At 32.9% G+C, this 57,671-nt stretch carries 50 protein-coding genes (1 of these 50 running past the window's edge); 33 read left to right on the top strand and 17 right to left on the bottom strand.

The window, feature by feature from the left end:
* Positions 1–52: 52 nt before the first annotated feature.
* A complete protein-coding gene (locus Q0787_RS03675) occupies positions 53–205 on the top strand; it encodes a single-stranded DNA-binding protein (RefSeq protein ID WP_366915876.1) in 153 nt (50 codons plus the stop codon).
* 143 nt (positions 206–348) lie between these two features.
* Here Q0787_RS03675 and Q0787_RS03670 read toward each other — a convergent pair whose 3' ends face one another.
* From Q0787_RS03670 to Q0787_RS03660, 3 genes are read right to left on the bottom strand one after another with little or no spacing between them, the layout of a single operon-like run.
* Entirely contained in the window at positions 349–999 is a 651-nt protein-coding gene (locus Q0787_RS03670) for a hypothetical protein (RefSeq protein ID WP_298900880.1), read from the bottom strand.
* Positions 978–7,601 carry an RHS repeat-associated core domain-containing protein gene (locus Q0787_RS03665; RefSeq protein ID WP_298900879.1) on the bottom strand — a complete coding sequence of 2,208 codons (6,624 nt, stop codon included), beginning with the start codon at positions 7,599–7,601 and terminating at the stop codon, positions 978–980. Before Q0787_RS03665 ends, Q0787_RS03670 begins: the two co-directional genes overlap by 22 nt.
* A gap of 12 nt (positions 7,602–7,613) precedes the next feature.
* Positions 7,614–9,464: a T9SS type A sorting domain-containing protein gene (locus Q0787_RS03660; RefSeq protein WP_298900878.1), complete on the bottom strand. Its 1,851-nt coding sequence runs from the start codon at positions 9,462–9,464 to the stop codon at positions 7,614–7,616.
* A gap of 411 nt (positions 9,465–9,875) precedes the next feature.
* Between Q0787_RS03660 and Q0787_RS03655 the strand changes: the two genes are divergently transcribed.
* The 17 genes from Q0787_RS03655 to Q0787_RS03580 all read left to right on the top strand — a co-directional run bounded on the left by Q0787_RS03655 (position 9,876) and on the right by Q0787_RS03580 (position 27,531).
* Positions 9,876–10,598 (top strand): LytTR family DNA-binding domain-containing protein, encoded by a 723-nt coding sequence (locus Q0787_RS03655; protein ID WP_298900877.1) that lies wholly within the window; start codon positions 9,876–9,878, stop codon positions 10,596–10,598.
* A gap of 205 nt (positions 10,599–10,803) precedes the next feature.
* Positions 10,804–10,965 carry a hypothetical protein gene (locus tag Q0787_RS03650; protein ID WP_298900876.1) on the top strand — a complete coding sequence of 54 codons (162 nt, stop codon included), beginning with the start codon at positions 10,804–10,806 and terminating at the stop codon, positions 10,963–10,965.
* A gap of 104 nt (positions 10,966–11,069) precedes the next feature.
* Complete coding sequence (locus Q0787_RS03645; RefSeq protein WP_298900875.1) at positions 11,070–13,145, top strand: sensor histidine kinase; 2,076 nt, start codon at positions 11,070–11,072, stop codon at positions 13,143–13,145.
* A gap of 12 nt (positions 13,146–13,157) precedes the next feature.
* On the top strand, positions 13,158–13,841 hold the full coding sequence (locus Q0787_RS03640; RefSeq protein WP_298900874.1) for a response regulator: 684 nt from the start codon (positions 13,158–13,160) through the stop codon (positions 13,839–13,841).
* 109 nt (positions 13,842–13,950) lie between these two features.
* Positions 13,951–16,353: a TonB-dependent receptor gene (locus tag Q0787_RS03635; protein WP_298900873.1), complete on the top strand. Its 2,403-nt coding sequence runs from the start codon at positions 13,951–13,953 to the stop codon at positions 16,351–16,353.
* 133 nt (positions 16,354–16,486) lie between these two features.
* Entirely contained in the window at positions 16,487–16,657 is a 171-nt protein-coding gene (locus Q0787_RS03630; protein WP_298900872.1) for a class I lanthipeptide, read from the top strand.
* 91 nt (positions 16,658–16,748) lie between these two features.
* Complete coding sequence (locus Q0787_RS03625; protein WP_298900871.1) at positions 16,749–16,913, top strand: class I lanthipeptide; 165 nt, start codon at positions 16,749–16,751, stop codon at positions 16,911–16,913.
* Positions 16,914–16,997: 84 nt separating this feature from the next.
* Positions 16,998–17,168, top strand: coding sequence for a class I lanthipeptide (locus Q0787_RS03620; RefSeq protein WP_298900870.1), 171 nt, complete (start codon positions 16,998–17,000; stop codon positions 17,166–17,168).
* A 35-nt stretch (positions 17,169–17,203) separates the two neighbouring features.
* Positions 17,204–17,392: a class I lanthipeptide gene (locus Q0787_RS03615; RefSeq protein WP_298900869.1), complete on the top strand. Its 189-nt coding sequence runs from the start codon at positions 17,204–17,206 to the stop codon at positions 17,390–17,392.
* A gap of 11 nt (positions 17,393–17,403) precedes the next feature.
* Positions 17,404–17,583 (top strand): class I lanthipeptide, encoded by a 180-nt coding sequence (locus Q0787_RS19345; protein WP_366915875.1) that lies wholly within the window; start codon positions 17,404–17,406, stop codon positions 17,581–17,583.
* Positions 17,564–18,736, top strand: coding sequence for a lanthionine synthetase LanC family protein (locus Q0787_RS03610; RefSeq protein ID WP_298900868.1), 1,173 nt, complete (start codon positions 17,564–17,566; stop codon positions 18,734–18,736). Before Q0787_RS19345 ends, Q0787_RS03610 begins: the two co-directional genes overlap by 20 nt.
* A 65-nt stretch (positions 18,737–18,801) precedes the next feature.
* A complete protein-coding gene (locus Q0787_RS03605) occupies positions 18,802–19,749 on the top strand; it encodes an LLM class flavin-dependent oxidoreductase (protein WP_298900867.1) in 948 nt (315 codons plus the stop codon).
* Positions 19,746–20,714 carry an LLM class flavin-dependent oxidoreductase gene (locus Q0787_RS03600; RefSeq protein WP_298900866.1) on the top strand — a complete coding sequence of 323 codons (969 nt, stop codon included), beginning with the start codon at positions 19,746–19,748 and terminating at the stop codon, positions 20,712–20,714. Before Q0787_RS03605 ends, Q0787_RS03600 begins: the two co-directional genes overlap by 4 nt.
* 70 nt (positions 20,715–20,784) lie before the next feature.
* On the top strand, positions 20,785–22,989 hold the full coding sequence (locus Q0787_RS03595) for a peptidase domain-containing ABC transporter (RefSeq protein ID WP_298900865.1): 2,205 nt from the start codon (positions 20,785–20,787) through the stop codon (positions 22,987–22,989).
* Positions 22,990–23,168: 179 nt separating this feature from the next.
* The gene (locus Q0787_RS03590) at positions 23,169–24,380 is read left to right on the top strand and encodes a lanthionine synthetase C family protein (RefSeq protein ID WP_298900864.1); all 1,212 of its coding nucleotides are present in this window, start codon (positions 23,169–23,171) and stop codon (positions 24,378–24,380) included.
* A gap of 9 nt (positions 24,381–24,389) precedes the next feature.
* Complete coding sequence (locus tag Q0787_RS03585) at positions 24,390–26,648, top strand: lantibiotic dehydratase family protein (RefSeq protein WP_298900862.1); 2,259 nt, start codon at positions 24,390–24,392, stop codon at positions 26,646–26,648.
* Positions 26,641–27,531 (top strand): thiopeptide-type bacteriocin biosynthesis protein, encoded by an 891-nt coding sequence (locus Q0787_RS03580; RefSeq protein ID WP_298900860.1) that lies wholly within the window; start codon positions 26,641–26,643, stop codon positions 27,529–27,531. The genes Q0787_RS03585 and Q0787_RS03580 overlap by 8 nt, the downstream gene beginning before the upstream one ends.
* A gap of 195 nt (positions 27,532–27,726) precedes the next feature.
* Here Q0787_RS03580 and Q0787_RS03575 read toward each other — a convergent pair whose 3' ends face one another.
* The 5 genes from Q0787_RS03575 to Q0787_RS03555 all read right to left on the bottom strand — a co-directional run bounded on the left by Q0787_RS03575 (position 27,727) and on the right by Q0787_RS03555 (position 33,853).
* Positions 27,727–29,061 (bottom strand): T9SS type A sorting domain-containing protein, encoded by a 1,335-nt coding sequence (locus Q0787_RS03575; protein ID WP_298900859.1) that lies wholly within the window; start codon positions 29,059–29,061, stop codon positions 27,727–27,729.
* A gap of 151 nt (positions 29,062–29,212) precedes the next feature.
* The gene (locus tag Q0787_RS03570) at positions 29,213–29,602 is read right to left on the bottom strand and encodes a hypothetical protein (RefSeq protein WP_298900858.1); all 390 of its coding nucleotides are present in this window, start codon (positions 29,600–29,602) and stop codon (positions 29,213–29,215) included.
* Positions 29,603–29,639: 37 nt separating this feature from the next.
* Positions 29,640–30,188: a carboxymuconolactone decarboxylase family protein gene (locus Q0787_RS03565; protein WP_298900857.1), complete on the bottom strand. Its 549-nt coding sequence runs from the start codon at positions 30,186–30,188 to the stop codon at positions 29,640–29,642.
* A 371-nt stretch (positions 30,189–30,559) separates the two neighbouring features.
* Positions 30,560–31,399, bottom strand: coding sequence for an AraC family transcriptional regulator (locus tag Q0787_RS03560; RefSeq protein WP_298900856.1), 840 nt, complete (start codon positions 31,397–31,399; stop codon positions 30,560–30,562).
* 45 nt (positions 31,400–31,444) lie between these two features.
* Positions 31,445–33,853 carry a hypothetical protein gene (locus Q0787_RS03555; RefSeq protein WP_298900855.1) on the bottom strand — a complete coding sequence of 803 codons (2,409 nt, stop codon included), beginning with the start codon at positions 33,851–33,853 and terminating at the stop codon, positions 31,445–31,447.
* Positions 33,854–34,141: 288 nt separating this feature from the next.
* Between Q0787_RS03555 and Q0787_RS03550 the strand changes: the two genes are divergently transcribed.
* The 4 genes from Q0787_RS03550 to Q0787_RS03535 all read left to right on the top strand — a co-directional run bounded on the left by Q0787_RS03550 (position 34,142) and on the right by Q0787_RS03535 (position 36,931).
* A complete protein-coding gene (locus tag Q0787_RS03550) occupies positions 34,142–34,609 on the top strand; it encodes a GNAT family N-acetyltransferase (RefSeq protein ID WP_298900854.1) in 468 nt (155 codons plus the stop codon).
* A gap of 53 nt (positions 34,610–34,662) precedes the next feature.
* The gene (locus Q0787_RS03545; RefSeq protein WP_298900853.1) at positions 34,663–35,244 is read left to right on the top strand and encodes a TetR/AcrR family transcriptional regulator; all 582 of its coding nucleotides are present in this window, start codon (positions 34,663–34,665) and stop codon (positions 35,242–35,244) included.
* Positions 35,245–35,294: 50 nt separating this feature from the next.
* Positions 35,295–36,188, top strand: coding sequence for a hypothetical protein (locus tag Q0787_RS03540; protein ID WP_298900852.1), 894 nt, complete (start codon positions 35,295–35,297; stop codon positions 36,186–36,188).
* 404 nt (positions 36,189–36,592) lie between these two features.
* Entirely contained in the window at positions 36,593–36,931 is a 339-nt protein-coding gene (locus Q0787_RS03535) for a T9SS type A sorting domain-containing protein (RefSeq protein WP_298900851.1), read from the top strand.
* A gap of 4 nt (positions 36,932–36,935) precedes the next feature.
* Here the strand turns inward: Q0787_RS03535 and metG are convergent, their stop codons facing one another.
* The gene (metG, locus tag Q0787_RS03530) at positions 36,936–38,981 is read right to left on the bottom strand and encodes a methionine--tRNA ligase (RefSeq protein ID WP_298900850.1); all 2,046 of its coding nucleotides are present in this window, start codon (positions 38,979–38,981) and stop codon (positions 36,936–36,938) included.
* A gap of 210 nt (positions 38,982–39,191) precedes the next feature.
* Here metG and Q0787_RS03525 point away from each other — a divergent pair, with 210 nt between their 5' ends.
* From Q0787_RS03525 to Q0787_RS03515, 3 genes are read left to right on the top strand one after another with little or no spacing between them, the layout of a single operon-like run.
* On the top strand, positions 39,192–40,205 hold the full coding sequence (locus tag Q0787_RS03525; RefSeq protein WP_298900849.1) for an LD-carboxypeptidase: 1,014 nt from the start codon (positions 39,192–39,194) through the stop codon (positions 40,203–40,205).
* A 1-nt stretch (position 40,206) separates the two neighbouring features.
* The gene (locus tag Q0787_RS03520; RefSeq protein WP_298900848.1) at positions 40,207–40,968 is read left to right on the top strand and encodes a HEAT repeat domain-containing protein; all 762 of its coding nucleotides are present in this window, start codon (positions 40,207–40,209) and stop codon (positions 40,966–40,968) included.
* A 4-nt stretch (positions 40,969–40,972) separates the two neighbouring features.
* Positions 40,973–41,332 (top strand): YraN family protein, encoded by a 360-nt coding sequence (locus tag Q0787_RS03515; RefSeq protein ID WP_298900847.1) that lies wholly within the window; start codon positions 40,973–40,975, stop codon positions 41,330–41,332.
* Here Q0787_RS03515 and Q0787_RS03510 read toward each other — a convergent pair.
* Positions 41,329–41,667, bottom strand: a complete 339-nt coding sequence (locus tag Q0787_RS03510; RefSeq protein WP_298900846.1) for a hypothetical protein — start codon at positions 41,665–41,667, stop codon at positions 41,329–41,331. The genes Q0787_RS03515 and Q0787_RS03510 overlap by 4 nt on opposite strands.
* A 276-nt stretch (positions 41,668–41,943) precedes the next feature.
* Here Q0787_RS03510 and Q0787_RS03505 point away from each other — a divergent pair, with 276 nt between their 5' ends.
* Positions 41,944–42,495 carry a hypothetical protein gene (locus tag Q0787_RS03505; RefSeq protein ID WP_298900845.1) on the top strand — a complete coding sequence of 184 codons (552 nt, stop codon included), beginning with the start codon at positions 41,944–41,946 and terminating at the stop codon, positions 42,493–42,495.
* 2 nt (positions 42,496–42,497) lie between these two features.
* On the opposite strand, the gene nadD is transcribed toward Q0787_RS03505, so the two are convergent.
* The 3 genes from nadD to Q0787_RS03490 are packed head-to-tail and all read right to left on the bottom strand — an operon-like array spanning position 42,498 to position 44,550.
* Positions 42,498–43,076 (bottom strand): nicotinate (nicotinamide) nucleotide adenylyltransferase, encoded by a 579-nt coding sequence (gene nadD, locus Q0787_RS03500; RefSeq protein ID WP_298900844.1) that lies wholly within the window; start codon positions 43,074–43,076, stop codon positions 42,498–42,500.
* Positions 43,073–43,651, bottom strand: a complete 579-nt coding sequence (gene gmk / locus Q0787_RS03495; RefSeq protein ID WP_298901519.1) for a guanylate kinase — start codon at positions 43,649–43,651, stop codon at positions 43,073–43,075. The genes nadD and gmk overlap by 4 nt, the downstream gene beginning before the upstream one ends.
* Before the next feature lie 38 nt (positions 43,652–43,689).
* Positions 43,690–44,550: a YicC/YloC family endoribonuclease gene (locus Q0787_RS03490; protein WP_298900843.1), complete on the bottom strand. Its 861-nt coding sequence runs from the start codon at positions 44,548–44,550 to the stop codon at positions 43,690–43,692.
* A gap of 96 nt (positions 44,551–44,646) precedes the next feature.
* Here Q0787_RS03490 and Q0787_RS03485 point away from each other — a divergent pair, with 96 nt between their 5' ends.
* Positions 44,647–45,123, top strand: coding sequence for a thioesterase family protein (locus Q0787_RS03485; RefSeq protein ID WP_298900841.1), 477 nt, complete (start codon positions 44,647–44,649; stop codon positions 45,121–45,123).
* Here the strand turns inward: Q0787_RS03485 and Q0787_RS03480 are convergent.
* Positions 45,115–46,008 (bottom strand): DMT family transporter, encoded by an 894-nt coding sequence (locus Q0787_RS03480; protein ID WP_298900840.1) that lies wholly within the window; start codon positions 46,006–46,008, stop codon positions 45,115–45,117. The genes Q0787_RS03485 and Q0787_RS03480 overlap by 9 nt on opposite strands.
* Entirely contained in the window at positions 46,001–46,360 is a 360-nt protein-coding gene (locus Q0787_RS03475; RefSeq protein ID WP_298900838.1) for an arsenate reductase family protein, read from the bottom strand. The genes Q0787_RS03480 and Q0787_RS03475 overlap by 8 nt, the downstream gene beginning before the upstream one ends.
* Positions 46,361–46,476: 116 nt before the next feature.
* On the opposite strand from Q0787_RS03475, the gene Q0787_RS03470 reads away from it, so the two are divergent.
* Positions 46,477–47,724, top strand: a complete 1,248-nt coding sequence (locus tag Q0787_RS03470) for a sodium:proton antiporter (protein WP_298900837.1) — start codon at positions 46,477–46,479, stop codon at positions 47,722–47,724.
* On the opposite strand, the gene Q0787_RS03465 is transcribed toward Q0787_RS03470, so the two are convergent.
* The gene (locus tag Q0787_RS03465; protein WP_298900836.1) at positions 47,721–48,440 is read right to left on the bottom strand and encodes a DUF3298 and DUF4163 domain-containing protein; all 720 of its coding nucleotides are present in this window, start codon (positions 48,438–48,440) and stop codon (positions 47,721–47,723) included. The genes Q0787_RS03470 and Q0787_RS03465 overlap by 4 nt on opposite strands.
* A gap of 144 nt (positions 48,441–48,584) precedes the next feature.
* Here Q0787_RS03465 and Q0787_RS03460 point away from each other — a divergent pair, with 144 nt between their 5' ends.
* Positions 48,585–49,730, top strand: coding sequence for a cystathionine gamma-synthase (locus Q0787_RS03460; protein WP_298900835.1), 1,146 nt, complete (start codon positions 48,585–48,587; stop codon positions 49,728–49,730).
* A 75-nt stretch (positions 49,731–49,805) separates the two neighbouring features.
* Here the strand turns inward: Q0787_RS03460 and Q0787_RS03455 are convergent, their stop codons facing one another.
* A complete protein-coding gene (locus Q0787_RS03455; protein WP_298900834.1) occupies positions 49,806–50,621 on the bottom strand; it encodes a glutamate dehydrogenase in 816 nt (271 codons plus the stop codon).
* A gap of 222 nt (positions 50,622–50,843) precedes the next feature.
* On the opposite strand from Q0787_RS03455, the gene gdhA reads away from it, so the two are divergent.
* The 4 genes from gdhA to Q0787_RS03435 all read left to right on the top strand — a co-directional run.
* The gene (gdhA, locus tag Q0787_RS03450; RefSeq protein WP_298900832.1) at positions 50,844–52,187 is read left to right on the top strand and encodes an NADP-specific glutamate dehydrogenase; all 1,344 of its coding nucleotides are present in this window, start codon (positions 50,844–50,846) and stop codon (positions 52,185–52,187) included.
* A 125-nt stretch (positions 52,188–52,312) separates the two neighbouring features.
* Entirely contained in the window at positions 52,313–54,679 is a 2,367-nt protein-coding gene (locus tag Q0787_RS03445) for a two-component regulator propeller domain-containing protein (RefSeq protein WP_298900831.1), read from the top strand.
* 11 nt (positions 54,680–54,690) lie between these two features.
* The gene (recO, locus tag Q0787_RS03440) at positions 54,691–55,410 is read left to right on the top strand and encodes a DNA repair protein RecO (protein WP_298900830.1); all 720 of its coding nucleotides are present in this window, start codon (positions 54,691–54,693) and stop codon (positions 55,408–55,410) included.
* Between the two features lie 5 nt (positions 55,411–55,415).
* Positions 55,416–57,671, top strand: the 5' portion of a protein-coding gene (locus tag Q0787_RS03435; RefSeq protein ID WP_298900829.1) for a TonB-dependent receptor. It continues 153 nt past the right edge of the window; 2,256 of the gene's 2,409 nt are visible here — the first part of the coding sequence; its start codon is at positions 55,416–55,418; its stop codon lies off the right edge, out of view.

Here is a 57,671-nt window from a genome sequence, read left to right as displayed (position 1 = left end):
TCTAAATTGCGTTTTTATTATTCACTTCAATTCATACTAATGTTCCGCGTATATGGTTTTGTTACCCATTTTTTTTAAATCTTATGTTGCTAAAGGAAAAAGGATTGCTATTGAAGGGAAATTCTCCAACCGCTCTTGGGATGATAAAGAGGGTAAAAAGTATTACACTACTGAAATCATTTGTAATGAGTTATTGATGTTTTAAAACTATAAATGAGTAATAAAAAAAGGAAAACTTAAAGTTTCCCTTTTTTTATTACATCGACGTGTGATATAACAGGATAGTTAGAAATTAAAGTTTAAATAAACTTAAAAAGTAAACGATCAACTAACTCATAATATAACCGTCTAATGTTTTCGTGTTTTATGTAATTTTTCCGTGTACCATGTTTCATTTATAAACCATGCATTATTACAATTTGGTACGTTATCCGTTTTATAAAACTTAAAGAGCCTTGTCTTTTTTGCTTTTTCTTCTTTCGGTTTATCTAATGCACCTCCTCCGTAAGAGATATAGTTCAATGCGCTTAAAGTATCTTTGTTTAAAATTTGATAATTTTCTTCAACCGTCCATTTTTTGTGATATGCATTTTTATTCGTTCCAAAACTTTGAACCGTTAAAGTATCATTATGCACATAATAATTATCAAAATATCCATTTTTAAAATAGTCATTTTTGGCAGTTTTCTCTAAATATGTATTAGGCGCACTCCAAAAGAGGCTATCAACTTGAAAAGTGCATTTTCTTCCATTCTTATCAAAATAGAAACCTGTTCTCGTTTCTTTAAATTTACTATGCAATGGTGTAAATTCTATGTAAACTCCATTGGTATTTAATTGATGTGAATTTTCATCATTATAAACAGGTTTTTCAAATGCGGTATAGCCTTCTAAGTTAACCGAACTTGCACCACAACTTATAAGCATAAGCATAAGTACTAGTGCACCTAATAGAAAAAGTGAATGTGTGGACTTTCTTATTTTGAATAAAGTGACCATGGGTTTCTATTTCTATAAAATTGGAAAAACAAATTGTCTGGTGAACCATAATTAGTATTAAAATATGGTCCAGTAATTACATGTCTATGAATACCATTTTGAAACAAATCTTGTACAAATGCACCATTAAAACCTAATCTATATGTCTTGTCTTTATCTCTATATCCGAAATACATGCCTGCAAAAATTCTGCTTCCACTAGAGTAAGTATAATGTTTATTTTTTCCCCAAATAGGAGATTCGTAAGTTTTATCTCTTGTGTCGTCTTTTCCATCTATAGTATATTCTCCATTATACTCGTTCGAAGGAGGTTCAGATGTATATAAGTTAAACCCAAAAGAGTAATTACCAATACCTACTTCAGCAGCAGCCGTTCTATATTCATCTCCAGATAAAAACGCATCGTTTGTCATTTTAAAAGAAAAATCTCCTCTTTGATAACCTATAAACCAATTACCTTGAGAATGTTTACCTCCGTACAGCGTAGCTCCTAATGAGAACGCTTGCCCATTTTTATTATCATAAATGGTGAATCCACCCCCAATATTTGATCCTCCTTTTCCAATTGATCCTCCTACAGAAAAAGAAAACCCTTTACTCTTATATCCTACACTTCCGGAAAGTCCAAAGTTAAACCCTCCTGTTCCAAAAGCTATAGAGGGACTTAAACTAAAGGAAAAATCGCCTATTGGGATACTTACAGCAGGTAAAAAGCTAGAAGCAACACCTGCGGCCACAAATCCCCAAAACTGTCCCATACTCATGACGGCGGGAAACATTCCGGGAGCAGCAATTCCTCCCAATGCGCCAGTTAAAGCACCACCTAATACAGACATAGCGAAACCTCCCCAAGACCAATCGCCAGTAATAGCTGCGTTAATTATATACGCTGCAGCTCCAGCAGTTGCACCAATAAGCGCTGCAACACCAACAATTGCCCAGAAAATTTCTCCACTTGGGTCAATATGAGTTAAAGGATTATTCCAGACATAACCATAACGATTAAAGTTTTGAGAATTGTATGGATCTTGAATATAACTATCTGGCGATAGAAAACGACCTAATTGGGCGTCATACATTCGTCCATTCATGTGTATCAATGAAACCTCAAAGAAATGCTCATGACCTGTAAACCCTCGCCCTATTAATGAGTCATGACTAAATTCTGCAAGCTCATTATCTTTCTTAAATGCATCTGTTTTACCCCAAGCACCAAATTGGCGCTCTTCTAATATGTTGGCCGAGCTATCTGAAATAGCAAGAATACTTCCCAAATAATCTCTATGTAAATACACATATTCATCAATATCAGTTCCACCTGACATACCGCTGGTCTTTATATACGCTAAAGGTGCGGTATAAGCATTACCAGCTATATATGTAATGATCTTGGTGCTTCCATTTATATTATCATGCACCATTTCAACAGGAACGATACTTGAATACTGCTTATGATATTGACGCTGTGTTTTATCTTCTTGAAGCCCTCCATAAAAAGCATGATTACGCTTCATTAATGGTCCGTATTCAAAACTTACGCGACCTTTTTCATTTTCCGAAATCTCAATGGGTTTTTTAAAAGCATTATAAGTAATCTGTTGCAAATCATGTTGTTGGTAATAGATATCTCCTTGATTGTTTAAGTCAATATCAGCAAGTTGATACATGTTACTACTGGCATAATTATAATCACCAATAGATGAATTGTTAGTGATACGCCCTCTATCATCGTATTCTTTTACATTTGATACGGGAGCATCAACTTGTGTTAGTCTATCTAAATTGTCATGCGTAAAGCTTTCATTCCAATTGGAGAAACCATAATTTTTTCGACTATTTAAAATGCCTCTTTGAGCATCAAAACTATAATCCATTTTTAGAGCTTGAGCACTACCTGTACCAGCGTCTTCCTTGTCTAAGATATGCGTTAAAAACCCATATTGGTCGTATTGCTTTGTTTTAACAATACCATTTCCTAATTCGATATTTAATGCCTGACCTCTAGCGTTTTCATCATTTATTTTCCAAATTAAATTGTTTGAGCTAAAATCTCTTATTTCTGTTCGAACACCGGCTGCATCATATATATTCTTTACTTTAACATCACTATTGGTTCCAGAACCTAAATGATTAGAAATGTAATTTTCACTTTCTATTCTTCCGAAAGGATCAAAGGTCAAACGCTTTTCAAAATTTCCAGTTTCAGTGGTTTCCTGAATTCTACTTAAACGCTTGTAAGTATCATAATAATAATTATAAGTATAAGTTGAGTAAGTATCACTTCTATTGTTTGATCCATTAATAACATTCAATAATTTGGTGGTCCCATCGTATACATAATTGAGTGTTAAGTCTGTTTCATCTCCATCAACTGTTTTCGTATTTAAACGACCTAGTGCATCATATGTATATGTTGTTGTGCCTTTAGGTGTGGTTTCTTCTAAAACTTCACCTAAAATATTGTATTGATAGGAATATGTTCCTGCAGAAGAATCGGTAAGAGAGGCTTTTCGTCCCCAACCGTCTATGGTGACTGATACAACATGACTGCCATAGTTAGCAGATTTCATGGCTCCATTACCATGATATTGATAAGTAATGGTTCCACCTAAGTCTTGTAAAGTAGTGATATTTCCTACAGCATCTTTAGTGGTGGTTACCGTTTTAGTGCCGTCATCTACTGTCGCCGACAATCCATTATATGATGTATTTATAACTTTCCCGTTAAATAGGGTGTTAGATATTGGTCTACCATATTGATCATAGTACACCTGATTCCATTGTGTTGCGCTACCAGTGCTAAAATAAGGTTCACTTTCTCTCGTTTGTCGTCCTGCAGCGTTATACTCAAAACGCTTTTGAACCCATTTATTGTTAAGGCTTAATTTTTTGTTCTGAACTACCCAGCCAAAGGAATTATAATAGATTTTTTCATCTTGACCTTCAGGATAATCTATCGATTTTGTTAAACACAAGCCTAAGCCAGAAACGTTTTCGGTATTATAGGCATATTTAGTTTCTTTACCTAAGTAATTGGTTTCTTTTAATAGACGTTGCCAGGCATCATACTCGTATGATGTCGTTTGTCCGTAAGGTGAAGTCGAAGACGTAAGAACCCCCAGTGTAGCATTATATAGGTGAGTCGTTTCTAAGCCAAGAACATCAGTGCTTTTAGTCATATAACGACCACTTGAGTCATAGTCAAATTCTTCAACTCTATTTGTAATACCCGTACCGCTAATCGTTTTTCTTGTAGTATTCCCAAATACATCATACAAAAAGTTCTCAGTAAGCCAAGGCGTGCCATTACCTTTCTTTTTAGTTTGCGTAACTAGATTATTGTTATATGTAAGTTGTACTTCTGAATTAAAGGTATTTCCATTAAGCGTGCTTGTTTCTGTTCGTTTTGTTGGTCTACCTATGTGATAATACTCATTAGTTGCCGAGATATTGTGTGAGTACAAATAACTTATAGTTTTAGAACCACCAGTAAATGTTGTGCTAATGCTTAATGGGTTTTTGTAACTATCATAGGTGTAACTTTCGGTAGAACTTATGTTTTGTAAACCATCTTCTTTTTGAATTTGCGTTGGCATATTGATAAAAACCTTGTTGGAAAGCAGTTGAGTAGAATAGGTGTAAGTTGATCTATTTGCAAAATTTGAAGATGGATAACTTGATGGTGATGTGGATACCCATTGTTGTGTTACGGCACCTCGTTTTTGCATATCATGTTTAGATACATTCCAAAGTTGGGCAACACCGTCACCAAACCAGTTGGTTTTTTTAAATTCTTTGAACCCTAAGAACCCAAGTCCTTCGGCATGAGAAACAGCTCCTAAATATTGGAATAATTGCCTTTGAACATAACCCGAACCTGTATTTTTTGCCTCTTTCACTACTTTAAATGAAGGGGCTATATTAATATTTACAAAAGGGTAGTTTTCGTCGTAATCTGGTGAATACGTATTGGAAGGGTAAGGCAACCCGTCATCTTCGCCTATACGTTCATAAAAAATGTCGGTTACTACGCCATTATTTGTAATCTTATTGAGTGAAGTATCTTTTTTATTATCTCGATTAAAAACATAGGTGTGGACATTATTTCCATCTATATATGCATATTCTAAATTACTGTTAGTGGCTTTTGCTTCTAAAAATAAAGGAATCCCAAATTTTGTAACGCCATTATTTGTTGCCAAAGAGTTGGTTGTTAGCTGAAACGAAGGCGTACTCTCATTGCTATTATGTGTGTTTGTATATAGCATTAATCTATCACTAACAACATTGTAAGATGAATATGGGGAGACCACTTCATGTTTTAAAATATCTGATTTACCATCTCCATTATAATCTTGTGCTATATAATGATATTCATATAATGGATTTTCCATAGGAACTCCATTGACAATCTCAATTGGATTATACCAAGGATGGTCAGTGTCAACATAGTTTTCTGTATACGTCACTCCAATATTTTTCGAGTAATAATAAATATTGTTGCCTCTAGATAAATAAAAACGCCAAGTTGAGCTATTATTAGCAGATGGTTGAGCGAAGTCGGTTTTGCCATCTCCATTATAATCTCCAAGCAATATTGGTTTGTCTTCATCTATATAACTATTAGATAAATAAGCAATCTGAACCAATTGATTTGAAGCGTTCATTGAATATACTCTTACTAATCCATCACGAATATGCATTAAATCTGTTTTACCGTCTCCATCGAAGTCTACACCAAATAGCTTATCTGTGCTATCTTGAATACGATGTGCCAATGAGCCTATATTAACAGCAGTTGTACTGGCTGTACGTTTTAAATCGACAAAATATACTTCAGAATTTCCTTGAGAAACGGTTTCATTCCCACAAACGCACTCATCATAATCATCCCAATAATCATATTCCCATTCACATACTTCTCTATAGTACTTTTTTGGAATAGCCAATACATCTGTTAATCCGTCACCATTAAAGTCTCCACTGATATAAGATTTCGGAATTTTTCTATAATCATTATTTGACGGAGGGTCACAATCAAAATCGCCAACAGGTCCAATTGGGAAATTAACAAATTTATCATATTGAAGTACTGGTCCATAAGCTGCCATTGCAAACGTTCTAAAACGAGCAGTAGAATTTGAACTATTTACTGTTTCTCTAACATTTGTAACCCCTTGTTGGGATAGGATTTTACCATTCCAAGATAGAATTGTACTAGCAAAAACTTGATCGAATTTTTCAACATTTACGGAGTATCCTATTGAAATTCCGGAGCCATAATCGTCAAAAATATCCATAAAAACATTTAATTCATTTCTGGCATTTTTGTTATAGGTTATAAAATCCATTTTCCCATCTCCGTTAAATTCACCAACGGCCAATGCATCACTATTGTAATTAATACCAGGATATATGTCTAAAGTATTACCATCTCTTGTGACACCACTAGAGGATGATTCATAAGTGAAAGTTATTGCTGGGAAAGACTGATTAGCACTGTTATATTCGCGAATTGACGACACTCTTTGATAGCCAAGAGAAGTAGTATTATGCGATAATTGATACTTTCTATATAATTGATTGCCGCCTTTAACTTCAATACGATCCAAAATATTGGTGCGTTTAAAGGTGAGACCTTTGATGTAAGAAAGTTCAGGACGTGTTCTTGTTTTGTAATAAAAATAGATGTCATTAGGTGGTGTTGTACCTGTTCTTGAACCGTATTTAATTCTATTAATACGAAGTAAGTTATTACTTTGAGAGTAATTGTATTCTATATAATTACCTTGAGGATCTTGTCGTTTATACAATGCCCATTCTAATCGTCCACGAGAAGAACCTCCATTACCATACCATGCACGTGTACCATCAGGATAGAACACTATAAAATAGGAAGGTCCATAAGAAGATCCATAAGGTGATGTTCCGTATGCTTTGATTTTAATATTCGAATAGTTTTCGGTTTGATACTCTGAACCACTCGAACCATAGCTCCCAGATTTTATCATTAAGCGTTGTCCGTCTAATGCAAATCTGTCACTGCTATCAAAATCCACCGGATCAATTAATCCATCATGGTGTTTTGTAGCTGGGATTCTTGTAATTGTTGATAAACCAGTAACATTCCATCCCCATCCTGCGAGACCATTAGATGCTTGACTGCTAAAAGAAATACCAATATTAGGTGCTACATCTTTTATCCCAGGTGGCAAATTAATAGGCACGTTATAAGTAGCAGCTCCACTTAGTGACACTGCAAATTCACCAGGTGTCGTTCCTGCATATCCAGATGATGTAGTGCCTCCTGGAGGCGGGTCAATAATTTCAAAACATTCTCCTGTTATTTGATTACATAAACCATCACAATCTGCGCAAGGGTCTAACTCGATACAATCACCTGTAGAAGGATCGATTAAACATGGTTCTTTTGAGGAGGTCTTAGAGACAGATGCCTTTTGATTTTTACTCGTATTTATTTTCTTAAAATCCATCTTTATCTTGTTAGAAGGATCTTCCAAAAGAGAATTAGGAGTTTGTGCAAAACCAACAAATCCTATAAAAAATAATATGAAGCCTATAAAGTAATTTCTTAATTTCATTTTTTGAGTTGTTTAGTTTTTGATGATTTGTTCTGTTTTTACTGTCCCATTAGTAAAATGCATATGGATATGATAGGTTCCAGATGGCATGTCACTAATGTTTAGCTCTATTTGATTAGTAGGATTATTAATATTGATTCTTCTAACAAGAGCACCACTAGATGTATAAATATTAATGGAGTTTGTTAAATTGTAATCCTTACCTGAGAGTTTAATGGCAATTTTCCCATCAGTTGGGTTAGGATAAATGGTATACTTTACATCTGTTAAATTTGTATCTTCTTTTGTTTCTTCACCAGGTAAAGGCACATCTGTTTGTTCTGCCACAACAACACCTTCTTCTTCCATTTTTACGCCTTCTTCGTTGATCATTCTACTTTCAGGAGCTACTGGCGAGCAGAAGCCCTCTTCTTCACAGTAGAAGCGTTGTTTTTGGTTTCCTGCAAGATCATAACTGAATATTAACTTTGAATCTGGGTTAATTCTTAGTAATTCTTCAATTGGTAATTCATTACCATCAGCATATTCTATTCGGGGATTACAGTAATATTGTATGTCGTTCGTGTTTGTGTCATTAGATAAATAAGCACGATGTCTTACTTGAGAGACGGTGTTATGAAACTTATAATCTCTTAATTCCTGAACTTCTTCACCTGTTACACCATCATATATACGCCCTAAATTAGCTGTTCCTGCATAGCCATATTCGTGAACATAACCTACTAGCAGATACCATCTGTTAAGTTTTGGTAAATCTCCGGCAAAAAAATAAGGGTCATTAGGATGGCTATAATCACTAAAATTACCATCAAGAGGAATACTATTATAATATCCATTACCATAGGCATTATACCCAAAGAACGTCATGCCATCATGAGAATTTGTTTTTTTAATCCAAACTGAAAAACGAACAGGACGATGGTAAAAAGGATAGCCTAAAAGAATATTGTAAGAATCCCAACCACCATTAGGCCCATTATCTCCATCAGATTTTGATTTCCAAAGCAACGTTTCTTCGCCCACATGATTTTCACCCCATACTCTTTCGTTTTCTGCTTCAGACCCATAATTATTAAAATAGATTACGCCCCAATCGGAGGAGCCTTCGGTCCAATAAGATGTATTTAATATATTGGTGTTATAATTTGTACCGTTCAAACCAAGTAAGTCTGCAAGGGGAGGCTCATTACCATCAACCATTTCTGCTCTAGGCGCATAAAAAAACTGTCTATCGGATGTATTAGTATCATAATACAAATAAGCTCTATGTTTCAATTTTGTGGTTGTTGGAGCAAACTTAAAATCTGTAATATTGACAACTTTAGTTCCAGTAACAGGGTCATAAATTCCTCCATAACTTAGGTCTGAATTGTAGTTTTTACCATGAATATATCCAACTAACATATACCATTTGTTGAGTTGCGGTAAGTCTCCAACCCAGAAATATGGATTTGTTCCAATATCTCCATTTAATTTTAAAATGGTATAATCATAAAAGTTTGTGTCGGTACCGCTTTGCCACTGCTGACAACCAAAATAGCTATGCCCATCGTTAGAATTTGTTTTTTTCAACCAAACAACAAAGCGATAGGTTTCTTCATTGTTGATATTATGATAGTTAGAGTTCCAACCACCATCTGCATTATTGGCAGCATCGTTTCCACCTTTCCATAAAATGGACGAATCGCCGAAAGGATCGGTCCCTAATTCTCGGCTATTTTCACTTGTAGCTCCGTTTTGAGCGAATCCAGAAACAGAACCGCTGCCAATAGTCCAAGTTGAAGTGTCTAATAAGTTTTGCGCTTTAGTTAAAGAAGAACTCAATACGAAAGCTAGAATAATAATAAGTAGTCTTAAATTCATATGTTGATGGCTTAAAAATTAATTGAAAATTTGTACGAATTTTCTTTGAAAATAAATATAAAAAACCACAATAACAATATTTTATTCAGAAAAGATTACTATTAAGCATTGATTTAAAGTTATTTACGTAAAAATCACTATAATCATCATCATATGCTTTGTAAGAGGTTGTTTAGCACTTTTATATCATTCGTTTCAATTTATACTAATGTTCCACGAATTAGATTTTGTTACCCAAATTTTTTAAAAAACCCTATGAATTCAATATAAAATTGCAGCTAATACGCTACCATAATGTTATTGTACCTGATGAAAATGAATAGTAAAAGTAGGTCTCAGCCTTATTTATAGTAACCAAATCCCATACTCATCACCCCTTTTAAGTAATTAACTTGCCCTCAAAAAGTTAAGGTGATACATTGCTTAATAATTGATAACGATATAACGACCTTGGAAGTCATTCAAACGGTTGTTGATGATTTTCAGGATATTGCATTTAATGTTGTTGAAGAAGATTATGAAATGGCTTTAAACTTGGTCTTAAAAGAAAAACCTCAGATAATATTTTACAATATCGATTCTCCACACATTAATATTTCAGAATTCTTGCTCGAAATTAATCAGTGTATGTCAGATCAACCTTCTTTTATTGCGGTATCTAGATCAAAAGATAAAGCTGCTGATGCTTATAAGTATGACTTTTCAGATTTTTTATTAAAGCCTTTGAAGGAACATTTAATTAGAAAAAGCCTTTTGAAATTTCAAAAGAAATGTCCAATAAAGCTAAATGAAACGATATGTCTTAAATCCTATAAGGACTATCAATATCTAAACATTGAGGATATCTTGTATTTAAAAGCAGATAATAACACTACAGATTTTTACATGACTGATGGTAGAGTTGTAGGTGCTTACAAAACACTAAAAGTTTTTGAAAACCTATTGCCTAAAACGTTTTTAAGAATTCACAAAAGCTATATTATTAATAAGAATTGTATTTCTAGAATTCATTATGGTAAATCTATTTGCTTTATTAATAGAGAACACAAAATACCATTTACAAAAACGTTTATTGAGAACGTTGATTTAATTAATAGGAGCCTATCAAAAAACACGCTCATTACTTTAAACTAACTTCCCTATCTAAAAGTAGCATTTCACTCGCAGACGACTAATAATGACTAAAACAATAATGTTTTTGTAGTAGAACCTTTATAGAGTTCATAATTTAGCTATGTAAAATCACTGATTTTCAAATCATTAACACTAACAATTAGAATCTGTTTTCGCGAAAATGACAAGCGTTAAGTTCTTGAAAACGATTATTAAACTTTTAATTATGAAAACTTTTAGATTATTATTTTTATTACTCGTAGCATCAACATTTACTTTTTCTTGTACTGACTTGGATTTTGAGGATGAGCAGGATCAACCAACACTAGAAAACGTTCAAGCAACTGGAGGAGAAGATGCCAATCCTGATGATGGTAGTAAAGAATAAAACTAACCCACACATAAGAGCCTTTGATTCATTATGGTTTATTCAAAGAAAAACTAATGTGAATTAAAGGCTTTTTTTATAGCTTTGTTTGAAACTCAAATCTCTTGAATATTAGTAAGATATACAGATTATTTTATGTACTACTTATTTTTAGTACTGTCTTGTTGCAGTCTTGTAATCAAAAAGATTTAAGTTTTGAAAACGAGGAACCACAAACCTTAAACGATAGTATTGATTTTTGGATTGAGGCGTCAAAAAATGATACTTACGATGTCAATGTAAGGAAGCAATTTTTGGTAATGTCTTACCAGAAAATTAAATCTGCAAAGATAGATACTGCGCACGTTAGGAAACTAAGTCATATTGCTTATAGAAACTTTAAACTTGGAGACACTTTATTATTCAAAAGACAAAATTCCGAAGCTATAGATATAGCGCAAAGAATTGAAGACTCTTTGGCCTTAGGAGATTTGTTTTGGAATTATGCGAGCTACTATAATAAAGTTGAGGTTTATGATAGCGCGTATTACTATTTCAATTTGGCCAATACTTGTTTCGATAAAAGTGGAAGCCTCTATGAGGCTGCAAAAATGCAATATGGCATGGCCTTCATAAAAGGACGCTTTAAAGATTATTCGGGAAGCGAGGTTTTAACTTTTAAAGCTATAGATAAGTTTAAAAAAATTGATGATGACAAAACTTTAGATGAGGTTAAAAGAAGGGATAATACTAAATCTTTGTTTTCGTGTTATAATTATTTAGCACAATTGCAAAATGATATTCAAGAGTACGACAGGGCTTTATTTTATTATGATAAATCTCTTGAATATCTCAAGGAAATAGAAAAAAGCGAAGAGTTATACTTGGCAAGTTTAAATAATATTGGCGTTACTCATTTGAAGAAAGGGAACTATACAAAGGCAATAAGTTATTTTGACGATATTTTAAAACGGGATAGTTTAAAGCTCAAAAGTATAAATCATTACGCTCGGGTTATCGATAATAAGGCTTATTGTAAATTTTTGATGAATGATACAATTAGCGTGCATCGTTATTTGAAAGAATCTTTAAGAATTAGAGATAGTTTAAACTACAAAGCCGGAATTATTATTTGCAAAATCCATCTTTCGAAATATTATGCTTTTGCTCAAGACACTAGTCTGGCTATTAGTCATGCTAAAGAAGCTAATACACTTGCGCGAATAAATAAAAATGGTAGAGACTATCTAGAATCTTTATTGTTGTTGTCAAAATTAGACAAGACATCTGCCCAGAGTTATTTGGAAAAGCATATTCAGTTTAGTGATAGCCTTCAAACAGTAGAACGAAGAATTCAGAATAAATTTACAAGAATTGCTTATGAAACAGATGAGTATATTGAAGAGAACAAACGTTTATCTCAGCAAAAGATTTGGATTATAATCATTAGTTTAGGTGTGTTTGCCATATCGTTATTGTCTTATTATATGAATCGTCAAAAACTTGTAAATAAAACATTAGTGTTAGAAAATGAACAACAAAAAGCCAATGAGCAGGTCTATCTTATTACTTTAAAACAACAAGAAAAATTAGAAAGAGAAAAAGTAAAAGAACGCAATAGAATTTCGGAAGAACTACATGATGGGATATTAGGAAAATTATTTGGAACAAGAGTGGGGCTTGGCTTTTTGGATATCAAAGGGAATGACGATACTAAAAACCAACACAATAAATTTCTTGAAGAATTGCAAACAATAGAAAAGGAGATACGAGAGGTGTCTCATAAACTAAATACAAATTTTGATAGTTCGCAAGTAAATTTTAGAAGTATTATTTATCAATTATTAGAAAGTAAATCTAAAATTGGAGATTTTAAGTTTGAGCTTTCCTTCGATTCAGAAATAGACTGGCAAAAAATGAGTGAAATTATAAAGGTTAACTTGTATAGAATTATTCAGGAGGCCTTACAGAATATTACTAAATATGCTCAGGCAAAATTTATTACTGTAGACTTTTCAATACATGATACCGACTTAGTTATGATTATTAAGGATGATGGGAAAGGTTTTAATGTAAATCGAAAGAAAAAGGGAATTGGCATAAAAAACATGAGAACAAGAACAGAGAAATTAAGTGGTAATTTCCGTATTAATTCCATTCCAGATCAAGGCACTTTAATCGAAACCCAAATACCTATATAAATATATACCGCTATGGAAAATAGAAAATATTCAGTTCTTATTATAGATGATCATCCACTTATTACCGAAGCTTATAAAACCGCATTCAATTATTATAGCAAAGCTCATGATGAGGTTAGCTTTTCTATACGTTGCGTACAGGACTGTGATACTTCAATGGAAGTTATAAATGATATTTTTACGAAAAAGAAAGTTCTTGATATTGTTTTTCTGGATATAAAACTGCCACCTTCTAAAGACGGAAAAATTATATCAGGGGAAGATTTAGGATTACGAATCAATAAACTGTTACCTAATACTAAAATAATTGTTTCAACAACCTTTAATGACAATTATAGGGTTCATAGTATTTTTAAGAGTTTAAATCCAGATGGTTTTTTAATTAAAAATGATATTACTCCAAAAGAACTAGTAGAAACTATTGATACTATAATAAACGATCCACCTTATTATAGTAAAACGGTTATCAGACTTCTTCGAAAACAAGTAGCCAATGATTTCTTATTAGATAATATTGATAGAAAAATTTTATACGAATTATCTATTGGAACAAGAATGAAAGATTTACCAAATATCTTGCCTTTATCCATAGCTGGAATCGAAAAAAGAAAGCGACACCTTAAACACCTTTTTAATATCAAGAGTGTAGACGATAGAGAACTACTATTGGTGGCTAAAGATAAAGGGTTTATATAACTGATAATGAAATATTAAGAATTTAAAAAGTAAGGATAGTCCTTACTTTTTTTATGATTAAAAATGGAAAGAAAATAGAATTTACGTATAAGTTTGATAAAACCTACGTATGAAAGTATTTCCATTAGTTTTTATGTTTTTTTTAGTAACCAATTTGGCACATTCTCAAGCAGAAATTAAGGGCGTTGTAAACGACTCTTCACAAGTTGCTATTGCTTATGCAAATGTTGTTTTATCTAAGGCTAATGGTGAAGCTATTTCTGGAACTGTTACCGATGAAAACGGACGATTTAAAATACAAGCCATTTCGGGTGACTATAAACTTAGTATAAGTTACATTGGCTATGAAACAAATACCAAAAATATAACTTTAGCAGAAAGTCTAGATTTAGGTGTAATTACATTATATCCAAGTAGAAATGAGTTGGATGAAGTGGTTATTTCTTCCCGAAAAAATCTAATTGAAAAGAAAGTTGACAGACTGGTTTTTAATGTTGAAAACTCCATTTCTGCATCAGGTGGAGATGTGACGGATATTTTGAAGGTTGCACCTTATCTTAGGCTCAAAAATGATGAAATCATTATGCTTGGGAAAAGCAATATGAGAGTTTTGGTTGATGGGAATTTTATCAACTTATCTGGAGATGATTTAACAAATTACTTGAAGTCGATACCTTCCGAAGAGATTAAGAAAATTGAAATCATTACTAACCCTCCTGCAAAATATGAAGCCGAAGGAAATAGCGGATTAATTAATATAATATATAAGAAAGGTGTTAGAAATAGTTGGAGGTCTAGTGTTAGAGGGACTTATACCCAATATACTTATCCAGATGGTAATATAGCTGGGAGTTTTAGGTACAGAAAAAACAAAACTTCGCTTTATGTCAATGGATCTTATGACAAAGGTTCGAAGCAAATTACAGATACCAATGAGTTTGAATTTGAAGATCAACTTTGGGATAGTGAAAACCCTCGACGCGTATTTTATGATAATAGCGTAAGCGCCCGAATAGCGCTTGATTACCAATGGAATGATAAATTATCATCTGGTTTTCAATACCAATTGGGATATGATGATACAAGGATAGAAAACAAAAACGATAGAACAAATATTATCAATAAGGCAACTTCTGCTATAGATTCTATTGTCGTTTCTCAATCAAAAATTACCCAATCAAGTCCTTTACACTCCCTTAATTTTCATTCCAGTTATCAGTTAGATTCTATTGGAAAAAACATCTCTATTAATCTAGACTATTTCACCTTTATAGATAATAGTTCTAGGGTATATAACTCGTCTAATTTTTTTGATAACGGACAAGAAACACCAAATAGTTTTAATGCTGGCAAAAATGACGGAAGACAAAATGTAGACAATTATTCATTTAAGGCAGATGTTGAATATCCGTTAGAAAAAATCGATCTTAATTTTGGTGGTAAACTATCATTTATAAACACCAATAATGATGTCAGTTTTTTTGATACAACTTCGGGTGCGCCAATTTTAGATATAAACCAAACCAATCAATTTGAATATAGGGAAACCAACACAGCACTTTATGTGTCAGCGAGTAAAAGTTTTAATGATAAATGGAGTGCTAAAGTTGGTTTAAGATTTGAAAATACAACAACCGAAGGCGTTTCACGACAACTAAATCAAACCAATGAAAATGATTATTTAAAATTATTTCCTAGTGCCTATATTAACTATGTGCCTAGTGAAGATCATATATTTTCATTGAGCTATAATAAACGTATATCACGACCAGCTTTTGAATATCTCAATCCGTTTCGTATTACACAAAACCCCTATCTACTTATAGAAGGAAATCCGTTTTTGCAACCTTCATTTTCAGACAATTTAGAGTTCACCTATATCCATAAACAAAACTGGGTGAGTAGCCTGTATTTTTCGCAAATAAAGGATGGTTTTGGGCAAATACTTTCCGTAGATAATCAAACAGGAGTAAGAAGTGTGGTTCCTCAAAACTATTATGATAGCTATACTGTTGGGCTTACAGAGTCGTATACATTCAACAAATTGAAAGGCTGGGAAAGTGTGAATACCCTTAATATTAACTACAGATATACAGAGGCACTTTTAAGTTTTATAAATGACAAACGAAATGGTGTAAATACATACATCTCAACTAGCAATAGTTTTGTTTTGAATGATAACCGAACCATTATATCAAGTATTGATGCCTGGTACAATTTTGCTGGCGTTTATGATATTTATAAAACATCATCAAGCTCTAGTGTAGATGTCTCTTTTAAATTTTTCTTTCTGAAAAGAGATTTACAATTAACCATAACAGGAAGTGATCTATTCAAAGGCCAAATTACAGAGGTTACAGCATTTAGTAATGGTGTAAGAACAACATATGAAAACTATTATGATTCCCGAAGATTAAGAGTGTCTTTACGATACAGCTTCGGAAATAAAAAAATAAGAGTGAATCGAAAAGATTTCGGTAACGAAGATGAAAAAGAAAGAACAGGAAACTAAATAAGGGTAGGTCTTAACAGCCATAAAACCTAAAACATATTGAAAATTAAACTTGCAAGTTTGAGACGTCCAAATAGAAGCTCTATGACATAAAAAGATAGCTTATTCATTCATTAATTTAAAATCATTTATTATGAAAAAAATTAAATTAAACAAAGGGTTACAACTTAACAAAGAGGTTGTAAGTAAGTTACAAGAAGATCAATTAGCAAATGTTAAAGGTGGTCTTGCACCAGCCGATTCATGTGGATTATTCTCATGTAACACAAAAAAGAAAAAAGATACGCCTCAAGAGCAAGCATAACATCTTATAAAGATGTCCATAAGTAGTTGGTATATAGATAAAACCAGGCTACTTGTATCTTATTCATTCATTAATTTTAAAATCATTTATTATGAAAAAAATCAAATTAAACAAAGGGTTACAACTAAACAAAGAAGTTGTAAGTAAATTACAAGAAGATCAATTAGCAAATGTTAAAGGTGGTATGGCTGCCGCTGGATCATGTGGAATCTTCTCATGTAACACTAAGAAAAAAGATGCGCCTCAAGAGCTGTAATTTCTTAGATTAATAAGTAAACAGCTAGTATAATTACTAGCTGTTTATCTTCTTTCATTTCAAAACATATAAATCCAAATTATCATGAAAAAAATAAAATTTAATACAACGCTTCGTCTTAGTAAAGAAGTTGTTACTAGACTTCAAGATCATCAACTGTCAAACGTTAAAGGAGGTATGGGAGCTGCTGGATCTTGCTTTTTACACACGTGTAATACCGCAACAAAAAAAGAAAAGGAAAAAGAAGAAGTATAACTCCTTAAATAATAACACACTAAACCTTATGTATTATGAAAAAAATAAGACTTAATAAAGGACTTCAGCTTAATAAAGAAGTAATAAGCAAATTACAAGAAGAGAAATTGTCGAACATTAAAGGAGGTCAGGCACCTGGAGGTTCCTGTTGTATTTTCTCTTGTCATATGAATGCAACGCATTGTGCGTGTGGTCCACAAAAAACACAAGATAAAGAACAATAATAATCAAAAGAGTGATTAGTCTAAACAAAAAATTAGAATTAAATAAACAGGTAATCTCTAATCTTCAAAAACAAGAATCAGCTCTTGAAGGTGAAAATTTAGCAGCTGGTTCTTGCTTATTGTATTCTTGTCGTACTAGATCTAATTGTTCAGAAACCCAAGAAAATCAAGGTGATAACAAAGCATATTAACATAAAACCACATGTAATAAGAGACACGCTCATTAATAATGAATCTAAGTTCATTAATATGGGAATTACAGATGGTCTATTAGGCCTTTCCCTGTATCACTATTATTACTTTTTGTACACCAACGATGATACCTACTTAAATGACGTGATATCGTATTTGGAAAAAAGTATTGAAGGTATTGGAAGTCATTATAAAGGAACTAACATTATTTCTAACATTATTGATCTTGGAGACTATTTGTTCTTTTTATTTCAACAAGGTATTGTTGATAATGATGATATTAATAGCCTTCTGGTAGACTCAGATGAGATTATAAAAGATTTTTTATTAGAAGAAGTCAATAAAAACAATCTAGACCCAATGTTGGGCGCTGTAAAAGCAGGATATTACTTTTTAAATAGGTCTGAGTTTATAGATACCAACCCAATACTTTTAGAGCTCATATCATCCATCGAAAAACAAGCCATAACAGTTGATAATTTTGCGTACTGGGAGTCTGTTATTAAAAACCCTGAAGAACCAGAAGTTGAACTTGGAGTTACACATGGCGTAGCTGGCATCATCAACTTTTTGTTATTGGCCTATTCAAAACAAGTGCCATATAAAAACCTCAAAACAATACTATTAAAAGGGCTTAATTTTCTGTATGAATTCAATGAAAAAAAAGGAATTAATTGGTTTAGACTTGAAGCCAATGAACGAGAGAAATTAAATTATCAAGATTTAGCATATGGAGATATTGGGATAGGGTATACATTTTATAATGCAGGACTAATTTTGCAAAATGACGACCTTCTGTCCATTGGAAACGAGATTTTAGAAAACGCAGCAAAATTTAGAGATGATGAAGAGAAGTATACCAAAGACGGTAGCCTATTTTATGGTTCGTCAGGTCTACACGCATTGTTTAGTAAGACAAATGCAAAACTTAAAAACCCAACGTTAGATGAGGCTGTAAATTATTGGGGATTCAGCACTTTAAATAAAGACAATAAAAAATCAGAATGGGCAGGTTACCTTTCTAATTATAATGCGCAACATGATTATACGCACTTGTCGTTTTCCGAAGGCATTTGCGGTATAGGTATCATGCTAATGTCGCAACAAAAAGACCTAGGACACGACTATTTACGTTTTCTAAACTTTTATTAAACACATCAAAAGCCTTGAGTTAACACTTAACATATCAACTATTAATACGTAATAAGACACACAATATGGGACAAATTAAATTAGGAATTATAGAACTTGGATATAGAGAGAAAACAGATAGTTTAAGTATTATCGAACAAATAATAAACTATGCCATTGAAGTTGAAAATAGAGGATTTTCAAGATTTTGGTTAGCCGAACACCATTATACTTATCCTAATCATCCATTTTCTAATGGAGAAATCTTACTTACCATATTAGCAGGTATGACCGAAAGAATTAAAGTAGGAACAGCAGGAACGTCTATTAGTCTGTACTCACCATATTCTACGGCCACAAATTTTAAAATGCTCAACAACCTTTATACCGATAGGATAGATTTGGGTCTGTCTAAAGGTATTCCAGATAGTAAACTTATTATGAAACTAGCTAACGAAAACCTAAACGTCGATACGAGTTTTAAAATTTTTGATGATAACCTAAAAAGTATTGTAGACCTATTTAATAACGAAGAAAAGAATTTAAAAGAACATAAACTCCTCATCCCACCTCTTGGCGGTTCTACTCCGGATTTATGGTACTTATCAGGATCTTATCGCAGTTTCGATACTGTGATAGAGCATAAGTTAAATTTCTGTAGGTCCATATTTCATGGTACTGGAAGAGAAATAAAGTTCAGCAAAGATGAGCTTTTAGAATGTAAGTCATTGTATTTTGAAAAGCATGGTCAATACCCAGAAGTTGCTCTAGCTTTAGCAGTATATATAGGAAATACTATTGAAGAAGCCACAAAAAAAGTAGATGATTTTGTTGCTGAAACAAAGGCAAATTCACGAGAGGCGTTTAGGATTATTCCAACCACTATAGATCTTATGCACGAGATGTTATTGTCTTACCAGGTAGACTTCGGGGTTGATGAATTTATTATATATGATTTTGCAGTAACAAATGATGCCAAGATTAAAAATGCAGAACTCATAAGTGAAAAATTTAATTTATTGGCTTTAGCATGATAAACGAAGAGATTAAAATAGGACTATTAGAATATGGCTATAGAATTGATAAAAATAGTATGGCCACAATTGAAGAAATTATTGAGTATGCCGTTGAAGCAGATAGACTAGGGTTTTCAAGGTTTTGGTTAGGAGAACACCACGGTCCACTAACCACAACAGCGTTTACAAACCCGGATCTATTAATAGGTATTATAGCAGGAATGACTGATGATATAAAAGTAGGCTCTGCAGGTTCTACAATTTTAATTCATGATGCTTATCCAGTGGCAACAAATTATAAGTTAATGAATAATATGTTTTACGACAGGATTGACTTAGGCTTGGCTAAAGGAAGCGGACTTGTAGAAACCAAGGATGTGGTTAAGATGGATAGAGATTTAAAAAGTAGACAAGGCTTTAGAGAAGATTTTGATGATAAGCTAAAGCTCATTTATGATCTCTTCTATAATGAAAAGAAAAATCTCCAGGAAAACGAAATTGTTATTCCACCATTTGGAGGAAAACCTCCTGAAATGTGGTACCTATCAACCTCATATAGAAATGTTGAAACAGCGATTAAGTATGGATTAAATTACTCCAGGTCGTTATTTCATTCGCTCCCAGGAGATGATGACTATAAAAAAGAAGAACTCTTGCAATTTAAACAAGATTTTTTTGAAAAACATAAGGTATACCCTAAAGTGAATGTTGGAATTTCAATTTGTATGGAAAACACAATCGCTGAAGCTCAAAAAGAATTAAGTCATCTCAAACAGCACTATGGTCAAGGAGAAAATGAAGGGTTTAAAATTTTTGCTGTTACCATTGATTCTTTACACGATATGCTATTGGAATATCAGAATTTGTATGGAGTTGACGAATTTATAATTCATGACCTCACAGATGATCCAAAACAAATGCTAGATAATATTAACGCAATTAGCGAAAAATTTAATCTACAAAAAGAAGTAACAGTTAACTAATATGGTATTGAACTTTAGTAGTTGCTAAAGTGAGAATGAAGGCCATTTAAAAACAAAGTGTTTAAGATATATGAAGTTAATTCCTCAACATGATCAAATGGATTGCGGTCCAGCGTGTATTGCAATGATATCTGCCTATTTTGGAAAGAAACATCCTATTGACTATATCAGGAATATTTCATATTTAAAGCGCGATGGCGTGAGTCTGAGAGGTATTTCTGAAGCTGCAGAAAAAATAGGATTTAGTACACATGCAAGTATGCTAGATCTCGAAACTTTTGATATTGAAGGTACCTTTCCTTGCGTACTTCACTGGAATCAAAATCATTTTGTAGTACTCTATGACCATAAAAAAAATATATTCACAGGAAAATATAAATATAAAATTGCAGATCCATCTCATGGTTTAATTTCTTTAAATGAAGAAGATTTTAAGTCTAGATGGCTTACCGAAAATAATAAAGGCGTAGCACTCTTTCTGCATCCAACAGAAGCGTTTCATGAGATGGAAGTCATCAAAAGAAAACGTATAGATTTTAAATTTTTAATTGGATTTTTAAAACCATATAAGAAAGAGGTTTTTCAGCTATTTCTAGGGCTTTTAGCAGGAAGTTTGTTTACCTTAATTTTTCCTTTTCTAACACAATCGTTAATAGATAAAGGGGTTGAGAGTAAAAGTTTGAGTATAGTCTTTATTATTCTACTGGCTCAAGTGTTTTTGTTTTTAGGCTCTATTGTTATTGAGATTGTACGTAATTGGATTATGCTCTATATAGGAACAAGGATTAATATTTCGATTATTTCAGATTTCTTCAAGAAAATACTAAAACTCCCTATTAACTTTTTTGACTCTAAACTCATTGGTGATTTTAATCAAAGAATTCAAGACCATGAACGAATAGAAGAGTTTTTAACATCGCAGTCATTAGTGACACTATTTTCGATAATTAATTTTTCAATATTCTTTTTTGTCCTGTTGTATTATGACTACAAAATTGTGGTTGCGTATTCCATTCTAACCTTAGTTGCAGTATTATGGTCTGTATATTTTTTGAAAAAAAGAAGGATTTTAGATTATTATCGTTTCCAACGAAGAGGTGAAAACCAAGAATCTATATATGAAATGATTAATGGAATTCAGGAGATTAAACTGAATAATTTCGAAGACTTTAAAAGAAAAGAATGGGAGACAATCCAAGTGAAACTTTTTGGCGTTAACCTTAGAGCTTTAAAATTAGATCAGTTTCAATTAATGGGGTTTAATTTTATTAATCAACTTAAAAACATTTTGGTCACTTTTATTGCAGCTAGAGAGGTGATTTTTGGAAATATCACTTTAGGATCAATGCTAGCCATAGCATATATTATTGGTCAAATGAACTCTCCGGTAAACCAATTAATTAGCTTTTTTAGATCGCTTCAAGATGCTAGGCTCAGCATGGAACGTTTAAGTGAAGTTCAAGATCAAGAAGAGGAGGAAAAAGAAGGACAAATAATACTAAGTGAAAAGGATCTGTATTATCAAAATGGTGTTGAAAAAGGTATACGATTAAATGATCTTGATTATCAATATGAAGGCCCCAAATCGCCTTTTGTTTTAAAAGACATTAACCTATTTATTCCTGAAGGAAAAACCACAGCTATTGTTGGAGCTAGTGGTAGCGGAAAAACCACACTAATGAAAATTCTGCTAAAATTTTATGACCCAATACATGGAAGCATTTTTGTAAATCAACATAACTTATTAAATATATCACCAAAAAACTGGAGAGAGAATTGTGGCGTAGTGATGCAAGAAGGATACATATTTGCTGGTACTATTGAAAGAAATATCGCTACTGGAGATGAAGAGATAGATCAGGAGAGAATGCGATTTGCAATTAAAACAGCCAATATTGAAGAGTTTATTTCAGGATTACCTCAAAAATTAAAAACTAAAATTGGTGCTTCTGGAAATGGTATTTCTGGCGGACAAAAGCAAAGAATACTTATTGCAAGGTCTGTTTATAAAAACCCACACTATATCTTTTTTGATGAAGCGACTAGTGCCTTAGATGCCGAAAACGAAAAAATCATACATAATAATTTGCAGGCATTTTTTAAAGATAAAACAGTGGTCATCATTGCGCATAGATTAAGTACTGTTAAAAACGCAGATCAAATTGTTGTATTAAAAGGAGGGGAAATTGTAGAGTTAGGATCACATACAGATTTGGTTAACAATAAATCAAACTATTATAATCTTGTCAAGAATCAATTAGAATTAGGATCATAATATGGAAAATAATTTAGAAAAAGAATTAGATAAAAATAGATTCGCTGTTGTAAAATACGGGCTTATTATTTTGTCCTTAGTTATTGTGCTAATTCTATATGCTTTGTTACTTCTTAAAATAGATGGCGAACCAATACTTTATATGGTAATGGATTATTATTTCAGATAAAATTAAACTTATGAATACACATCTCTTAGAAGCCAAACTGGCAGAGATTAGCAAAATAATTAAGAAAGAATATATTAATGAGCAACACATAGGATTGGCGTCTGGTCTATCAGGTATGGTATTATTTCAATTCTATTATTCGAAATATTTGGATGTTGAAAACCATGCCGATTTAGGGACGCAGATACTAGGTCATTGTGTCGAAAAAATAAACCAAGGTTATAATTCACCGCTTTATTCTAATGGTATTGCAGGGTTTGGATGGACTTTAGATTTTTTGGAGCTGAACGAATTTATTGAAGTAAGCAGTGATGACTTACTTAAAGATTTGGACGATTATTTATACACAGTTTTAAATGCTAATTTTAAACAAGAAAATTATGATTTTCTGCATGGAGCTATAGGGCAAGCCTATTACTTTTTGTATCGTTATCAGAATACAAACTCTGTTGAACTCAAAGAAAAGTATAGACTAATTTTATTAGAGTTTATCTCATTTTTAGAAGACCACTCACGAAAAGAAGGAAATGGTTTAAAGTGGTTATCAACATTAACATTTCAGCCTGTAGAAAAGGGCTATAACCTTTGCTTATCACATGGTATATCTAGCATTGTATTTATGCTTTCCAAACTTCATGAAAAAGCCGAATTTAAAGCTAAAACCGAGCCACTTTTAACTGGTGCTATAAACTATATAAAGAGCTTTAAAAGCACCGAAAAAGAAGCCTATTGCTTGTTTCCTAATTGGGTAACATTAGATGATAAACCACAAGGAAAAAGTAGGATAGCTTGGTGTTATGGCGATTTGGGGATAGGTGTTGCCTTATTCAAAGCATCAAAGACTTTAGGAGATCATAATTTAAAAGAGGAGGCTTTAGAAATCTTAAAGCATACAAGCACTAGAAGAACAACTAAAAGTACTCTAGTTGAAGATGCAGGATTATGTCATGGAGCCTTTGGTAATGCATTAATTTATAATAGACTTTACAGGGAAACTAACGATGCTGTTTTTAAAGATGCCATGGAGTTTTGGATTAATGAAGGCATAGAAATGGCACGTTTTGATGATGGTTTTGCTGGTTATAAAATGTGGAATCCAGATAATGAAACCTGGTCTAATGATGCCTCTTTACTCACTGGAATAACTGGCATTGGATTGGCAATGATTAGTTATTTAAGTGATTTCGATACGCATTGGGATGAATGTTTAATAATAAACTAGTCTATAATTATGGGTAACCGCATTCCGTATAGAAGTTTTTCGAGTTATGTACTAAGAAGTCCACTGTTAACTTTTGATTTTTATAAACAAATAACTAAAAATCAATATGTTTCAGATGAACAGTTTAGGTCAATATGTTCTGATTCTCGCATAAAAGAAGCTGTCTTCCTAGCATCGCCAGCCTTGTCTAAGGCTATTGATAGATGGGTTAATGGTGACATTGAGAATAAAAAAGATATCGATAAACTCAAATGGTCATTATTAAAATATGTCTCTCGAATGTCTTCAAGATGTACACCCTTTGGTTTATTTGCTGGATGTTCGGTTGGGCAATTTGAAGATAACACCAAAATAAATCTTGATGCATGTGAAGATTATAAGCGTCATACCAGATTAGATATGAACTATTTAGTTGCATTATCTCAAGATTTGACTAAAATTGAACATATAAAAAAACAGCTTTTGTTTTTCCCAAACACTAGCATTTACAAAATAGCAAATCAACTGCGCTATATTGAATATAAGTATATTAAAGGGAAACGGTATCATTATATTATTTCCGTAGATCATACGAGTTATTTGGAACAGGTTTTAGTGCGTGCAAAAACAGGAGCGCAGTTGAAGGATTTGGTAAAAGAACTAGTGAGTGATGAGGTAACGGAAGAAGAAGCATACGGTTATGTAGAACAGCTTGTATCGAGCCAATTACTTGTTAGTGAATTTGAACCCTCGGTTTCAGGTCCAGAGTTTTTAGACCAAATGTTTTCAGTACTCAATAAACTAGAAAATGTTGAAAGTATTACACAAAAGCTTTACACTATCAAAGACCAACTTAAAGTCATAGACACTACCATAGGAAATAACACCAAAACATATCAAGACATTATTGCGTTACTCAAAGATTTTGAAACAGAAATTAACCCAAAATTCATGTTTCAAACCGATATGATTATTGGTCAAAAAACGAATACGCTTAATAAAAATATTATTAAAGACCTTCTTAATGGATTACGATTTTTAAATAAAATCAATGTTAAAAGAAAAAACTCAGCATTAACAAAGTTTCGAGATGCTTTTTACGAACGATTTGAAGAAAATGAAGTGCCGTTGTCCCAAGCGCTAGATCCAGAAATTGGATTAGGATATAAGCAAAATCACGGTCATGGCGATATAAATCCATTGGTTGATAATCTCGTTCTAGAATCAAAAAAACCTAAGCATAATGTAAGAGATATTAAATGGTCTTCTGTACATGACTTTCTTCAAAAAAAGTTAATTAGCGCTTTTCAAAATAATGAAACTACCATTTCAATATCAAAACATGATTTTGAAAATGTAGATGAAAATTGGAATGATTTACAGGATACATTTTCCTGTATGATTGAAATTTTTGAGATTGAAGGAAAACAGAAAATTAAGTTTGAAGGATCTGGAAGCTCCAGTGCTGCTAATCTCTTAGGAAGATTTTGTCATGGAGATAAAGAAATAGAAAGGCTCGTACAGGAAATTTCAGATATTGAATCTCAGATGAATTCAAACAAAATCATCGCTGAGATTGTTCATTTACCAGAATCTAGAGTAGGTAATATTTTGATGCGTCCAAATCTAAGAGCATATGAAATCCCCTATTTGGCTAAATCTCTTAAACCTGAACACTACCAACTACCTATAGACGATTTAATGATTTCTATAAAAAATAACACCGAGATTGTATTGCGATCTAAAACACATGATAAGGAAGTCATACCTCGTTTATCTAATGCTCATAATTACAGTCATAATTCATTACCTATTTATCATTTTTTATGTGATCTGCAAACCCAACATACCAGAAGCGAAATATGGTTTGATTATGGACCATTAAGTGATAACTATGAGTTTCTACCCAGAGTAGAATACAATAACCTTATTCTACACGAAGCAACATGGTATATTAAAAAAAATAGAATAGATACATTACTTAAAAGCGAGCATGATGATACTAAGTTAAATGAGGCGATTAGCTTGTTAAGAGATAAATTAAACATACCTAAATACGTCTTATTAGTAGATGGAGATAATCAGCTTTTAGTGAATATGGACAACTTAACCTCTGTTAAAATGCTATTAAACCTAGTACGCAAAAGGAGCATGTTTCAGCTAAAAGAGTTCTTGCTTGCCAGCGGAAGTCCAGTAAAACAAAATTCGCAGTACTGCACCAATCAGGTTATTGTGTCATTTTTTAATGAACGAAAACTAAACAATTCAAACCATCATTTATATGCATAAGGAGATTCAGAGTAAATATATATTGGGTGATCATTGGTTGTATTATAAAATCTATTCAGGACCAAAAACTTCTGATGTGATTTTAACCGAAATCGTCAAACCTTTAACTCAAAAACTAATAGCAGAGAAGATTATTGATAAGTGGTTTTTTATAAGATTTAATGACCCTAAATACCATTTGAGATTACGTTTTTACTGTGTTGACAAAAAGGATGTCGGGTTGATAATCAATGAATTAAATGAACTTCTAAAAGCGTATATACATCAAGGTCTTATTTGGAAGGTTCAGTCAGACACTTATATGAGAGAGTTAAAGAGATATGGCAGTAATACAATAGAATTAGCCGAAGAATTATTTTATCATGATAGTAAAATGATTGTTGATTTCATAGATATGATAGAAGGTGAAGAAGGTGAGGAATTACGTTGGCTTTTTGCTTTAAAGGCTACAGATGCCCTCTTGGAAAGTTTTGAGTATTCTAGCCTTAGAAAGCAAAGTCTATTAAACGACTTAAAAACGGGGTTTGCTTTAGAATTTGGAAAAACCAAATTTTTAGGAAAACAATTAAATGATAAATACAGAGAAGACAGATCTAAAATTGCAAATTTTATAACATTCAAAGAACACGATATTCCAGAGTATGAACCTATAATAGATGTCCTAAGAGAAAGGGAGCGCCACATTAGTACAATTGCTTCTCGTATTCTAAAACTTAATCAAGACCATAAACTAGAATTACATATAGATGATTTAATGGCGAGTTATATCCATATGCTTATGAATAGAGTATTTAAGTCTAAAAACCGATTAAATGAAATGGTATGTTATGATTTTTTATCACGTTACTATCTATCCAAAATTGCACAAAGTAAGGTTAGTTGAGAGGTAGTGATGATGAGGTTATTCGTTACGAATAATCTAGCTTGGTAATAGATAAATTAGTTTAGGGGTAAAATATGATATCTATTGAAGAACAATGAGTGTGCCCTCATAAGGTTCTGTACCAACCAAGCTTTGTTTACGAAAAAACCCACGATTATTAATCGTGGGTTTTTTTATATTTATAATAAGAGTTTATTACTGTCTGATAATCTTTTTAGTTACCGATAAACCAGTAACATCATCTTCTATAGTCATAAAATAAATAGAAGTTCTTAACTCAGATAAATCCATATCAATAGTTCTGTTAATACTAGATACATCTTTATCTAATACAACTCTACCATTAACATCGAATATTGAGATATTAAAATCGCTATCATTATAATTCCCAGGTAATGTAATTCTAAGGTTATCACTAAATGGGTTTGGCGCAACTTCTAAACTTTCTAAAGTGAAATCATCAACACTAAGTGCAGGGCAGAGCGTCCATCCCATATCTTCAAATAACCCACGTGTTATCGGACCAGTATTATGGTTAGCTTGACCATTTCCTATAGAAGGAGTCATTAATGAGTTTATATTGTTATTTGGAAACACAAAATCATCCCAGTGGCTATAACTAGACCCTTGGTTAAATGGGTTTGGTGCCCAATATTCAGGTGCTACACCTCCATTTGCAGCAATAGCCGCAGCACTGTTTGTAAATAAATTTCCACCTGTAAATTGTTGTAATAAATCTGCTGAAGGATCTGTGAAGTCTAAAATAGACACTCCAGCACCATTTTCAACAAAGTTGTCATAAGTACTCACAAAACCACCATTTCTAAGTAATCCTTGAGTATTTGATCCATTAGGTCTTCCAAATCCAGCAAATCCTAAACCATGACCTAACTCATGTAATACAACAGACACAAAGTCAAATTGGTTAAAAAACGGATTAGCATCAGTTCCAAAGTACCAGTTAACTGCATTACTAAAGTTACAGTTAATATCTATAGATGCTTGAGGAGGAAAAGGATCTGTATCACTTCCTGTTAATTTCTCTGCAAGTGCTCTAGGAAAAAGCGTATTTGGTGGTATACCTGCTCCAGTAACTTCAAAATAGCCATTTGGAGCTGCGCTACCTAAAACACCAGGACCTAAAGCTGTATAATTGGCATTAATTCTAATTGGTACTGATGACTCTATAGTATTAGACCAAATATCTACCGCAAATTGAAATGCTGCTTGTGCCTCAGCTGTAAATCCATTATAAGATACAACAAAGTTAGAGCAAGCTGCACCATTTGTATCAGCGCCATCTCTTGCCATAATTAAGTTGTTTGGTATAGAAATTTGTTCTGCATTCGGGTCAAATATTTTTGGGTATTCACAAGTTGGTCCTTCTGGGTAAACAGCTTCGCCAACAATTTGATAGTCCTGAGCGAATGAAAAAGCAGAGCATAGCATAATCAAAGCAAATGCTAGAGCTTTGTTTTGCCTCATTGCTTTAGAGAAAAAATTTCGTGGGTAAGTAGTTTTGTTTTTCATTAATTTTTCTTTTTAATTTTAAACGCTAAAGTTACAAAATAAGTCTGTATTAAGTAAAAGTCGCAATGAAAATAGTATAATTACAGAATTTTAAAACAAAAAAGAGGCTTTTATAATAAAAGCCTCTTTTTCTATCAATCAATCAACTTACCTATTTTACAATAAGTGTATATTGCGGTGTTTTGTTTAACGGACAAAAATAAACGTACTCTCCTTTTGTTAGTTTAGTTTTATTTGAAGTTTGTGTTTCTCCATCTTTTACAACAGATGTTACATAGGCCGTTTTAATGTGGTTTTCTGGCTTTGAAGCATCTTTTCCTTTTGGTACAAGAACAAACCCTACATCTGTTCCTACATTATTATTTGCAACTTCAAAAATGTAAGTACCTTCACTTACGGTTAATGCTTTTTGTGTGAACTCACCTGTAGTTTGCTCTAATGACAACGTTTTTACTTTGCTGTCTTTCATCATTTTATCTTGTGCATTTGTAGTTAATGTAAATGCTAAAACCATTACGAATATTGAAATTATTTTTTTCATCTTGTTTATGTTATTTATATTTATGTTAAGTCTTAAATTATGCTAAAGTTTCTTCTAAGGAAACTGCAACTGGAAAATCAACAGGTACTTGAGTTGTGCGGTGTAAGTAGTTGGTAATTGTAATTTCTCCAACTAAATTAATAGCGTCTGCAAGGTCTCCTTTAGTATATCCAACTTCGAAGAAATTGTCTAATACAGATGCATCTGTTGCACCTCTGTTTACAGTTATGTTTTGTGCTAATTTGGCAAGTGCGTCCAATTTAGGGTTAAATGATGCTTTTCCAGAACGTAATTCTAATACTTCGTTTTCTGTTAAACCATTCATTTTACTAATGGCTGTATGAGCAGATAGGCAATAAACACATTTGTTTATTTCACTTACTGCTAAATTGATAGCTTCTTTTTCTTTATTTGTAAATGCTGTTTTTGCATTAGAAAAAGTTAAATAATTAGATAATGCTGTTTCGCTATGTGCAAGTGTTGCAAAAATGTTAGGAACAAATCCTAAGGCTTTATTTAAATTGTCAAAAATAGCTTGGTTATTTTCGCTTACGTCTTCTCGTGTTGGTACATTAAATGTAGTCATGATATTTATTTTTAAATGTTTGTTATTATTTACATTGCAAAGATGCAATGCCTTATGTTGTTTTAAAATGGTATTTTTTCCTTTTAGGTTGTCAATTTTTCCCTTTTTGTTTTTTTGTCTGGGAAATTAACTGATATGAGGCTTCTCTGCATCACAATAATAATCGTGAATATGTTTTTGTTCACAATGTGTTTTCGGATTAATAGTGTGCATTATTTTTTTGTGACTAGTTCTAAATATTTCAATTAAATTGAAAAGAGATATATGTTTTGTATTCATCTTTATTTGTGTTTTGATTTAACACTACAAAGATGCGATGAACTCATTGTCTAGAACATAGAAGGATTTCCTTTTGAGTTGTCAATTTTTCCCTAAGTAATGGTTTGGGTGTTTTTTTTGAACTCTGAAGGTGTTTGTGAGGTTTGTTTTTTAAATAACCGACTTAAATGCGAGGCATCGTCAAACCCAATGTCGTAAGCGATTTCTTTTGAAGATTTATCGGTATATAGCAATTGACGTTTTGTTTCTAATACAAGACGATCATGTATAATTTGTAAAGGACTCTTGTTGTATTTTGCAAAGCTATTAGATAGGGTCTTTGGTGATTTATTTAGTTTTTCGGCATAAAAAGCCACACCATGTTCTTCTTTATAATGAGTTTCAACTAAAAAATTAAAATGTCTTAGCGTATCATTTTTACTTTTTAATGGCTTAGATTCTTCAGGATTGGATTTAAGTAAGCGCGTTGTTTTTATTATAAATCGAGCCATTAACATACGCAGCATCTCCGCCTGAATGGTATCAGTAGTCTCTAATTCATCTAGAAAGACTTCGTGTAAAACAGAAAATTTCTGCTGTTCAGATGTATTAAGTGAAATTATTGGGATATGCTCATTTCCGAAGAATAATAAACCCGCACAACCCACTTCTTTGTCATGATCTTTTATGCAATAAAATTCTCGGTTAAATTGGTATACAATCACATCACTTCCTTCAATAAACTTGAAATACTGTATGGCTGTGAGCGATAAAATTTGATGGGCTTCAATCGTAAGAGGAACACCATCTACAATAACTTTAATTGGAGATTTACTGGCCCAAACAAAAGTATATAATCCAATTGGTTGCGATGAGGAATAGGAAGATACTAAATCTTCATTACCAACTTTTAAGATGGCATCTGTAGAGAATTCTGTAAATGTTTTTGACATGAATTAATGGTCTCTTTTAATAACAAAACATTACAACATAATATATTAGTTAGATTTTGCAGTATCTATCATTTTAACTTCCGTAAGCAATTCGTTACCATTAATAATACCATTTATATAGAGATTAATACCTTCAATTGTTGAGTTTTTAATTTTAAAACGAATCATTCCGTCTTTGGCAACTTTTAAATTTGGTTTCCAATCTAAGGTGCCATATTCATTAAAAAATTTCGTATTATAAAATTGATATTTAGGTGTGTAATATTGCTTCTCTTCATCAAAAGTTAATGGAAACTCAAAAGATGAAACCTTATTGTTTTTGCCATCGTTTCGGTATAAAAATTCTGGGCTCGTATAAATTTTAATATAACCTGCTTGGCCTCTTATTCCGCCGCCAAAACCAAAGTACTCTACGTCTACGTAATCTATATTCGAAAGATCAAGTGTGGCTAGGATATTAAAATTTGATTCTACCAAAAGCACATCATCTAAATATACTAAAGGAACACTGTTTCCCCAGCTTACTCTAGGGTTTGTTATAGAAAATACGGCGTTTATATAGTCATATTGTGCGTTAAAGCCTATAGAGTTCAAATACACATGCATAGGCGTAGACCGAAGTCTTTCTCTATCGGTTACTTCGAAAATTCTTCCCTTAATTTTTTTCTCCTGAAGTTTTTCTAGGCGCGTTTTTTCTTTTTTACCTGTAATAACCACTTCATCTAAGATTTCGATATCACTCCATGAACTAGGTGTTTTTGGAATTTTAGTACTCGTGCTTATCTGAGAATTTCCAAACAAGGCGTAATCATAAACTTTATCGAACTTTGAAAATGTTGCCGGATAGAACTGTGGATAAATGGATGGAGCTCTTGGCTCTCCTTTTTTGTTAATATATCCAATTTTAAATTGATCTTCCGTATTTGGAAAAAGGCCTTTGGTTAAAATAGCCTTATCATTTTCAGAAATAGTATATAGTTGTGAAGGACTGTTTTTAAGCGGATAACTTATGTAGATTCCAGATTTGGTCTTACCATTTATATTCGAAGTAACCCGAATTCCTTGTTCAAAGTCGTATTTATAAATAGCTTCAAAATTAAATATGTTTGTCCAGTCGTAACTACTCCAACCTTGAGTAAGCAATAGATTATCGAGCTCATAAGATGTTTTTCGGCTGGAATCTTTAAAATAATAACCTGCATTCTCTACAGGGGTTTTAATATAAGGTTGAAGATATATTTGTGATAATAAATTGTGATGATGATTATAGCTTTTAGTATCTGAAGGGAGTACAGATATGCTAACGTTATTGAAACTGTCTAATTGGTAATTGTCTACTTTTAATGTGACTAGTAAAGAATCTTTACTTTGGGTAGCCGAGACAAAATTTGTATGACCTTTTTCAATATCTAAATCGTTAAATATCATACGCTCTAATAAAGGTTTGTTTTCATTATCAAATACAGTGAATATATTAATGCCAGAAAACAACTCTGATTTAGGTACAATCATGGTTTTAGAAAGTGCATTAATTTGAAATGGAATGATACTTATATCATTGCCATTGTGAATGGCCAACTGAAATATCTTCCCTTTTAGCATTGGCATTGAAGCGTCATTAGTTCCAAACTTAACAGAGAGTTTATCTCGTAAATCGTTTACAGACATATTAAAGCCAATGGGTTTAATAGTATTAATTTCTACTGTTTTATCTGTGTCATTATGGTAAATTTTAATGAAATATTTACGATCAGATTGCGGATTAAAAATGACTTTGGTAATGCCAAAAGCATTAAGTTTAAATGCGTTAACAACAACAGCATTGTCATCTATAATTTCGCCTTCGGCATTCGGTAATCCTTTTCCTGATTTATTTTTAACTATAATACCAGCCGTGTTCATTGTATTATAAATGAGATGACCACCTTCTCCCAAAACCTGAATATCTAACTGATCATCAATCTTTTTTGATGCAATTTCGGTTTGCGAATCGGCATCAAGAACACTAAAAACTTGTTGGAAATGATTTTGTTCTTCAAAGTTAAGCATCCAGTTTGTATAGGCTTTAAACATAAATGAACCGCCTTTTAGCTTTTCGTCAATATAAAATACATTAGAAGCCACACCATCAACAATATGAATGAGCTTTTCTTTAATTACTTTTCCGTTGAGATCAGATAGTGTACAATACAAATTGGATGTAAGGTTAGACCTTTTTTTAGTAAACTTATCAAAGGCATATGCCGTAAAACCAAGCATTTCACCATTAATATAGATGGATTTGTTTAAATGAACAAAAACAACTTCCCTTGGTGCTTCGGCATAATCTTCATAAAAATCTGTGATAACATTCTCTTCTGGATTGACCTGCGCATTGAGGCTTAAAACAGAAGATGATAACAACAACAAACAAAAACCGATATTACGTAGGTGAATTAATGTATTAAATTTCATAGTTGATGGATTTAGCTTTTTAGCATATTAAAATATACGTATAAAGAAGATAAAGTTACCCTAAAATGTTCTGTTTTCTTACAAACGCCTTATTATTTTCTGCTTAAACCTGCTTTATGTTGATATTTTAACAATGAACGTTTTAAAAATTGAGGAATCCGTAAAAACACAGAAAGGCCACTTTAATCATTGCAGGCTTTCGTATCTTTAAAGAAACAGTAATGAATAATGTCTACTCAACCAAAACAGACTAGGTTTAAGCAAAATTAACACAAGTAACAATTCTGCATGATATTTAGAAAGGCTAAAATTTCAGACATCTCTACAATTGTAAGTATGCTTGCCGATGACGAGCTTGGTAAAACTAGGGAAAATTTCCAAGAGCCACTTCCAAGCTGTTATAGAGAAGCCTTTAAGAACATTAACAGTGATAGCAACCAAGAATTAATTGTTGTAGAAGATGATAATCACACCGTTATTGGTTCGTTACAATTAACATTTATTCAGTATTTAACCTATCAAGGAGGTATTAGGGCACAAATAGAAGCTGTGCGTATAAGAAAAGATAAAAGAGGCATGGGTCTTGGGCGTACAATGTTTAAATGGGCTATAAATAGAGCTAAAGAACGCCGCGCTCATGTGCTGCAATTAACTACAGATAAAAAACGACCTGGAGCAATTAAGTTTTATCGAGATCTAGGATTCATTCAGTCTCATGAAGGAATGAAATTACACTTTACCGATACATCTGATTAAAAAATTAAACCAATTGGTCTAAATTAAAAATTAATCTTTATATTTGCCTTTCAATGGGATACAAACACAACAAAGAGGATATTTTAGATGTAGGCCAAGACGTTTTTAGAAGAAATGGATACCACAATGTTGGTATTAACCAAATACTGAAAGAGGCGGGAATTCCTAAAGGATCTTTTTATAATTTTTTTGAGTCTAAAGAAGATTTTGCGCAACAAGTTGTGAAACGTTATGGGATGAATAACAAAAACTGGATTCAGAGTTTTTTTGATGATTCAGAATTATCACCCGTAGAATCTTTGAAATCATTTTATGCGATGCTTATTGATATGAACGAAGAGGATGAGTATGCTGGGGGATGTCTTGTAAATAATTTAAGTGTTGAAGTAGGGAGGAATAATGATGCGCTCGCTGTCGAGGCTAATCAATGTTTTTTAAGTTGGATGGATGTTTTTGGTTCTGTTATACTAAAAGGACAAGATTTAGGCGAAATCACTCAGAATTTTTCTGAAACTGAAATAGCAGAATATTTGCACGCTGGCTTTTTTGGAGTACTTGCTAGAGTAAAGGTGACTAGAAATAGAATGTATATGGATAGCTGGCTTGATATGACGTTTAATTTTATAAGAGCTTAAAAAATTTTAATTAAAAATAAGTAGAACGGTCTAATTTAAAATAATTTATTATGAAATATTACCAAAGGGCATTTGCTCTATTATTACTCATTGTTTTTTTGCAATCTTGTAAAACAGTAGACTTAAGATCAGAGGCACTTAAATCTCAATCCATAGAAAATGCCGAAACTAAAGGGCGAGATCTACTAAGTGAAGCTAAATTGGCAATGGGATATGACAAACTTGAGCATACTCAAGTGTATCAAGTTAATGCTAAATTCAATTGGAAAGGCATTTGGCTATTAATGCCTATGAATACATTTCCTGGAAATAACAACAAGGAATTACTACTCAAACTGGCAACTAATAGTTTTGATGGTCAGTTAACATACCTTGAGGGACGAAAAAAGGGAACGATACAAGGCGTTCAATCTTGGACAGGTTATAAGGCAGAGACAAATAGCGATTATTTAAAACGTCATGAATGTGGTCGCTATATTTGGGGATTAGCCACGTATCACTATTTGATGGAGGCTCCAATGCATCTTCCTAAAGCCGAAATTGTAAAATATGCAGGACAAAAAGAAATTGATAACATAAACTATGATACCGTTTATGTCACTTGGGGTAGTGAAGCTCCTAATAAAACATATGATAGGTTATTGGTGTATGTTAACCCAGAAACAAAATTCATTGACCTCTTGGAAGTTACTATTAACGACTTCTTCTTGCCAATGCCTAAAGGATTGCAACATGCTACAGCACGATATGAGAGAACAAAAACAACTATAGGAACCTATTTGCCAAGCCATATTACAATTCAACTCAAATCACCTAAAGACCCTAAAAACAAAGTTTATAGTGTGGGCTTTGATAACTATGAGTTCGATTCGTTCGAAAAAGAAAAACTATACCCTATTCAAGGATTGTCCTATTATGGTTTGTCAAAACCTTCTAAGAAGTAGCAATGTCGTTAGTTTACAGTTAAAGTTTTAAGAGACAATTATGTAGTAATGAAATACTAATTTCATAAGAGTTTAAACTTTCGATGTTGCTTTTTTTGAAAACAAAATAAAAACGTAGTTGCTTAATAAAGATGGTTGATAGCGATTACTTTAATCAGAGAGGGGTTTTATGTATTGAAATCCTTCTTTGATTTTTAAAATTTCTTAATTGTGGAAAATAAAGATATAAATCAAAAATTACCAGAAATAAAGACGAGCGTGCCTTTAATTGTATTCCTATGGTTATGCATAATGAGTATAGCCATTGGCATTATTTGTTTTGTCTTTTAATCACAATGTCATAATTAAATGCTATTTAAACCGTTATTGATAGTCCAACTCATCAATCACTAAGTTCTAGCATCATGAAATATATACGTTTTGTTTTTATCATTATAATGAGTTGTCACACCCTATACGCTCAAGACAAAAAGATTGAATTATCCTCCAAAACACCAATAATTGAAAAAACAGAAGTGTTTAAATGCCACCCCAATCCTGTAGAGAATGACCTGTTTATCATAGGAACTCACAAAATAAAAAGTATTGAAATTATCGACGCCTTAGGTAAAAGTGTGGCCTCATACCAATTTAATAAAAGTATTATTAGAATGGATGTCTCTCAACTAGAAAGTGGGATTTACTTTTTGAAAGCCGTAGATAAAAATGACAAACAAGAAATAAAAAAATTAATTGTGAAATAAGCTCTTAACTTATCTGCAACCCACTATTTACAGTCGTATCTGGATTAACAAATACTAATTTACCTTCAGGAGTTTCGGTCATTAAAATCATACCTTCACTTTCTACACCACGCAAAGCTCTTGGTGCTAAGTTCACTAAAACAGTCACTTGTTTTCCTACAACTTCTTCTGGAGTGAAACTTTCAGCAATACCAGATACAATAGTTCTTGTGTCAATGCCTGTATCTACTTTTAAAATGAGGAGCTTTTTAGTTTTTGGCATTTTTTCGGCCTCAAGAATAGTTCCAACACGCATGTCTAGTTTTGTGAAATCATCAAATGTGATCGTCTCTTTTTGAGGCTCCACTTCTTTATTGGCTGCCTCATTTGCCTTTTTGCTAGCTTCTAATTTATCTAATTGCTCTTGGATGGTTTTGTCTTCAATTTTAGAAAACAATAACTCGCCTTTTCCAATTTGATGATGAGAAGGCAGTAAGATATCTTTAGTTGAAATATCGGCCCACGTGTTGGCATTAGTATCTAAAATACGTTTTAACTTTTCTGAAGTAAACGGTAAAAACGGTTCGCTCAAAGTAGCTAACGCACTAGCAATTTGAAGAGCGACAAACATAATTGTTTTGGTTCTGTCTTCATCAGTTTTCACCAATTTCCAAGGCTCTTCATCAGCCAAATATTTATTCCCTAAACGCGCCAAATTCATTAATTCTTGACTAGCTTCTCTAAATCTATAACGTTCAATAGAGCTTTCAATAACCGATGGATAAGCTTTTACTGCCGCTAAGGTTTCTGTATCAACTTCTGAAAATTCTGAGGCTTCAGGAACAATACCATCATAATATTTGTTGGTAAGCACTACAACTCGATTTATAAAATTTCCGAAGATGGCTACCAATTCATTATTATTTCTTGCCTGAAAATCTTTCCATGTAAAATCATTATCCTTACTTTCAGGAGCATTAGCAGTTAGCGCATAACGCAATACATCCTGCTGATTTGGAAAATCGTTTAAATAGTCTGGCAACCATACAGCCCAATTTTTTGAGGTTGATAATTTGTTGCCTTCCAGGTTTAAAAATTCATTTGCTGGCACATTATCTGGTAAAATATATGACCCTTCAGCTTTGAGCATAGACGGAAAAATAATGCAGTGAAATACAATATTGTCTTTACCTATAAAATGAACGAGTTTGGTGTCTTTGTCTTTCCAATATGGCTCCCAATCTTTACCTTCTTTAGCGGCCCATTCTTTGGTGGCCGAGATGTAACCTATTGGCGCATCAAACCAAACATAAAGTACTTTACCCTCGCCTCCAGGAACCGGAACAGGAATTCCCCAATCTAAATCGCGTGTTACAGCTCTTGGTCTTAAACCATCATCAATCCACGATTTTACTTGTCCGTAAACATTAGGCTTCCAATCTTTTTTATGTCCATTTAAAATCCATTCTCTTAAGAAGTTTTCATGCTTATTAAGTGGTAAAAACCAGTGCTTGGTTTCTTTTAATGTAGGCACATTTCCTGTGATTGCCGATTTCGGATTAATAAGGTCTGTTGCGTTTAAGCTCGAACCACAATTTTCACATTGATCGCCATAGGCTTCTTCGTTTCCACATTTCGGACACGTTCCTGTCACAAATCTATCGGCTAAAAACTGATTAGCTTCTTCATCGTATAACTGCTCTGTGACTTCTTCAACAAATTCGTGTTTATCATACAAAGTTTTAAAAAACTCTGATGCTGTGTCGTGATGAATTTGCGCTGAGGTACGCGAGTAATTGTCAAATGTAATCCCGAAATCTTCAAACGATGTCTTGATAATCGCATGGTATTTATCAACGATATCCTGAGGTGTCACACCTTCTTTTTTTGCTTTAATAGTAATAGGTACACCATGTTCGTCGCTTCCACAAATGAAGGCCACGTCATTTCCAGTTAATCGCTTAAAGCGTGCGTAAATATCTGCAGGCACATAAACACCAGCCAAATGCCCAATGTGTATTGGACCGTTTGTGTAAGGTAAAGCAGCAGTAATAGTATATCGTTTAGACATCTTAAATTCGTTTTAACAAGGCACAAAAGTACGCATTTTGCAAGGGATATTGAAACAAGGATTTATATATTTTGATATAGTTTTTAGGAAGAAATATTCAGATTTTAAATCTGAGAACACCATCACAATACACGTTCTTAATTTTATAATTCATTTATGCTATAAGAATTATTAAATTTAAACGTGTAAAAAAAAATGTACATTTACAATATGTCTAAAATACGCTATGTTTTACTCTTGAGTTGTCTGGTTTTTTTTTTCGGAAATGTAACAGCACAAGAGCAATCTGAACAACAAAAACAAACTGTTTTGATACAACCACCATACCTTAAAGCTGGAGACACTGTTGCCATTGTTGCACCTTCAGGAATATTAAAAAACAGAAACGATGAGGTTGCTCAAGCAGTAACTTTGCTTAAAAGTTGGGGATTACATGCTGTAGTTGGAAAGCATGTCTTTAGCAAAGATGACCATTTTGCAGGTACCGATGAGGAACGTTGTGAAGATTTTCAAAAGGCCCTAGACGATCCAAAAATAAGTGCAATTTGGTGTGCAAGGGGCGGTTACGGAACAGTTAGAATATTAGATAAATTAGATTATACCAAGTTTAAACAAAACCCGAAGTGGCTTATTGGTTATAGTGATATTACGGCCTTACATAATCAATTTCACAATGAAGGTTTTCAAACAATTCATGCACTAATGTGTGTTAGTCTTACCAAAGATTTAAATGATATAGAATATACAATAGAGACGTTTAAATCTGCTTTATTTGGAAAACCGTTGGGTTATGATTTAGATTATTCAACGTATAACAAATTAGGAAATGCTAAAGGGCAATTAGTAGGAGGGAATTTAACGATCCTGCATACTATGTTAGGTTCTGACACGAGTATAGATACCACAGGAAAAATTTTATTTATTGAAGAAATAGGTGAATATAAATACCATATTGACCGCATGCTACAAAGTTTAAAAAGAGCAGGTTATTTTGATCATTGTGCTGGATTGTTAGTAGGAGACATGAGTAAAATGAGAAAAAATACAACGCCTTGGGGAACGTCTGTAGAGCAACTCATTTTAGATGCATTATCAGAGTATGACTTCCCAATTGCCTTTGGGATGCCGGCTGGTCATGAAAAAAATAATTATGCTTTAATTCTAGGAAAGGAGATTGAGTTAAATGTAGCAGGCGATAAAACTTTGGTTAAAATTAGAGAGTAAGATGGCATTTTACGACCTATCCAAACCAGAGCGTGACGCACTTGTTGCAGAAATTAACCAAGAGATAGCTCAAGACTTATCTCAAGCCGAAACAGAACGTATTGTTAGGTGTTTTTCCAATGATGACACCTATGTTCGTAAAACAGGATATCTAGCCATTGGTAAGATTTTTTATGCACAACCTCAGTTACAGAACACTATTTTTTCAGTGTTAAAGGTATTGATGACGTCTGAGGATGAATTGATACGACAAACCGTAATCAATGCTGCTGGCGAGATTGGAAAATTTCATTTTGATAAGATTCAGGTTTTTATGGATACAGGCTTATTTGATAAGCATCATCGTGTAAGAAATGCAGTGATAGGGTCTATAAAAAAAATGGGAGAAAAAAATCCAGAACCCGTTTTAACTTGGTCTAAGTCATATCTTGAACATCCCGATAAGGAGATAAGGCGAGAGATTTGCCATGGTATAGAACTTCGTGGGCGAACGCATCCGCAAGATGTTTTACCATTATTAAAAGTGCTAGAGTTTGATGAAACACGTCGTGTCTCTGAAACTTTGGTGCATGTGCTTGGCCAAATTGCTTATAAGAACGGTTGTTTAAAAACCGTTGTTGAGCACTTAAACACATGGAAAAATAAGGAACTAGTGCAACATGCTCTAGATGAAATTGTAGATGTTCATAATCGCTATAAGAAGTTTGCAGTATTATCTCAAGACGAAGCTATTGCCTATATAGATAAGCATTATAAGTATTAGTAGTATGGCCAATCATAATGAATTAGGAAAAAAAGGCGAACAGCTAGCTGTTAATTTTTTATTGAAAAATGATTACAAGATTGTGGCTCAAAATTATATCTATCAAAAAGCAGAAGTAGATATTATAGCACAAAAAGCAGATGTTTTGGCTGTTGTAGAAGTAAAAACACGATCTTCGATAGATTTTGGAAACCCTCAAGATTTTTTAAAACAGAAACAAATTCAACGCATTATAAAAGCTGTTGATGTATTTATAATGACAAACAATCTTGATGTTGAAGTTAGATTTGATATCATTGCCATTGTAAAAAAAGGAGAAGACTATAGCATTGAGCATTTAAAAAATGCCTTTTATCATTTCTAGAAAATAATATTAAGAGATACTAATACTAATACGTAGTAACAGGTATTAATAATTTTGTCCTTGGCACTTAGTTTCATAAAATGTTTAACTTCATTTCTAACTAAAGTAGACGACAGACTCAATGAAAGAATAATTACTGCCGAAAAAATAAACCAATATAACGAATCTGGATAGGTAAGAAAATAACCAGTTGCAATAAAAGCAACAATTAATGTTGCCGAAATGCCAAATTTAATCCGTCCCAATTTAGTGAGATTATTTCTCGTAACACAATCATAAATCTTATATAATAAGACAGCTAAAAGGGAAAAACCTATAATAAGCGTGTAACTCATGCGGGATTTAAAATTTGACAATAAAAATAGCTAATTTTTTTTGATGTATAAAATTTTTTTTCAGCAAGTTTATAACATCATTATATGATGTTAACGAAGTTATTGAAATAATATTATGCTAAACATTATTTTTTTCAAAAATTAATCCATCAAAAACATTTAATTGTAGGAAAAAACTTCATATACATAATATTTTGAGTATTTTATCTAAAAAAAAGAAACTTAATCGGTTTAATTTATAGATTTAAATTATTGAACCCCAAAATAATTTTTGAAATGAAACGATTGAACCTACTTACTTTTTTAGTTTTTTTATGTGTTTTTGGATGTACAGAAAATGAAATTATCGATAATTCTGTGAATCCTGAATCGATAACTACGAATTCAGATGAACCTTGTTTTTCGACGACATTAATGGCTGGTCAACATCATGTTGCGGGATCAGTTACTTTGGATGTTGATGGAGACAACTTAATTATAACATATGTTAGTGATGGAGAATGGGTTATTGGAACTACTCATTTGAGTATTGGCAATTGTGATGACGATTGGGTTCCTCTTACCGGAGCAGGTAACCCTCAAGTTGGTCTGTTTGAATATACTGAGCCGTATTCAGCAGGGCCATATGAAGTTGTATATATTATTAGTTTAGAAGGTTTAGACGATAACATTTGTTTTGCAGCGCATGCCGAGGTAGATGGGCCTACAGGAGAAGAAACTGCTTGGGCGGAAGGCACTGAGTTTTCTGGAAATGGTTGGGCAATGTTTGTTGAGACAACATTAACAGAATGTGAAGACGATGATGACGGCAGTAACACGCCTTTTTAGCTTTATTTATAAAAATTCATTTCATCCAAATATTCCCATACATGTTTGGGTAACATCGGACGAACATTTTTTCCGTTTTTAATAGATTTTCGAATAAAAGTTGATGATAATTCCATAATAGGAGCATCGACCTTATGAATTTTTCTGTGTGCATTAAATTGTGTGTCTACATTTCCTTCTGAAATTCTAGGGTAAACATAAATGTTATGATGCTCTAATATGAGTTCATAGTTTTTCCATTTGTGGAAACTTTTCAAATTATCCTCACCCATAATTAATGAGAATTCATGTTTAGGATATTTATCTTGAAGGTGAGCTAATGTATTAACAGTGTAATTAGGTTGTGGTAAATTAAATTCTATGTCACTAGGTTCTAATTTAATATAGTCTTCAGTTGCGCGATAAACCATTTCAAAACGTTGACGATTATCTAGAAGTGAACTCTTCTTTTTAAAAGGACTATGGGGTGTGACCACAAACCATATTTTATCCAAATCGCTATATTCTGCTAAATGATTGGCAATGGTAAGATGACCAATATGAATTGGATTAAATGTACCAAAATATAAGCCTATTTTCATGACTTGTTATTGATAAAATTAGAAACTAAATCATAGGCGTCATCTAAAGCTTTATCTAAATCTTTATTAACAACAATTTTGTCAAATGAGCGGGCTGTTGCCAATTCTACTGGAGCTTTTGCAATGCGCATATTAATTTTTTCTCTACTTTCTTCCCCTCTTTCTTTAAGTCTTCTAATGAGTTCATTTACATTTGGAGGTTTAATAAAAAGTGCTAAAGTTTCTTCTGGATATTTATCTTTAATTCTTAAACCACCCGAAACGTCAATGTCAAAAATAACGTGTTTTCCTTGTGCCCAAATACGTTCTACCTCTGCGTTCAAGGTGCCGTAGTAATTTTCAGGATACACTTCTTCCCATTCTAAAAACTCATTGTTTTTACGCTTTTTCTTGAAATCTGCTAGCGATAGAAAATAGTAATCCTTTCCATCAATTTCCTCGCCGCGTTTTTCTCTGGAAGTTGCCGATATTGAGAATTCTAAATTGAGCTCTTCCTGTTTTAATAAGTGCCTAACAATTGTCGTTTTTCCAGAACCCGATGGTGCCGAAACAACTATTAATTTTCCTCTTTTTATGGTGTTATCTTTTTCCACAAATGTGATTTATAATGTTGTTATAGAACATTCAATAATTGTTCCTTAATTTTTTCCAGCTCGTCTTTCATTTGTACAACCAATTTTTGCATTGGCGCATGATTAGATTTAGATCCTATAGTGTTGATTTCTCTTCCCATTTCCTGAGAAATAAATCCAAGTTTTTTCCCGTTAGAATCAGCCGATTTTAAAGCTTTCTGAAAATAATCAAGGTGATTACTTAATCTAACTTTCTCTTCAGTTATATCAAATTTTTCTATGTAATAAACCAACTCTTGTTCAAAACGATTTTCATCAACTTTTTCCTTTATTTCTGAAATTCCTTTTGCTAAACGTTCTCTTACACCATCAATACGATCTGGATCCATGGCAACGACTTGCTCTAGTAATTCGGAAATGTTCTGAACCCTATTTATGAAATCTGTTTCAAGACTCTTTCCTTCGTCTAAACGATATTGATGAATTTTTTCAAGACTACTGTCAATCGCTTCAGAAATTTGCTTCCACTCGTTTTCATCAATTTCATCACGTTCTGTAGTGACTGCATCTGGTAATCGAATAGCCATTTTTAAATATTCGGTTTCATCTCCAGTATGTATAACTTCTTTTAATTGTTTAATATATTGTTTAACAACTGTTTTATTGATTTGCGTTGAAGTTTCTTCTCCAGTAATTTCCATATAAAGTGAAAAGTCAACTTTGCCTCTTACTAGTGTTGATGCAATACGCTTTCTTATACTCAATTCTTTTTCACGATACATCGAAGGCATACGCGCATTAAGATCAAGGTTTTTACTGTTGAGTGATTTTATTTCAATCGAAATTTTTTTTGTTGGGAGCTGTAATACAGATTTCCCATAGCCTGTCATTGATTGTATCATGAACAAATTTTAAAAGTTGAGCAAAGGTAAGGAAAATCGTAAAGCGAGATAAGTTGATTATAAAAAACAATAACTTTACGGTTTTAATACCAAACTATGTACAAAAAAGATTTCGAAATTCGCTGGAGTGATATAGACGCAAATGGACATTTAGCCAATTCTGCCTACACCAATTTTATGAGTCATACTAGAATGGGCTTTTTTATTGAATATGGTTTTTCAATGGAAGAACTTTCAAAATTTAATATTGGTCCTGTCGTGTTTTATGAACACACTTATTATTTCAAAGAATCATTTATTGGCAAACCTGTTACGGTGAGTTTAGAGTTATCTGGATTAAGTGACGATGGGATGTTTTTTAAATTCGAGCATAATTTTTACAATCATAAAGGTGAACATCTAGCGTCGAGTGATATGCTGGGATCGTGGATTGACTTAAAGACCCGAAAATTGACGGTTTTACCAGAACAACTTCTTAAAAGATCTAAGATATTTCCAAGAACAAAACATTTTAAAACGCTCACTAAAGCCGATACTAGAATACATGGGAAATTTCCTAAAAACTTAACCTAAAACTTTTGGTTTTTTGGTTACCAAATAAACTCCAGAGAAGATCAATAGCATAGCGATTATCTTTACTGGGCTTATAGCGTCTACACCCATGACAATAGCAAATATACCCGCAATTACGGGTTGTAAATAGATGAAAACACCAACAGTAGATGCCTTAAGAGATCTAAGGGCAAACGGATTCAACACGTAAGTTGCAAATGTTGCTCCAACAACGACAAACACTACCGAAAGCCACACATAAGGTGTAAATGTGTGCCATTGAATTTCTTTCGTCTCGGCATATCCAAAAGGTAAAACAAATATCAAACCAAGTAAAAACAACCATTTTATAAGGGTAAAGGGATGGTATTTGGATGTTAGTTTCTTGATAATTATAATATATATACTATATGAAATTGCATTAATAAAAATAAACAAGTTGCCTAAAGGAACATTATCTCCAACTCTAGTAGATTTGCCTAACAAGGTGAGTAAAACCCCGCCACAAAACCCCAAAACAACACCTAATACTTTGAGTTTGGTTATTTTTTCAGATAAGAAAAAAGAAGACAGAATGAGGATAATTATTGGGGTAATGGTTACAATAACTGAAGCATGTATTGGTGTCGTTAACTCTAATCCTTTTAAAAATAATAACATGTTAATGGCAACCCCAAATAGCGCACCTAAAAGAAAAGTGCCATAATCTTTTTTGTCAATTTTTTCACGTTTTAAAAACAACCCAGTAAGCCAAAATAGTAAAGTGGCTCCTCCCACTCTTAAGACAACAAAAGCAAAGGGTTTAACGAAATTTTCGTTTATGACAATTTTTGCAAAAGTATAGTTAAGTCCATACAATAGTTGAACCATAAACAATGCTATAATTGCATATTTTCTATTATTCATGTGAGTGGATAAAGGCTCTAGCCGCTTCTACAGTTTTGGAACTGTTGCCAATAAATATTTTGTTGTTAAATACAATGACTGGCCTGCTTAAAAATGTATAATGATCTAAGATGTAATGTTTGAAATCTTTTTCACTAAGGTTTAGATCTTTTAGCCCCATTTCTTTGTAAAGTTTCGCACGCTTACTAAATAAAGCCTCATAACTTCCAGCTAAGGTTTTGAGCGCTTCAATTTGTTTAACCGTTATGGCTTCGGTTTTTATATCCTGAAAGATAACATCATCAGGTAAATTCAAAGATTTGATAATCCTAACACATGTGCTACAGGTTTTTAAATGGTATATTTTTTTCATCGTGCTCTTATTTACAAACCTTGAGTGTTGTCAAGACTTTTTATTAGTTATATGCTTTGCAAAGTAAACTGATTTCAAAAGAAAATTAGTTACTTTTATCGAAAATTTAAACACCTATGGATTATTATGCAATAGCATCAATTTTAATCGTTTTATCAGCACTTTTTGGGTACATCAACGTTAAATTTTTAAAGCTACCAATAACTATTGGGTTGATGCTTATTACAATCATATTTACTGTAATTGTAGTTGCTATAGGCCAATTTGATGATACGCTTTTATTACGAGAGAAAGAACTTATTTCTCAAATCGATTTTAAAACGGTGTTATTAGATATTATGTTAAGTTTCCTCTTGTTTGCAGGAGCGCTCCACACCAATTTTAATCAGCTTAAAATACAGCGATGGCCAGTTTTGGTCTTTGCCACATTAGGTGTTTTAGTTTCTACGTTTTTAGTTGGAATTTTAACATATTACTTACTACTTCTTTTAGGCTTAGACGTAGCATTTATATATTGTTTACTATTTGGGGCTTTAATTTCTCCAACAGACCCTATAGCTGTTCTTGGGATACTTAAAAAAGCAGGCGCTCCAAAAAAATTGGAGACTAAAATTGTTGGCGAATCACTTTTTAATGATGGTGTAGGTGTTGTTGTGTTCTTAACTATTTTTGCGATTGCTGCAAAACCTAATGCAGCCATTGAAATAGGAGAAATAGCAAAGTTGTTTGGCCAAGAGGTTATTGGTGGTATTGTCTTAGGGCTTATTTTAGGATACATTACATATAAACTATTGAAGTCTATTGATGATTATGAAGTAGAAGTTATTATTACTATTGCGACAGTAATGGGAGGAAGTTTGTTGGCTCATCAATGGCATTTGTCTGCTCCTTTAGCAATGGCGACAGCGGGTTTAATTGTTGGGAATGACACAGTGCGACAATCGGCTATGTCTGAGATCACAGAAACCTATGTAGACAAATTTTGGGAGTTGGTTGATGTCCTTTTGAATACCATTCTCTTTGTTATGATAGGAATGGAGATGCTTATTCTTACTTTTAAATTTGACTACGTATTGGCAGGTTTAATCGCAGTACCATTGGTGTTATTGAGTAGATATGTTTCGCTATGGTTACCTATTAAATTCTTCGATAAAAAGTTACAATTTGTAAAACATACTAACCTCATTATGACTTGGGGTGGATTACGAGGAGGAATATCTATTGCATTAGCCTTAAGTTTGACTCAAGATATGCATCGCGATTTATTTCTAGTAGTAACCTATATTATAGTTGTATTCTCTATAATAGGTCAAGGTTTAACAGTAGAACCCGTTATTAAACGCCTTTCAAAAGGTTCAGATTAATTGAGTTTTAAATACGAATCAATAGTTTCAAACGGGATAGTAAATTCTATAATACCTTGAGCGTAAGAAGCAATTTCATAGGGATTATATAATATAATAAGTCCTTCGTCACTATACCCTAAAGACTCAGGTAATTCAAAATCTTTTCCAAAGAATAAATCTTCAAAATCAGGATTGTCTTCTGTTTTCATTTCTTCGGCTAATCGACGTTTAACTTCTTTTGAAAACGCGCTTAGATTTGAAATAAGATCCTTTTTTGTTAATAAGCGCCCAGTTTGAGGGTCGAAATTAAAAAACCTCACGTTGGTATTACCATGAGCGCCTCCAGTATCTAAATAAGAGTTAATTGCAATAGTTATAATTTCTGGCGATTGGTATGTGACTTCACCACCAATCAATGCTTCCCATTGTTGAGCCGAATCTGGAAAGTCGTTTTTGAAGTTTTTGAATTCGTAATTAAACTTTGCTACGGCATCGTCAATTGAAAGTTTGGTTTGAGCGTCTTCTGAAAAATTAATTTGATTTACAATGTAATCTTCAATAGGTGAGTTGATATTATCTATGAGGTTTTTAGAACCTTCTGCTTTTGGATAAACAATAGATATTTCAGCAACTTCAGAAGTTTCGATATGTTGTTCAGTAAAATTGAGTTTGGCTTCTTTTGTACAAGAACAAACTAAGGTTAAAATATATAGGAAAAGGGCTGTTTTTTTCAAAATTTATGTGTTTCTGTTAAACATTCAATAAAGGTATTATATAGATTTGAATACAACGAATTAAACATTAAATTTGTTGCATACTACAACAGATTGAAATGATTTTAGTTGAGATACGACTGAGTCCTTTCAAAAACAGAAATAATGCAAATGAAATTCAATACGAAAACAATACATGGAGGCCAAGAGCATGATCCAGCTTATGGAAGTGTTATGCCACCAATTTATCAAACATCAACTTATGCTCAATCTACCCCTGGAGGACATAAAGGGTACGAATATTCTAGAACGCATAATCCAACTAGAAATGCCCTAGAAAATGCATTTGCCAGTATAGAAAATGGAAATCATGGTTTAGCATTTGGTTCTGGATTGGCAGCCATTGATGCCGTTTTAAAACTATTAAAACCAGGTGATGAAGTGATATCTACTAATGATCTTTATGGAGGAACATATCGTTTGTTCACTAAGATTTTTGAGGGCTTAGGTATTAAATTTCACTTTATTGGAATGGAGAATGCCGAACGTATTGGAGATTATGTAAATGAAAACACAAAATTGATTTGGGTAGAAACACCAACAAACCCAATGATGAATATTATAGACATCAAAGCAACGGCAGCAATCGCTAAAAAGAATGATATTCTGCTGGCTGTAGATAATACCTTTGCAACGCCATATTTACAACGACCTTTAGATTTAGGAGCAGACATTGTTATGCACTCTGCTACAAAATATCTGGGAGGTCATAGTGATTTGGTAATGGGAGCTTTAATTGTAAAAGACAAAGATCTTGCTGAACGTTTATATTTTATTCAAAATGCAAGTGGAGCTGTTTGTGGGCCTCAAGATAGTTTCCTAGCGTTAAGAGGTATTAAAACGCTTCATATTAGAATGCAACGCCATTGTGAGAATGGTAAAGCAGTAGCAGAATACCTTGCCAATCATCCAAAAATTGAAAAAGTTTATTGGCCTGGTTTTGAAAGCCATCCAAACCATGAGATTGCAAAAGAACAAATGGACGATTTTGGAGGCATGGTCTCTTTTACAACGAAAGGAAACAACTATGAAGAGGCTATTAAAATTGTTGAAAATCTTAAAATTTTCACGCTTGCCGAATCCCTTGGCGGTGTTGAATCTTTAGCAGGTCATCCAGCTAGTATGACGCATGCAAGTATTCCTAAGGAAGAACGAGAGAAAACAGGTGTTGTTGATTCTTTAATTAGATTAAGTGTTGGTATTGAAGATGAAGAAGACTTAATTGCCGATTTGGAGCAGGCCATTGGATAATAATAAATAGCATATACATCATAAAAAAGACCAAGTAAAACTTGGTCTTTTTTATGATGTATTGTGTTTGTTTTTCTAGTTCAAATAATAAATGTATCCAAAGTTTAACCACACAAGCCAATCGTTAGCTTTATTAGATTTCAAATTGTGGTCTAAACCGTCAACTTTATTGTTAAAATAATACTGCCATCTTAAATCTATCATCAAATCGGAAAGTACGGTTAATTTATAACGAGTACCAACGCTTCCAACCATTGACCAAGTTGTATCATTACCATTAAATAAAAATGGATCTTCGTTGGTATCTGGGTTCGCAGCATTTACCCATGGTTGATAAAAATTATTCATGTTTTCAATATTACCATCACCATAAGATGTTTTAACTTCTGGGTTATAAGATGTGAAGTGTACACCTAAACTTATAAACGGAGCAAACGAGTAACTAAAGGCTTGAAACGATCTAATACTTTTTGGAAAAAATTCTAACTGAGTACCAACATCAAAGTTTTGCGCTACACCAGAATGTCGACGTAGTCGCTCTGCATTAGGACCAGTTCTAGAGGCATCAACCCATTTACCAAAATGATTTAAATTGGTTTTATTCCAAGAGATTTCATTACGTAACTTAAAATGGTCATTAAAAAAGGTATCTGTAGAATAACAGTTACAATCTGCTCGGTAAGCGAAATTAATATAATGAACAATACCAACACCAATTCCTGTATTTCCAGCATTAGTTTCAAAATCTCGTCTAACACCAAAGTCAGACTGAAAAGCTACTGGACCAGCAATGACACCTATTTCGTGAGAAAAACCAAGCTGAGAATAACATTCGTTGATACCAAGTATAAATACGAATAGATATGTTAATTGTTTAAAATTAAGCGTCATAGGTTTCATTTTATTGAGGGCTTATTCGTTAACAAATATATAAAAACTAGATAAACTACCAAAAAATTAGACGAAATGTAAAAATATCCGAACAATAGCATCATATTAAATTAACATAGAAATAATCTGACATTGAGAATATGAAAAAAAAATGGCGAACATTTTAAAGATAATGTATCTTTGTGCTATTAAAATTAACATACATTATTAATACTTTAATAAATGAAAGATAAAATAGAAGCTTTTTTGAATCTTGTAAAAGAAAAAAACAGTCATGAAACTGAGTTTTTACAGGCTGTGCATGAAGTTGCGGAAACAGTAATTCCTTTTATCGAGGAAAATCCTAAATACCAAGGTAAAATGTTGCTTGAGCGCATGGTTGAGCCTGAACGTACTATTATTTTTAGAGTACCATGGATTGACGATGAAGGCAATACTCAAGTTAATCGAGGGTTTAGAGTAGAATTTAACTCTGCTATCGGGCCATATAAAGGTGGTTTGCGTTTTCACCCATCTGTTAATCTAAGTATTCTTAAGTTTTTAGGATTTGAGCAAGTATTTAAAAATGCCTTAACAACACTACCTATGGGTGGAGGTAAAGGAGGATCTGATTTCAATCCTAAAGGAAAAAGTGATAATGAGGTTATGCGTTTTTGTCAATCATTTATGTCGGAGTTATATAGACATATTGGTCCAAACACGGATGTTCCTGCTGGAGATATAGGAGTTGGAGGACGCGAAATAGGATATATGTTTGGTCAATATAAAAGATTACAAAATGAGTTTACTGGCGTACTTACAGGAAAAGGAATTACATATGGAGGTTCGTTAATTAGACCAGAGGCTACAGGATATGGCTGTGTTTATTTTGCTAAAAATATGCTAGCAACTAACGGTGATTCGTTTGAAGGCAAAACCGTTGTTATTTCAGGTTCTGGTAATGTTGCACAGTATGCATGTGAAAAAGCTACACAGTTAGGTGCAAAAGTTGTGACTTTATCTGATTCATCTGGATACATTCATGATGCCGATGGTATTGATGCTAATAAATTAGCATTCGTGATGGATCTTAAGAATGTTAAGCGTGGAAGAATTAGTGAATATGTGAATGAGTATCCTTCAGCAACATTCCATCAAGGAGAAAGACCATGGTCAGTTAATTGTGATATTGCCTTACCTTGTGCAACTCAAAATGAACTTAATGGAGACGAAGCTGCAGCATTAATAAATAATAAGGTTATAGCGGTTGCCGAAGGGGCTAATATGCCAACAACACCTGAGGCGATAGAAGCGTTTCAAAATGCAAAAGTATTGTTTTCTCCAGGAAAAGCGTCTAATGCAGGAGGTGTTGCTACATCTGGTTTAGAGATGAGTCAGAACTCATTACGATTAAACTGGACTAGAGAAGAGGTTGATGAAAAATTAAATAGAATCATGGACGATATCCATGAATCTTGTGTAAAGTATGGCACTGGCGCAGATGGTTATGTAGACTATGTGAAAGGAGCCAATGTCGCTGGATTTGTTAAGGTTGCCGAAGCAATGTTAGCTCAAGGAGTTGTTTAACTTCTCATAATGAATAAAGAAAAAAGCTTTCAGATAACTACTGAGAGCTTTTTTTATTTACCATGGTTATATGATATTTGAGAAAATGTCGTTAGATATAAATATATTTGATAAAAATAATTGATATGTTTAAAAGAATAGTATTTATCCTTTTAGCCTTAATCTCATTTAAAAGTTTTTCGCAGGACTTTTCTTTACTTTGGGAAGGGTATTTTTCTTTTTTTAATGTGAAAGATGTTACTCAAGGTAATGATAAAATTTTTGCGGCTTCAGAGAACGCTATTTTTAGTTATGATGTATTTACAAATGAAATAGAAACCATCACAACTATTGATGGCTTATCTGGTGAAACCATATCGACTATACAATATAGTGATGATTTCGATTTATTAATTGTTGGATATGAGAATGGTTTAATGGAAATCATTTTTGAGGGGGATTCAGATATACTATCTGTTGTAGATATTCTTGAAAAGGAATCTATTTCTCCAACATTAAAAGGAATAAATCATTTTAATGAACATGATGGCCTTTTATATATTGCTACAGATTATGGGATTTCTGTATATGACTTAAATGAGCTGCAGTTTGGCGATAGTTATTTTATTGGAGATGGAGGTAGTCAAATTAGTGTAAATCAAACAACAGTTTTTAATAATTCGATATATGTCGCATGCGGTTCTAATAGTGGTATTAGGAAAGCATCTTTAGATAATCCAAACTTAATAGATTTCCAACAGTGGACTACAATCGCTTTTGGTGAGTATATTGCAATTCAGGCCGTAGGGAGTAAATTTTATACGGTTCAATCTAATAACATTATTCATGACATTGTAAACGACAATTTAAATCCGGTATTCACATTTTCGGATACCCCAGAAGATGTAAGATCTATAAACGATAACTTGGTGGTTACGCTAACAGAGACTGTTTTCGTATATGATGAAAATTTTATTCAAATTGAAAGTGCTTCTACAAATGAAAACTTTGATACAGATTTTACATCAGCCACAGTTCTTGAAGGCGATATTTATATAGGCACAAATGGTTCTGGTGTTTTGAAAACCATCGAAAATACACCAGGTGAATACGAAACTATTCTTCCGCAAGGTCCTTTAAGAAATGATGCCTTTAAGTTACAAGCCGAAAATGGTCAGTTATGGGTTACATATGGAGACTATAATACATCCTTTAATCCAAGTCCTTTTAGAACCAGAGGTGTTAGTGTTTTTAGAAATGAAGAATGGAATAATATTCCTTTTGATAGTTTGTTTGGTGCTAGAAATTTATGTGACATTGCTATAAACCCCTTTAACCCCTCTCAAGTTTTTATAAGCTCATTTCAAAATGGTATTGTTGAAATTAACAATGAAGAACCAACTGTGCTTTTAAATGAAAATAATAGTGGATTAGAGTCGTTAATATTTCCACCAGTCCCAACTTTTGTAAGTATTCGTCAAGCGGGATCTGTATTTGATAGAAATGGGATCATGTGGACGGTAACGGCCAAGGTAGACCGTGCTCTAAAATCGTATGACCCAGCTACCAATCAATGGCAAGGCTATAGTTTTTCAGAGCTTTTGCCAGACGCTTTAAATGGTGATCAAGGCTTTTCCGACGTCGTTGTTGGAAGTGGTGGTGTGAAATGGATTGCGGCTTACTTAAATGGAGTAATAGGTTATAATACCGATACACAACAAATAAATAATGTCTTTAGCGAAGAACAGAATATGCCATCTGCACAAGTTAGAGCCCTAGCACTTGATAGCCGAAATCAACTTTGGATTGGAACAAGTAAAGGTTTGAGAGTGCTGTTTAATACGTCTAATTTTATTGATGATCCTGACCCAAGAGTTAATGAAATTGTTATTTTGGAAAATGGCATACCAACAGAATTACTGTCAAATCAGTTCATCACAGATATTAAAGTTGATGGTTCAGATAATAAATGGGTTGGTACTTTAGATTCGGGTATTTTTTATTTTTCACCAGATGGACAAGAAACTATATTTCAGTTTACAACAGATAATTCGCCCTTGCCATCCAATACAATTACAGACATATCTATTGATCCCGAATCTGGGAAAGTGTATATAGCAACTATTAAAGGGTTGGTGTCGTTTTCTTCTGGGGGAACAAAACCTAAAGAAGACTTAGAAGAAGCTTTTGTCTATCCAAACCCTGTGAGACCAGAATATAATATTTTAGGTTTTGATAATTTAAATGACATTAATAAAGGCATTAAAATTTCAGGGTTAACCGAAAATGTCAATGTCAAAATTACAGATATCGAAGGTAATCTCGTTGCCGAAGCCCAATCTAGAGTGAATCAAAGGTCCTCTAACTACAATTTTGCCATTGATGGTGGTACTGGCATATGGAATGGCAAGAACTTAAGAGGAAATGTTGTTGCATCAGGGGTTTATTTACTCTTAATCTCTGATTTAGATTCATTTGAAACCAAAGTTTTAAAGCTCTTAATTGTTAGATAACAAATACTATAATGCTTATTAAAACGAAAGTTATTGTCCTCTCTAAACTCAAATACAGAGACAATGACCTTATTGTAAAATGCTTCACTTTACATAGAGGTGTTGTGAGTTACTTAATAAGGGGCGTTTTAAATTCAAAAAAAGGACATTCTAAAGTTGCTTACTTTCAGTTGCTGTCTCAATTGCAAATTGAAGAAAATTTCAGAGAAAACCAGTCTTTACAATCTATCAAAGACCTACGTTTAGATTATAGCTTCACCAGTTTGCATACACATGTACTCAAAAGCTCAATTGTGATGTTTCTTTCTGAGGTTTTAGCATCTGTATTAAGGGAAGAAGAAGAAAACAAACAATTGTACCATTATTTAGAAACAACATTTCGTTGGTTGGACGCCAAAGATGAATTTTCGAATTTTCATTTATTATTTTTGCTAAATCTAACAAGGCACCTTGGATTTTATCCTAATAATACAGATGTTAATCATATGTATTTCAATTTAAATAATGGTTTATTTGAACCTAGAAAAGAGGGTATCTATAGTGTTTCTGGCGAAAATTTAACAATCCTTAAACAGCTATTAGGCATAAATTTTGATGAATTAGATAATATAAAATTAAATTCGAAGCAAAGACAATCGTTTCTGGCTATGCTATTGCTTTATTTTGAATTACATTTGGGCAGTTTTAGAAAACCGAAATCCTTAGAAATTTTCAATCAGGTATTTAATTAAAATTTATGAAGTATATACTTTCAGTTTTATTAATCTTTTCATTTTTATTCTGCGAGGCTCAAACAATAACAGTTTTAGAAGAGGGCACAACAGAGCCTATATCTGGAGTTGCCATTTTTAACTTTAAAAAAGATAAGTCTGTTATTACTAATATTGATGGTAAAGCGTCTTTAGAGTTGTTTACTGAAAACGAAACAATTTACCTTCAAAATATACTATATAAAAAGAAGGCCATAAAAATAACACAGTTGGGTGTTGATTTTACCGTATATCTTACACCTAGAATTGAAGATTTGAATGAAGTTGTTGTTTCGGCATCGAAATTTGAACAAAGTAAACGAGATATTCCTCAAACTATTGTCAATATCAGTTCAAAAAATATTCAGTTTGAAAACCCACAAACTAGTGCAGATCTTCTTGAGAGTACTGGTAATGTATATATTCAAAAAAGTCAATTAGGAGGCGGTAGCCCTCTGATAAGAGGTTTTTCTACGAACCGCTTATTAATTACTGTAGATGGGGTTAGAATGAACAATGCAACTTTTAGAGGAGGGAATCTTCAAAACGTAATTTCTATAGATCCTTTTACCATTCAGAATACCGAAATTACACTAGGAGCAGGTTCTGTCGTTTATGGAAGTGATGCCATTGGAGGTGTGATGAGTTTTTATACACAAAAACCGCAACTGTCTTATAAAGATTCTTTGTATTTCAATGCTAATGCCGCTTTGAGATATGCTACAGCGAACAAAGAAAAAACAGGACATTTAGATCTAAATTTTGGACTTAAAAAATGGGCTTTTTTAAGTAGTATAAGCTATACCGATTTTGATGATTTAAGAATGGGGAAACATGGTCCTGATGATTATTTGAGGACGGAATATGTTGAGACGGTTAATGGTGAAGATGTGGTTGTTCAAAATGAAAACCCACGAATCCAAACACCAACAGGATATGATCAAATTAATTTTTTGCAGAAAGTAAGATATGAACCAAAAGAAAATTTGAATTTTGATTTAGGACTCTATTATTCAACGACATCGTCTTATTCTAGATATGATAGGCTTCTTAGATATCTTGACGGTAATTTGCGCTCGGCCGAATGGAATTATGGCCCTCAACGCTGGTTTATGGGTAATTTTCAAGTGACGAAATTAAGTAGTAGTTCTAATCTGTATGATAAAATTCAGGCAACGGCAGCTTATCAGAACTTTCAGGAAAGTAGACACGATAGAGATTTTCAATCTGATATCAGAAATATAAGAGAAGAAATGGTAGATGCCTATTCTCTTAATGTTGACTTGGAAAAAGGACTAAGTACAAAGTCAAAACTTTTTTATGGTTTAGAGTATGTATATAACAAGGTAAATTCTGATGGACTAGAAACCAATATTGCCGCTAATACAAATACACCAACTGTATCGCGATATCCAGATGGATCAAATTGGCAATCCATCGCAGCATATGCCAGTTTTAAATATAAGCCTAACTCAAAGTTTGTATTCCAATCAGGTTTGCGTTATAATCATATTGTTGCTAAAGCAGATTTCACGGAGAACAATCAATTCTTAAACCTTCCATTTAATAGTACTAGGCTAAACTCTGGAGCGGTTACAGGAACTGCTGGGATAAGTTGGATGCCTTCTAAAATGATGCAGTGGAAGTTTAATGCATCGACAGCTTTTAGAGCTCCAAATATTGATGATATTGGTAAAGTATTTGATTCTGAACCGGGTTCAGTTGTGGTGCCTAATCCTAATCTTAGACCAGAATATGCTTATGGTGGGGAACTCGGATTTAGGCTCAATGTGGACGATGTTTTTATTGTAGATATGGCTACGTATTATACTTTTTTAGATAATGCTTTAGTGCGACGCGATTTTACCTTAAATGGCGAGTCTCAAATTTTATATGATGGCGAATTAAGTAATGTTCAAGCTATTCAAAATGCATCTAAAGCATGGATTTATGGTTTTGAAGCTGGCGTACGAATTAATTTTTCTAAACGTTTAAAGTTAACATCTCAATATAATATTATTGGTGGAACTGAAGATGAGAACGGTATTGAAGTACCAGTAAGGCACATTGCTCCGAATTTTGGAAACACCCATTTTGTTTGGCAGAATGAGAAGTTTGAAATAGACGCGTTTGCCGAGTATAATAACGAGTTATCATTTAGTCAATTTGCGCCATCAGAACGCTCTAAAACCTTTATTTATGCCTTGGACGAAAATGGCAATCCATATGCACCAGCCTGGTAT

It is taken from the genome of uncultured Psychroserpens sp. (genome assembly GCF_947492715.1).
Classification (GTDB): domain Bacteria; phylum Bacteroidota; class Bacteroidia; order Flavobacteriales; family Flavobacteriaceae; genus Psychroserpens.
The sequence above is the reverse complement of the archived record's forward strand: the minus strand, read 5'-3'. Positions and strand labels throughout refer to the sequence as shown.

Coding starts and splice junctions, on each gene's coding strand:
- Q0787_RS03675 (WP_366915876.1), top strand. CDS start 53: ATGGTTTTGTTACCCATTTTTTTTAAATCTTATGTTGCTAAAGGAAAA.
- Q0787_RS03670 (WP_298900880.1), bottom strand. CDS start 999: ATGGTCACTTTATTCAAAATAAGAAAGTCCACACATTCACTTTTTCTA.
- Q0787_RS03665 (WP_298900879.1), bottom strand. CDS start 7,601: ATGAAATTAAGAAATTACTTTATAGGCTTCATATTATTTTTTATAGGA.
- Q0787_RS03660 (WP_298900878.1), bottom strand. CDS start 9,464: ATGAATTTAAGACTACTTATTATTATTCTAGCTTTCGTATTGAGTTCT.
- Q0787_RS03650 (WP_298900876.1), top strand. CDS start 10,804: ATGAAAACTTTTAGATTATTATTTTTATTACTCGTAGCATCAACATTT.
- Q0787_RS03640 (WP_298900874.1), top strand. CDS start 13,158: ATGGAAAATAGAAAATATTCAGTTCTTATTATAGATGATCATCCACTT.
- Q0787_RS03635 (WP_298900873.1), top strand. CDS start 13,951: ATGAAAGTATTTCCATTAGTTTTTATGTTTTTTTTAGTAACCAATTTG.
- Q0787_RS03630 (WP_298900872.1), top strand. CDS start 16,487: ATGAAAAAAATTAAATTAAACAAAGGGTTACAACTTAACAAAGAGGTT.
- Q0787_RS03625 (WP_298900871.1), top strand. CDS start 16,749: ATGAAAAAAATCAAATTAAACAAAGGGTTACAACTAAACAAAGAAGTT.
- Q0787_RS03620 (WP_298900870.1), top strand. CDS start 16,998: ATGAAAAAAATAAAATTTAATACAACGCTTCGTCTTAGTAAAGAAGTT.
- Q0787_RS03615 (WP_298900869.1), top strand. CDS start 17,204: ATGAAAAAAATAAGACTTAATAAAGGACTTCAGCTTAATAAAGAAGTA.
- Q0787_RS03605 (WP_298900867.1), top strand. CDS start 18,802: ATGGGACAAATTAAATTAGGAATTATAGAACTTGGATATAGAGAGAAA.
- Q0787_RS03600 (WP_298900866.1), top strand. CDS start 19,746: ATGATAAACGAAGAGATTAAAATAGGACTATTAGAATATGGCTATAGA.
- Q0787_RS03595 (WP_298900865.1), top strand. CDS start 20,785: ATGAAGTTAATTCCTCAACATGATCAAATGGATTGCGGTCCAGCGTGT.
- Q0787_RS03590 (WP_298900864.1), top strand. CDS start 23,169: ATGAATACACATCTCTTAGAAGCCAAACTGGCAGAGATTAGCAAAATA.
- Q0787_RS03585 (WP_298900862.1), top strand. CDS start 24,390: ATGGGTAACCGCATTCCGTATAGAAGTTTTTCGAGTTATGTACTAAGA.
- Q0787_RS03580 (WP_298900860.1), top strand. CDS start 26,641: ATGCATAAGGAGATTCAGAGTAAATATATATTGGGTGATCATTGGTTG.
- Q0787_RS03575 (WP_298900859.1), bottom strand. CDS start 29,061: ATGAAAAACAAAACTACTTACCCACGAAATTTTTTCTCTAAAGCAATG.
- Q0787_RS03570 (WP_298900858.1), bottom strand. CDS start 29,602: ATGAAAAAAATAATTTCAATATTCGTAATGGTTTTAGCATTTACATTA.
- Q0787_RS03565 (WP_298900857.1), bottom strand. CDS start 30,188: ATGACTACATTTAATGTACCAACACGAGAAGACGTAAGCGAAAATAAC.
- Q0787_RS03560 (WP_298900856.1), bottom strand. CDS start 31,399: ATGTCAAAAACATTTACAGAATTCTCTACAGATGCCATCTTAAAAGTT.
- Q0787_RS03555 (WP_298900855.1), bottom strand. CDS start 33,853: ATGAAATTTAATACATTAATTCACCTACGTAATATCGGTTTTTGTTTG.
- Q0787_RS03550 (WP_298900854.1), top strand. CDS start 34,142: ATGATATTTAGAAAGGCTAAAATTTCAGACATCTCTACAATTGTAAGT.
- Q0787_RS03545 (WP_298900853.1), top strand. CDS start 34,663: ATGGGATACAAACACAACAAAGAGGATATTTTAGATGTAGGCCAAGAC.
- Q0787_RS03540 (WP_298900852.1), top strand. CDS start 35,295: ATGAAATATTACCAAAGGGCATTTGCTCTATTATTACTCATTGTTTTT.
- Q0787_RS03535 (WP_298900851.1), top strand. CDS start 36,593: ATGAAATATATACGTTTTGTTTTTATCATTATAATGAGTTGTCACACC.
- metG (WP_298900850.1), bottom strand. CDS start 38,981: ATGTCTAAACGATATACTATTACTGCTGCTTTACCTTACACAAACGGT.
- Q0787_RS03525 (WP_298900849.1), top strand. CDS start 39,192: ATGTCTAAAATACGCTATGTTTTACTCTTGAGTTGTCTGGTTTTTTTT.
- Q0787_RS03520 (WP_298900848.1), top strand. CDS start 40,207: ATGGCATTTTACGACCTATCCAAACCAGAGCGTGACGCACTTGTTGCA.
- Q0787_RS03515 (WP_298900847.1), top strand. CDS start 40,973: ATGGCCAATCATAATGAATTAGGAAAAAAAGGCGAACAGCTAGCTGTT.
- Q0787_RS03510 (WP_298900846.1), bottom strand. CDS start 41,667: ATGAGTTACACGCTTATTATAGGTTTTTCCCTTTTAGCTGTCTTATTA.
- Q0787_RS03505 (WP_298900845.1), top strand. CDS start 41,944: ATGAAACGATTGAACCTACTTACTTTTTTAGTTTTTTTATGTGTTTTT.
- nadD (WP_298900844.1), bottom strand. CDS start 43,076: ATGAAAATAGGCTTATATTTTGGTACATTTAATCCAATTCATATTGGT.
- Q0787_RS03490 (WP_298900843.1), bottom strand. CDS start 44,550: ATGATACAATCAATGACAGGCTATGGGAAATCTGTATTACAGCTCCCA.
- Q0787_RS03485 (WP_298900841.1), top strand. CDS start 44,647: ATGTACAAAAAAGATTTCGAAATTCGCTGGAGTGATATAGACGCAAAT.
- Q0787_RS03480 (WP_298900840.1), bottom strand. CDS start 46,008: ATGAATAATAGAAAATATGCAATTATAGCATTGTTTATGGTTCAACTA.
- Q0787_RS03475 (WP_298900838.1), bottom strand. CDS start 46,360: ATGAAAAAAATATACCATTTAAAAACCTGTAGCACATGTGTTAGGATT.
- Q0787_RS03470 (WP_298900837.1), top strand. CDS start 46,477: ATGGATTATTATGCAATAGCATCAATTTTAATCGTTTTATCAGCACTT.
- Q0787_RS03460 (WP_298900835.1), top strand. CDS start 48,585: ATGCAAATGAAATTCAATACGAAAACAATACATGGAGGCCAAGAGCAT.
- Q0787_RS03455 (WP_298900834.1), bottom strand. CDS start 50,621: ATGACGCTTAATTTTAAACAATTAACATATCTATTCGTATTTATACTT.
- gdhA (WP_298900832.1), top strand. CDS start 50,844: ATGAAAGATAAAATAGAAGCTTTTTTGAATCTTGTAAAAGAAAAAAAC.
- Q0787_RS03445 (WP_298900831.1), top strand. CDS start 52,313: ATGTTTAAAAGAATAGTATTTATCCTTTTAGCCTTAATCTCATTTAAA.
- recO (WP_298900830.1), top strand. CDS start 54,691: ATGCTTATTAAAACGAAAGTTATTGTCCTCTCTAAACTCAAATACAGA.